The organism is Acinetobacter sp. A2 (assembly GCF_048537555.1).
In the GTDB taxonomy this organism is placed as follows: domain Bacteria; phylum Pseudomonadota; class Gammaproteobacteria; order Pseudomonadales; family Moraxellaceae; genus Acinetobacter.
The window spans coordinates 692,059-749,729 of record NZ_CP183239.1 but is presented as its reverse complement, the minus strand read 5'-3'; the positions used below and the strand labels follow the sequence as shown (position 1 = coordinate 749,729).

Here is a 57,671-nt window from a genome sequence, read left to right as displayed (position 1 = left end):
GACACTCTACAACCTCAGGTAGCGCCTGAATCGTATCGGTAAAACGTTGTACTGTTTCAATATCTTGTCCAATCAACCAAATACGCGTAACAGGGTCAAACTTTTCCCAACCTTTTCTGCATCAATCAAAGCAGTATATTGCTGAATAATGCCCGCCTCTTCCAAAATACGAACACGACGTAAACATGGCGATACCCCCCAATACACGTGTCATCAATTTGTAATAAAACTCGCTTATACCTCGTGTGATAATGCAACTTTATTTTCGAGGGTTTGGGAATGTCAGAGAACATCAGCTTAGATTATCTAAATGGACTCATTCGTACTGCAGAGAAAAAAGGGAAAAAGATAGATAAAATCTTATTGGGTTATAAAGCCTACTACTTTTTTATGTCAGACAGTGAATTCCATAAAGAGGTCACGAGCTCTGCCCTTTCTCCAAGTAAGCGTAAATATAAAGACCATAAAATAAAAGTGACCCAAGACGATTATCAGGTTGAATTAAAATTTCAGGAAAAATAATCGGGACGCTGCATTATTTGACCAAAGCGATGCTTAATCTAAAGGCCACTCATTAACTTTGGTGGCCTACCTCTCCTTCCTATTTCAAGTGACTCATTCCACTTATTCCCCCCAATATTATTGGTTTATGATGCAGACTTGATTGGCCTATCATTTTGTTTCAATAGTTTTTAATTGCGCATGCGTTACAGCGGCTTTGTCACGTTTGGTTAAAATAAAGTGTGCAATCAAACCTATACAGATACCCCAAAATACAGAACTTAGTCCTAAAAAACTCATGCCAGAGACGGTGGCAAGAAAGGTAATTAGCGCACTATCACGGTGATTTTCGTCTTTAATTGCTGCAGTTATATTGGTGGCAATTGCACCCAATAAGGCCAGTCCTGCAAGCGCAGCGACTAATTCTTTTGGCAGTAAACTGAATAGCATCACAATACTGCCTGAAAACAGACCACCTAAAATGTAAAACAGTCCATTGGCAACCCCTGCAATATAGCGTTTTTCTTTAAGTTCATGGGCATCTTTACCGGTGCACAAAGCCGCTGTAATTGAAGCCAGTACAATACTAATTCCACCCACCACAGACACCGCTAATGAAGCAATACTCGCTGTACTAATAATGGGTTTAGCTGGTGTGTCATACCCACTCAACTTGAGAATGGCCATTCCAGGTAAAAATTGCCCCGTCAGACTGACCAAAATCAAAGGGATCGCAAAGTTGATGGTTGAGGTTAATGTCCATTCAGGTGTAATGAATTGTGGTACAGCGAGTGAAAAATCCATGTTGACTGGGTTTATTTGTCCCATTGCTGCCGCAAGAATAATTCCAGTGAGCAACACCCAAATGATGGCATAGCGTGGTGAAAGACGTTTGGCAATCAGATAGCACAACAACATACCTATCACTAAATAAGGCATAGAATTACTGGCAATAAACAGCCCTAAACCAAACTGGAATAAAATTCCTGCCATCATGGCAGCAGCTATGCTTTGCGGAATCATTTTTATTAATTTATCAAAATATCCACTCCAACCAATAATCAACATGGCAAGCGCAGCGGTAATATATGCCCCAACGGCTTCACTCAGGGATAAATCAGGAAACAAAGTCACTAATAAGGCCGTGCCCGGTGCTGACCATGCCGTAATAATCGGGGCTTTGTATTTAATCGATAGAAAGATGCCTGTAACAGCAGCACCAATAGAAATTCCCCAAATCCATGAAATCATCATAGATGAAGAGACATTCGCCTGTTGTGCCGCCTGAAAGAAAATGATTAAAGGGCCTGAATATGAAATCAGTACAGCCAAGAAGCCTGCGACTGTGGCAGAAATAGACCAATCCTGTTTGAGCATTTTGAAAATATCTTTCACAGCACATACTCCTTATGTCATTTGCGATTTACCTTGCAACCCAAAATCTTTTTTCACTCTTTTTTGGGGCGATAAGACATCTTATTCACAAATAAAATTAATTAAAAACTAATTATTTCTATATAATTAACAATCAATATTTATCTATAAATAAAGAGCTAGCGATGCTGAATGAATTAAAAACGCTAATTGCTATCCAAAAATACGGTTCATTTAGTGCTGCGGGACAGCGGATTGGCTTAACACAAGCGGGTGTAAGCGCTCAAATAAAGTCCTTAGAAACGCAACTTGATCTTGAACTTTTTGAACGGGTCGGACGCAAAGCCTATTTAAATGTAGAGGGGCTGCGCGTCATTAAATATGCAGAAGAAATCATGGTGCTGATTGAAAAAATCAAGCAGCCTGAATCGCTGATTGATTATAAGGGTTTGATTAAAATTGGTGCGATTGCTTCGATTCAATCTGGCTTTTTCCCACAATTATTGAAAAAGTTTAAGGAATATTTACCTTATGCCAAAGTACGAATTCTGCCAGGTGTGTCTTCAAACCTGCTCAATATGGTAGAAAATAGCGAGATTAATCTAGGGGTGATCATAAAACCGAACTTCCCTATTTCCAAAGAATTTAGCTACTATTCGCTGTGTAAAGAAGCTTTTGTTTTAGTGACTCCTAAAGAAGTTAAGCTCACAGATTATAAAGAAATTTTGAGCCGCTACCCTTTTATACGTTACGACTGCTCTTCATTTGGCAGCAATATCGTTTCTGATTTTTTAAGCAAGCATAAAATTGAAACACAGGATTTTCTTGAACTTGAAGATGTAGAAGCCATTGTTAAAATGGTAGAAAACAATTTAGGTGTAGCCTTAATTCCCTTTAATGCGCCTTGGCGTGACCAGCAGAACAACATCAATGTCATTCGCTTGGGGGAAGAAGAGTTTTATCGCGAGCTGATTGTCATTATGAAAAAGTCGAATGAGCAGTCACTGGTGTCCAATATTATCTATCGAATTCTGCATGAATTAGAAAACGAGGAGCGAACAACCGCACAAGCAACGGGAACAGTGTTTTATCCTTGGTCATTACCTGAGCGATAATGAACAACGCGCAGAGCCTTTGCAAAAGAAAAGCCAAAATAAAATAGAATGATCGGCTTATAGTGCAACAGCGATAAGCCGCATCAATGCAGGTTTAATAGACTTTTGATATAGTATTCTTCTGGAAAAACCATCAGCTGTTGATCTTCCTGAGCCCGTTGTTGCAAATAATCAGGAAGTACAAAACTAGATAAAGTTGAGCCAGCAATCAGCTGTTGTTTTTCATCGGCAGACAAAACTTTAATGGGTGCATCCACAGACCAAATTGTGAATTTTCCATGAGTTAAGCCATTATCCCAAAGTAAATTGAGATGTTTAGCTGCAAAATTAGCCTGAGCAAGTGCTTGCTCAATTTCCAGTAGAATGACCATTTTTTCAGAATCCGTAAGATTTTGTGCCTTAGGATCCAATAAAATATATAAGTCGGTACAGTCTGCCAAAATATAGCATTGTGAGGTCACATCAAAGCCCTTAACATATTAAAATATAATTAAAATTTAGCTTCTTATAAAATTAAAGAATTATGTTTATCTCTAAGTAAATCAGTATAAAAAACACTCATTAGAATGATTCTAACCTACTCATTGCTCCAATAAATAAAAATTTCTTAGGCTGCCGTCCCGTAATCAAAAGCTTTAATCAATAAATCAAAGTGATTTAAACCAAATAAAAACCTTTAAGCCATGGTATGAATCGTATCTTTAAAGCGTTTCCAAGCCACGTAAAAGAACACAATTGCAATTGCTATCAGCCACAGAAACGATGGCCAAACGATATTCAGCCCAGCATTTCGGTACAGAATAGCCTGAGCCAACTCAACAAAATGCGTGGTTGGTGCAATCAGCATCAAATATTGCAATACTTCAGGCATACTTTCACGCGGGGTCATGCCACCTGAAAGCATTTGCATCGGAATCAAAATCAACATCATTAACAAGCCAAACTGCGGCATGGATTTGGACATGGTCGCCAAATAAATCCCCATCGAAGTGGTGGCAAACAACGTCAACAAAGCACCAAAGAAGAACAGAAACAAGTTACCTTCTATAGGTACGTTTAAGGCCATCTGTACCACCAGCTTCAGACCGATAAAAGCCGCTATCAATACCACTAGACTCATCGACCAGACTTTGGACATCATGATTTCAAACACCGTGACTGGCATCACCATCAAGTGTTCAACCGTACCGTGTTCACGCTCACGAATTAACGCAGCACCAGTCAGAATAATAGACAGCATCGCTACGTTGTTGATGATTTCCATAACACTGCCAAACCATTTCTGGTCTAGTGTTGGGTTAAAGCGTGCCCGCATTTCCAGCTCTACTGGCATACTGGTCATTTCACGATGATGCAGCAAATATTCACTAACTTCTGACTGTACAATCTGTTGGATATAACCTGCCCCGATCATAGCTTGCGACATACGTGTTGCATCTACATTGACCTGAATTGCGGCCGAGTTACCCGCCAAGACATCTTCCTGAAAATTCACTGGAATATTTAAAGCAAATGTAAATTCACCTGCATCCATTCCAGTATCCATGTAATTCAGTTCTGTGGTTCGCGGAATAAAATAAGGTGGATAAAATGCCGAGCTAATCCGCTCAGACAAAGTTGAATGATCTTCATCTACAATCGCAATAGGCGCCATATTCAGGCTGTCTGTCATGGCTGTAGCAGCCGTGTAAATGGCCACTGTAAAGGTGTAAATGATAAGAATCAGCATGACTGGCTCACGCCAAAGACTCCACAACTCCTTGCAACCGAGCTGATAGATATTCTGTATTTTCTGTCTGAACATCCTAGGGCTCCTGTTTTTTTAGTGCAAGGATTGCTGCACACATCATCACGGGGACGGACAGCAGAATAATCCAGAAACCCTGACTCAAGTCTTCAAAACCCAATGCCTTATTGAACACCCCACGGCTGATATTGATCATGTGTGTCGCAGGATAGATCTCTCCAAACCAGCGACCAAAACCTTCCAATGCAGAAACGGGATTAATAATGCCCGCAAATTGCATCACTGGAATCATCGTACCGAGCATCACCAAAAACATCGAGGCGATCTGACTTTTGGTTAGTGCCGAAGCCAATAAACCTGTAGCTGTAGAAAAAATAATAAACAGTAAAGATGCCAATGTTAGCGTCAAAAAACTGCCTTTAATCGGCACATCAAAAAACACCACTATCATCAGGCACATCAGGAAATAATTCAGCATGGCCAGTACCACGTAAGGAATTTGCTTGCCAATTAAGAATTCACTGCGGGTGACTGGAGTAACATACAAATTCACAATCGAACCCAGTTCTTTTTCTCGTACCACAGACAGTGCTGTAAGCATTGCAGGAATGAGCAGAATTAATAATGGGAACAAAGCTGGAGCCATTGCTGGCAAGCTCTTGATATCTGGGTTATAACGAAAGCGGGTTTCTACATTGACCGCACTGGAATATTTATAACCACTTTGTTCTAAGGCTTGCTGCATTAACCAATGAGCATGAATCCCTTGCACATAGCCCTGAACCGTTTCTGCACGCTGCGGCATAGCCCCGTCAATCCATGCACCAATCTTGACGTTCTCTCCTCGAGCCACATCTCGTGCAAAGCCGGGTGGAATTTCAATCGCCAAAGCAATATCACCGCTGCGCATGCGCTGGTCTAGGTCTTCATAACTTTGCAGAGGTGGTTTTTCCACAAAATAGCGTGAGCCAGCGATACTCATCGTGTAATTCTGACTTAAACCTGTTTGATCACGATCCAGCACAGCAAACGTCAGATCATCCACATCCATGGTAATTCCAAGTGCCATCACCAACAGCAAAATGATTGACCCGACCAAAGCCATGGTCGCACGAATCGGATCACGCGCCAATTCTAGCGATTCACGCCATGCATAACTGAGCAGGCGTTGTAGGCTGAATCGACTAGACTTCGGTTGCTGCGTATTGACAGACAGATGATCATTAGCTTGCTGTTCATCCTTTTCTTCTGTCACAGTCTGAGCGCCAACACCAGCACCTGCATCCAACAAATAGCCAATAAAAGCCTCTTCTAATGAACTCGCTTGGCGGTTTTTAATTAATTGTGCAGGCGCTGCACTGTCCAAGACCCGTCCTGCATGCATCAATGACATACGGTCACAGCGCTCTGCTTCATTCATAAAGTGGGTGGAAATAAAGATGGTGACCCCGTCTTGACGTGACAAAGTGATCAAATGACGCCAGAAATTATCCCGAGCGATGGGGTCTACGCCAGAGGTCGGCTCATCTAGAATTAAAATTTCAGGCTGATGTACCAGAGCAACTGCCAATGACAGACGCTGCCGCAGTCCAAGCGGTAAATCATCAGGTAATTTGTCTTTTACAGTACTTAAGTCAAAACGCTGCAGCATCTCGTGCACACGTGATGCAATCTGCTCTGCAGGCACATGAAATAACTTGGCATGCAGCACCAAGTTCTGAGTAATAGTCAATTCACTGTAGAGTGAAAAGGATTGTGACATATAGCCAACACGGCGACGGGTCGCTATATCACTGCCTTCCACGGGTTGTCCGAACAACCATGCCTGCCCTTCCGAAGCTTCCAGCAATCCCGTCAGAACTTTCATGGTGGTCGATTTGCCACAACCATTGGAGCCTAAAAAACCAAAAATTTCACCACGACGAATCTGAAAATTGACATGATCGACTGCGGTAAAATCGCCAAACTTAACGGTCAGATCTTTGGCTTCCAGCGCATATCCTTCTGAATCATGCTGCGGTAAAGCCGGTATAACGACTGGTTCATAACCCTGTTTCTTTTGCTCTGGCAAAAGCTTGATATAGGCCTCTTCTAAACTGTGGCTACCAGTTTGTGCCAACAACTCATCAGGACTGCCAGTTTTCAGGATTCTGCCTTCATCCATCATCGCTAACCAGTCAAAACCTTGCGCTTCATCCATATACGCTGTGGCGACAATCACACTCATTTGTGGGCGGACACGACGAATACGGTTAATCAACTCCCAAAACTGCGAGCGTGCCAAAGGGTCAACCCCAGTGGTCGGCTCATCTAAAATTAAAAAATCAGGATCATGAATCAAAGAACAACACAGGCCGAGTTTCTGCTTCATCCCGCCAGAGAGTTTTCCTGCGGGACGATCCAAAAAGTCATACAACCCAGTGCTTTTGGTGAGTGCATCAATACGCTTTCGGCTTTCTGCCGCATTATGTCCAAACAAACGGGCAACAAATTGTAGGTTTTCTTCCACCGAAAGAGTTTTGGATAAGTTTTTGCCAAGCCCTTGTGGCATATAGGCAATATGCGGGCAAACTTTTCTGCGGTGTTTTGCATCGGCAATATCACCACCGAGTACCATCAAACGGCCCTGCTGAACGACCTTGGCACCTGCCAGCAATGCCAGTAGGCTTGATTTACCCACGCCATCTGGACCGATCAGACCAATCATGCAGCCTGCAGGCAAGGACAGAGAAATATCTATTAAAGCCTGAGTTTTGCCATATTTCAGACTGACCTGTTGAATGTCGGCAACAATCGCACCTTGCGCAGATGATGCTGTCATGATTTAACCAGATTGCTTAGGAATTCAGGCCAAGGTGCACTTTCATCAACTTTGATATAAGCCACGCCTGGAAGGCCAGTTTTGACTTGCTGAATGTGCTTTTGTAACAAAGCTGGATCAATTTTGGCTTTAACTCGAAACATCAGTTTTTGACGTTCACTTGCAGTTTCCACTGTTTTTGGGGTGAACTGTGCAGTATCTGCAACAAAAGAAACACGGGCAGGGATCACTACATTTTTGGCTGCATCCAGCACAATACGAACTTCTGTACCTATGGCAATTCGGCCTGCCACCGTTTCTGGCAGAAAGAAGGTCATATAAACGTCCGACAGAACAATCAGGTTCATGACCCGTCCGCCTGCGGCAATCATTTCACCGGGTTGTGCCACCAAAAACTGAACACGTGCCTTTAATGGAGCTTTGAGCTGGGCATCTTCAATATCAAAATTAATCCGCTCTACTGTGGCCTTAATCGCATCGACTTGTGAACGTGCACTGGACACCTGACTTCTTGCTGCCACAATTGCGCTTTGTGCACTGTCTACTTGTGCTCTTGCTGCACTCAACACCGCAGCCACACTTTTAACATCTGCACGTTCATCATCTAATTGCTGTTTTGATGATGCTCCATCTTTAGCCAAAATTTCAGTTCGTGCCAAACGGTTTTTAGCCGCAACCAGTTCAGTTTCACGTTGAACAACCATGGCTTGCGCTGCAGCTTTTTCACTGATTCGCATGGCGACTTGCGCTTCTGCGGTAGCAATGCCATCTTGTGCCTGACGCTGCTGGGCTTGGACTTCACGGAGTTGTGCTTCTAAAGCAGACACTTTAATACGGGCTAAAACTTGACCTGATTCTACAAAGTCGCCTTCTTGCACCAAGATTTCTTCTAACTGGCCAGCTAATTTACTGGAGATATTAATTTCAGTTGCTTCAATTCGCCCATTACCACTGACTAAAGCTTCTGTATCGGATTGGGTCATATTTTGCCAGACCAAATAAGCCACCAAACCCAAAATCACCACTACACTCACCAGTGTGAGTTTTTTAATATTCATGTTTGTGATTACCCAAAAACTTGTGCTAAAGAAATCTTTCAAAATTATTTTATAACACGAATGTTACTCGCAATATGTTGTCTACTACAGCCCCTTCATGAAAAATCGGAAACCATTTTAGAACTCAGACGAATTTTAAGAGCTCATTTAGCAGCACAGAATTGACCTGAGATGAAAACTGAGCTTCGCATTAAAAAATGAACTTTAAAATAAATCTGACAGCAATTTAGATACAACAAAACCGCATTCAAACATGATTTTAAAACATGACTTAAATGCGGTTTTTTAGTTTGATCAAACTTTGTGTTAGATCAATTAAACAGCCTAGCCCTTAGTATTCATAACCATTATTGGCTGACCATTGCTGCAATTTGCCATAATAGATTTCATCATTGAACAACAGGTCTGCTTTAGAAGCCGCATTGCTTTCTTCAGTTGGGCAGAAACCATCGTCACAATCGGCATCGACCACCCAACATCCACGTACAAATAAAATTTTATTGCCTTCTTGCTCTAGTTGTTTCTGCACACGCTCAATCGCTTCATTTAGATGATCTGCACCTAAATAAGCAGTCAAATACGCATAAGAGCCTGTTTCATCGGATGCTTTACGAAACTCGACACCCACACAAAATAAATGTTTTTTCATTTTTGGCTCCTTGTCATGTTATACAGTTAAGCTAATCTTTAATCTGGTCTAGGTCTAGTGCTTTTTCTTACACTTAACAATACGTTACCTAGTCACAATACTGTAGTTCAGAATAAAAACCTAGCCGCTTCATATTAGACTTAAGCCATAATTGCGCTGTAAATTAAATACAATGCAACGCCAATCACCGTGGTGGCAAATACTTTCTGTACCGTATTGCTATTCATGCGGTGAACTAAAACACGTCCCAACAACATCCCCACAATACACGCTATGACAAACGTCATGGTGACCATCGTCGGATACTGAAAACCATCTAAAACATGGGCAGAAATACTGACGCCACCAATCAAAAAAATGATCATTAAAGATGTTGCTACAATGCTGCGCATATCCAAGTCAGTGAATTTACGCAATAACGGCACAATCACAAAGCCGCCACCGACTCCAAGTAGGCCTGTCAGCAAACCTGCAATAATCCCCACACCGCCCAACAAAGATGCTGTTTTGGCGTTCCAAACTAAGCGTCCAGTCGTTTGATTGACCTTACATGGTGGATTGGTCTGATCATTAACCTTATTAAAGAAAATGCGATAAGCCACAATGAACATAACCGCACTGAATGCCAATGTCAGCCAAACAGGGGGCACAATACCTGCCAAATGTACGCCATAGCGTGCTGAAGGAATACTGATTAAGGCAATCCACAATGCAGCTCGATAACGTACAATTCGCTTGAATAATCCCTCAATTGTGCCCACAAAAGCAGCTAGAGTGACAGCCAATAATCCTACGGGAGCAGCTTGTGCAACGGTCCAGCCTTGGCTTGCCATTAGGGCAGGAACAGCAAGAATACCGCCCCCTGCCCCAGTCAGCCCGAGTAAAGTTCCAATAACCAAGCCTTCCAGAATTAACATCCACATGCCTGTTCCCCTATTCCACTCGTGTATGGCGCTTTAAGTACATCAACATCACTTGCCGCACACCTGATTGGCAGGCAAAGCCACATCTATTTGTTTTGGATAAGGCAGGTTTAAATTCTGCATAAGGGTAATAAATTCAGCTTTGGTACGGCCTTGCCCCAAACGTGAGTTATTGCGTTTTTCCTGTCCCACGGTAGATGAAACACGGTCTTTGTAGTCATGACCTGGGTACACCAAAGTATCATCAGGTAAGCTAAAAATTTGCAGGTGGATACTGTCATACAAAGTAGCAGGATTACCTTCCTGAAAGTCTGTACGACCGCAGCCATCAATCAGTAAGGCATCCCCCGTGAACACCATGCCATCCACCACATAGCTGGTACATGCGTTGGTGTGACCTGGGGTATAACGTGCTTCAATCTGCAACTCACCGACACGAATGGCCGCACCATCGGTAATGAAAATATCACCACACCCAACACCCGAATTACGATGCAAAATAGTTTTGCAACCAAAGCGGGTTCTTAAGGTATTTGCCGCAGTAATATGGTCGGCATGCACGTGGGTATCTAAGCTGTAAACCAATTGCAAACTATGCTGCTCCAAAAAAGCCGCATACTGCTCTACCTCGGAAATCACAGGGTCAATGAGTACGGCTTCACGGGTTTGTTCAGAAGCCAATAAATAAGTGTAGGTTGAACTTTCCGGTTCAAAAAATTGATGAAAGATCATGTGCTGTGTACCGTATTGAATTATTGTTATGCTTAGTTTTGCAAATAGAGTGCCAACTTTATCTATTTTTAATATATTAATAAAATACAATATATTGAAATGCATTATCTAATTCAGTTACATCTGTGTGTTTCACAATTGTTGCGTTTCATGTTTCAATTAAATCTAAAATGAAACAAAAGATGAAACAATATGACGACAATGTATGACTTTGAACAGCAAGCTCAACTTGAAGATTTTTTGTTTCATTTACAGCAACTTTGCCCTGACAGTTGGCTGTATATATATGATGAGGCATCCAAAACATGGTGCTACGAATATGCTCAGGCATCGGCCACATTTTCAGGCAGCATCGAAAAAAACTTAAAAAACCAACTGCTGAATTTACAACAACCTATTGGAACCCTGACATTAGTAGACAATTCCATAGCGTTGAGTTATCACCACTTAAATATTCGTATTCGTGCAGAAAACTTGAGTGGGCGTTTATTTTTTATGCAGCCCGTCGTATCTCTACCTGTATTTAAAACAACAGCAGCATCCGAGCAGACAAACAGTAATTTGACAGATTTTTTCCATAGTCATTCGCCACAAATGCAGCATATGTATTCCATTATTGAACGAGTTGCAGTGACTGAATTCCCAGTTTTAGTCCGTGGCGAATCTGGCAGCGGCAAGGAGTTGGTGGCGCAAGCCATTCATGCACGAAGTCATCGTCATGCACAGGTTTTTATTGCGATTAACTGTGCCGCTTTAAATGCCAACATTCTAGAAAGTGAATTATTTGGGCATGTGAAAGGCGCTTTTACAGGGGCAATTCGGGAACATAAAGGCGTATTTGAACGTGCTGCGGGCGGTACTTTGTTTTTAGATGAAATTGCAGAAATTCCTTTAGAGCTACAGGCAAAATTGTTGCGTGTATTGGAAACGGGCGAATTTATCCCTTTGGGTGGTGAAAAATCAATTAAATCGAATGTCAGAATTATTACCGCAACACATCGTGCTTTGCGTGAAGAAGCCCGACTGGGCAGGTTCCGCCAAGATTTGCTCTATCGCTTAAGAGTTATCCCTATTTTTGTGCCGCCACTACGAGAACGCAAACAGGATATTCCTGAAATTGCCGCCTTTATTTTGCAACAACAGCAGGCTCAGTTTCAGCTCACACCGACTTTATCTGAACAAGCTTTGGCGGTATTACTGAATTATGATTGGCCGGGTAACGTACGTGAATTAAAGAATACCTTGCTGTATGCACTGACTATGTCGGCAGGTAAAACCCAAATTGACCCACAAGATTTACCCGATGAAATTGTGCATGCCAGTTTGAACTTAGCCAGACCTTCTACAACACCACAGCCAATTCAACTGCCCCTCAAAAGCAGTCAAAAAATTGATAAAGACACCTTGCAAGACCTATTGGAAAAATACCAAGGTCAAACTGAATTGGTGGCGCAAGCACTCGGAGTTAGCCGAACCACCTTATGGCGTTATCGCAAAAAGTTTCATTTATGACTTAGATGACTTAAGGTTTTTTAGATTGAGCAACATAGCTTAAAGGACTCGACTTTTTACTTTTGTCGGCATAGTGGTAAATGGTGTCTAGATCTTTTTGAATAGACGCAGCCACAACATGCGGCATTACCTGATTCAATTTCACAAATATTTTTTCAGGATAACCAACTTGGTAGGATTGCCCTGATTGATTCAAAAATTGATATAACTCCTGCGCCACAAATTCAGGGCTATCAATTTTTGTGCCCATTTTAATATTCATTTCCATCACTTCAGAATTGTTCATAGGCGTAGCCGTAGCCCGTGGTGAGAAATACCTGAACTGAATTGCCGTCTTGCTGTACTGTTCCTTAAAATGTATTCAAACATACTCAAGGACTAATTCGCACTCTGTTAATGTCTTGTTGCCAAGCGTGTAACTAGAGCCTGAGTCGGTCAGTTCCGACTTGTAGCGGTCAGTCCGTTCTTGCAATATACGCTTTACAGTTTTGTAAGGCGTATAACGACTTATCTCATTGTCGTTTAATCTTGCAAGCACGTTTCTCGCAGCATTCCAATCAGCTTGCACAACTTCCCCATTGAAACGGTGAAAACGATCTCCCTTACGTGTACCTATTAAAAGGCCATGCAAGAAAGAATCACTTTGCGAAGTATATGCAGAATTGACTAGATGCACCGTAGAACCTCTACGGTGAGATATAGAAGTTAGGGCATTAGCTAACAAACCTTTAGCCCATGTATTTAAGCGTCTATTGGTGTTTTTGCCATAGTTGCGTTTACTTTGAATTGGGGATGTTAAATCTTCCGCAACAATCACTTTGGCTTTATCAACCAACTTGTGAGTTGCTGTAAATATTAATGTTTTGAGCTTTGCTTTTTGAGTATCTTGTCGCTTATCTAGTTTTTTTCGACCTAGATTATTTAACTCAATTTTCTGTTTCTTGTGTGGTTTAGCTTTAGCAATCGCTCTGAGCTTGTTTCTGTGCTTGTACTTTTGATTTAAATAATCTGATTCACTTGAGATCAGCTTGCCTAGACCACTCCCATATACATCGCCATCAGAGTCCACAAAAGCTTCTGAGTACCCTTTATCAACACCTACTGTTTCCTGACCACAATCTTGTGTTTCAACTGCATCATAGGTTGAATGAACTTCAATATTGCCATTTTTTAGAATAATTCTTAATGTGCCTTGCGGTGCAAAATCAACAGTCGTATTTAATGGGATTTTAATGGTTTGTCGAGGGATTAGGCTTGGTACTTTAAGCCAACATTGACCATTTAACTCAAAGGTTTTACACATATCCGCACGAACAATAATTTGATTATGTGTGTGATTAACACCATGCCTAAAGTGATTACGCATTTGACGATGGAGGAAATTATCAGTCATCCATTCATCTTTTTTAAGCAAGGTGTATAGTCTTTTTTGTTCATTATTACAGGAGGTGCGTTTTCGGATCGCCTGCTTTACTTTGTCTTTTGATGCTTCTCGATAGGCTTTAATATCACCTATGCAATCACGTAGCGTTTCTTTCCACGCATTTGCAGAAACACCAAAGTCACGACTTTCTTTCATCCACGCATCACGAATAGCTCTGTCACTGATATTCAAACCTGAAATAGCACCATATTTAGCCCACACCTCGCTACGAATACGACCAAGTAAAACAGCTTGTTTCTCAAGCTGTTTGTACTTTTGCACATTCAAGTTTTTACAGTGATGAATGCGTGTTAATTTCACAAAGTCATGCCTAGGTTAAGGGATTGGATAATCAATAGATATGGATGCTAATATACCAAGACACTCACCTAAAATACAAAAGATAATCATTTAAATCTCTAATAAATACCCACCTTGCCACTACTGAATCGACATAGACAAAATGAGCACTTATGCAAATATTTGTCTATATTTTTAGTTATAGTTAATTACTCTGAAAATTTCTGTTTGAGCGTTTCAGGCAGTTTTTTCCAGACTGCATGCCCATCACATAAGGTGGTTTGAGAACCACGTGAAGCACTTTTTTCACTAAAAAATGCAATGATGTCGGGTGGCATAGGTGTTGAACCATTTTCAATATGTAGCCCCATAGCTTGAGTTCCTGCATCTACCTTTTGAGATTGACGAGTCACATTTTCCCGCGCAGGGTCATAGGTCAGCGTTTGGCAAATATTCGTCATTAAGCCACTAAATGTGTTTACATCCATCTCTTCATTTCTAAGCAGCACCCAACCCTGGTCGACCAATTGTGCTTTGATCTGCTGATGGGAACTGCTCAACTGTTTTTGTGCAATATTCATGGAATTTATCTCACTAATTTTGAGTATTTGCTGTGTTTAATAGCACTCATCAAGCTGAAACTTCAGGTTAAGCCGTGGCAAGCTGCTGTGCTGATGTAGTCAAAGCACTTTGAAAATGTTGTTGAATTACAGCTCTGCGCAGCTTGCCGTTATCAGTCAGCATGTGATTGGTTAAAGAAAAGGCTTGTGGCGCACGACACCATTGCTGAATTTGGGCATAGTCAGGCATACGCGTATTGGCGCGCTGAATAGCGGTAGCCAGCTGTGCATCTGAAGTTTCTGCTGCAGCATAAATCACCGCAGATAAATAAGGCTGTGCTTCGCCAAATATGGCAATCTGCTGAATTTCGGATTCACTCAGACTATTAGCTTCAACCCATTCAGGGGAAATATTGCGCCCAAAGCTACTGATAATGACTTGTTTGATACGCCCTGTAATATAAAGATAACCCTCTGCATCGAAATAGCCTGCATCACCTGTGTGAATTTCTGCGACCTCTGTTTGACCTGCTTGCAGCTCATGCATATAACCCAGCATGGCATTGCCTTTCACCACCACTTCACCATCGGTTGCGATTTTCACCTGTACATGCGGCAACACTCGTCCCACACTGCCAATTTTTCTGGCTTCAGGCACATTCAGACTGACCACTGAAGCACATTCAGACAAGCCATAACCTTCATAAACAGGTAAATTAAACTGCTGTGATTGTTTCAATAAATCTGCCGATACCTTGCCCCCACCCACTGCAATAAATTTGAGCGAGCTCAAATCCACATCGGCATTTAAGGCTAAATATTCCACAATCGCCTTAAGCATTTGCGGTAATAAAATCACGCTTTCAATCTGATATTTTTGTACGGCATGCACAAAACGTGTGACATCAAACTGATGATTGAACATCAAACCAAATTGATTCACCTCGCCCACTACCACCGCACGCCCCATGTTTAAGGACACATACACGCCTGCAATATTTTCCAATAAGGTTGAGGGAATTAGGCATAAATGCCGCCCAAGTTGGCTGCTTTGCAATGCTTGACTCAATGCAGTGGTAATCGACTGAATAGTTGCGGCAGATAAACACACACCTTTGGGTGTGCCCGTGCTGCCTGATGTATAGGTAACTTTAACAGGGTGCGCTACAGCCCTAAATGTCTCGTGCGGTGATGCATCCAGCTGTTGTACGCTAAATAGTTGCCCTTGAAATAACGCAGATGTAGCCTGAGTTTGTAGCTGCATTTCTCCAAGGACAGGCTGTAAAACTTGTGGAATTTCAGCTGAATCACTTAACACACACAACAAATCGGTCTGACTGTCTTGCAATAAATGTTGTATCTGTGCGGCTGTGAAAAACAAAGGCACTGGTATCACGGTCATGTCTGCTTTTTGAGCAGCCAAATCCACCACAATCCAATCTACTGTATTGCTGCCCCACAGCGCTAAACGCTGTGCCTTAGAGTGGCTAAACTCAAGACTTAGTTGCGTTACCCGTTGCTGTAAATCTGCATAACTGAGTGTCTTCTGTGCAGTCACAATAGCTTCACGATCAGGAAACTGTTGCGCATGGCGTGCAAGCGATTCAAACAAGTGCTGCATGGGTTTACCTTCTATACTGTGCTTCATCTGTTCAGGCTGAACAATCTGAATGAACATTTAGTTCTGAAAATGGTACTGTGGCTGTGTTACTGCGAAAGCTGCGGCAACATTAATAGCAAGCACATAAGGTTTCTGCTGATAATAGCTACCCCATTGTTGCTGTGCTGCGCACAATACTTCTGGATTTGCCTTTTCCAACACATGAAAATGCAGCCCCATGTTTTGCAACACATAACGCACGGCGGCAGTACCTGTGCAAACTGCCCACTGCACATTGTTTTGTGATAAATAAAACACCAAAAAAGCCACCATCAATTTAGCTTTACTCATGTCTTGCGCTGCCAAGTTGCCAATTTCGACAATCTGGGTTCTGGATACAGGCATTGCACTGAGCTGACTTAAAATATTTTCGATGGGTGCATCTAAATACTGTTCTAAAAAAGCATGTGCGGTTTTGAGCTGCTGCAGACCAATCGCGACTTGTATTTCAGCATCGGCATAGCCTGCAAAAAGCGTGTCTGAAAAACTGGAAATACTTGCCTGATGGACTTTCTGATATTTATCACGAATAAAGTTTTCCAGTGCCCAGCGTTCAGTGGCACTACGCTCCACAGTTTTGATGCTTAAATGCTGTGTGTTATTTTCTATATAAATTGCAGGGACAGTATCCGCTGTTTGTGCTGAATAGGTCGGTTTGAAATGTGGCTCTAGTAAAGGTGTCGTTTGTAGATATTTATGCAAACCACAGGCTTGCTGATTTTTTTTCTGACTAAAATGAGCATCCAAAAAATGCGCTGTGCTAGATGAATGTCCATCAAAACTAAACTTGATCATGTGCATGAGGTTGTATCTAAAATCACTCAAGGTTCAAGATAGAAACCCAAACTTAAACAAAACTTAAGCCGCTACAAACTGTCACAATTCCAATTTTTATTTGCACAAAAAAAAGGAGCTGATGGTTCAACTCCTCATTTCTCTAAAACAACGCTCGGAAATCCAATTGAGCGCTCAGCCTCTAATCTTAATAAGCGTACGATGCAATGGCTGTCGCAATTGGTTTATCTTCATCATTCACCATGGTCATGCGCATGGTACAGCCTTTACGACCTAAGCGTAGGGTTTCTGCACGGGCAATAAAATATTTACCACGTCCTGGTGCTAAATAATCTACTCGCATATCTACTGTGGCCAAACGGGTAACTTTTTTAATGGTATCGGGCAAGGTTTCAGGTTCTGTCTTTTTATACAGCTCTCCCATCGCCACAATCCCACCCACACTGTCCAAAATAGTTGCAGCCACGCCGCCATGTAAAATTTGAAATGCGACATTGCCCACCATATAAGGCTGCATTTCAATATAGGCTTCAATTTGACCATCCACCACACGCATACTCATGCCATTGTGCTGAAAAAATGGCGAGCTATTAAAGGCATGAACCAATTGTCTTAGCACAACATCTATATCCACCTTCGCACCCAAATGTATATTTCCAGTCCAGCTTTTCTCTGCATTACTCATAACGTGCCCAAATGTCCAAACAACTCAATTTCCAAACAATAAAAACAGCCAATGTATGCCCAAATCAAACTTAAGGGGCTACAATAGTCTCCTAGTTTAATACTGATCAGCGAGATTTTTATGACCTACACGTTCAATCGTCCTGCATTTCCTGCCACTCGTATGCGTCGTATTCGTAAAAATGATCAATTACGCGCCATGGTGCGTGAAACGCATCTAACGACTGATCACCTGATTTACCCTGTATTTGTTTTACCAGGTCAGAATCAAACCCAAGATATTCCAAGTATGCCGAATATCCAGCGCTTATCTGCCGACTTATTACTGAAAAAAGCCGAGCGTTTAATGCAGCTGGGCGTGACCAAACTGGCTTTGTTTCCAGTGACTCCTCAAGAAGACAAAAGCCTGACTGCAGAAGCAGCATGGCGTGAAGATGGCTTGGTGCAAAACACGCTCCGCCTGCTAAAAAAAGAATTACCAGACATGGTACTGATTACCGATGGCGCACTTGACCCTTACACCACCCATGGTCAAGACGGCATTATTGATGACACAGGTTATGTGCTGAATGATGAAACCGTTGACTGTCTGATTAAGCAAGCCTTAAGCCACGCTGAAGCAGGTGCCGACGTGGTTGCGCCAAGTGACATGATGGATGGTCGCATTGGTGCTATTCGTCATGCCTTAGAAAGCAACGGCCATATTTATACCTCAATTATGGCCTACTCTGCCAAATATGCCTCTAGCTTTTACGGCCCATTCCGTGATGCGGTCGGCTCTGCAAGCAACCTAAAAGGTGGCAATAAATACAATTATCAAATGGATATTGGCAACCGTGCCGAAGCCTTGCATGAAATTGCACTGGATATTCAAGAAGGCGCTGACATGGTCATTGTTAAACCTGGCATGCCTTATTTAGATATTGTTCGTGAAGTGAAAGATACTTTTGCTGTGCCTACGTTTGTATATCAGGTCAGTGGTGAATATGCCATGCTTGCTGCAGCCATTCAAAATGGCTGGTTGTCGGACAGCGTGATTATTGAATCACTGATGAGCTGCCGCCGTGCGGGTGCAGATGGTATTTGGACATATTTTGCCGAAGAAGCTGCGCTCAAACTTAAAGACATGGCATAAACAGGCGAGCTTTCATGCATATTGCAATTATTGGTGCAGGCATCAGCGGTTTGTTGTCTGCACTTGAACTGGTAGAGCAAGGTTGCTCTATCAGTATTTTTGATCAACAACAGGCAGCTCAAGCCGCGTCATGGGCGGGCGGTGGGATTCTTTCTCCCATGTATCCGTGGCGTTATCCTCAAGCGGTTAATGACTTAGCCAAATTTGCCAAACCACAATACCTCGCATGGAATGAAAAACTCAAACCAATTACTGGCATTGATTTTGAAATCCATGAAACAGGCATGCTAATTTTTGATGAAGATGATTTTGAGATTGGCCTAAATTATGCTACGCAGCATAATGAGCCAATGCAGCAGTGTGACTATTTAAATCAGGAACAACTTGAACAAGTTAACCCGCACATTGCTGCAAAATTTAAACACGCCTTGTATTTTTCGCAATTGGCCAATGTGCGTAATCCACGCTTATTGCAATCTTTGACCCAATACTTAAAGCAGCATCCCAAAGTACAGTTTTTGGAGCATTGCCCTATCCAGCAATTTCAGTTGCAGGGCGATCATGCACAAGCCATTCAAAGTGCAGATGGTCAGTTGCACCATGCAGATCACTTTATTGTCACCACAGGGGCATGGTCACAGCAATGGGCAGCACAACTTGGTTTAAGTATTCCTGTACAGCCTGTTCAAGGACAAATGCTGTTGTTTAAAACCCCTGCTCAATGGTTGCCTACCATGTGCATGAACAAAGTGATGTATCTCATTCCACGCTGTGACGGACATGTGTTGTGCGGTTCGAGTATGCGTCAAGTCGGTTTTGATACTCACCCTGATCCTCAAATTAAGCAGGATATTTTAAGCGCTTGTTTGGAAATGGTTCCTGAATTGGCGCAGTTTCCAATTGTGAAACAATGGGCGGGGTTACGTCCTGCTTCACCAACAGGTGTGCCTTATATTGGCCAAACGCCAAACTTTAATAATGTATGGTTGAATTTTGGACATTTCCGTAATGGCTTATGTATGGGCACAGCCTCGGCACAGCTATTAAGACAACTCATGCTTGGGCAAGAGACTTTGGTTAATCCTGCAGCCTATGACCCGAAACAGCTACAAGCTGATCCAATCTGCGCATAATACTCAGCACATTACCCTCTTTTATTTTGAGGGTACTGCTGAACCTAAACAAGCCTCTAACGCCTGTGCAAGTTTTGGATATTTAAAATGGTAACCTGCCTGCACTAAAGCTTGCGATTCAACATATTGTCCATTTAAGACCAATTGTGATTGTTCACCCAGTAACCAGCGCAGTACCAAAGCTGGCAGCACAAACAATGGGCGGCGCTTTAACAACTGTGCTGCCGTTTCTGCAAAATATTGCTGACTGCTCATTTCAGGTGCCACCACATTCAAAATTTGTGCCTCAACAGGATTGGTCATCAGCCATAAAATAGCCTCTAAAACATCTTGCAAATGCACCCATGCCACAGGTTGACGTCCATGCCCAATCCGCCCGACGGCATTTAAACGAATTGGTAATAACATTTGCGGTAAAATGCCACCACCGCGCCCAAACACCACGCCCAAGCGCATAATTTTAGTATTTTGCTGGCTGAAGCTTAACGCAGCCTGTTCCCATTGCTGGCACAACTGCGACATAAAAATATCTTGTGCTGCACTGTGTTCGGTACATACTGCTGACCATTGTTCCTGCGGGTCAATTCCGTAATACCCCACTGCCGAGCCTGAAATAATACACTTGGGGAAAATACGGCGCTTTTCAAGATATTGATATAAGTGCAGTGTGGTCTGAACTCGACTATCAAGCAATTTTTGTTTGCGTGCTGCTGTCCATCTGCCCTGCCCAATACTTTCTCCCGCCAAATTAATCACATAATCAATTTGGTCGGTGTCGAGTTCATCTAACTGCTGAATCCAGCGTAATTGTGGATGTTTGGATACTCGATTGGGCTGTCGGGTTAGCCCCACCACCCGATAATCCTGTTGCAATAAAAACGGCAACAATTGTGAACCAATAAAACCACTTGCCCCTGTTACCAGTACCAAAGGTTTATGCATCTTCCAATCTCAGCATGATGAAAAATATAGTTTTAGCTATACGTGATTTAGACTGAATGTTCAAGTCTAAGCAAATCATCATCACATAACTGATCATGTATATTTGAGGAAAATCAGATATTAACAACTTCTTTTATCAGCCAAACATTTTAACTGCCATACGCTGTGCCTGTTTACCATAAAACCAATAGGTCAGCAGATACAATGGAATTGCGATCAACAAGAACATGATCACCACCACACTCATAAATTGCGGCTGTTGCAAATACTGTAAAAAATCTTGCCAAATGCTTGGGTTTTGGCGAGAAAATATCGCCAAACCTAATAATAAAAACGCCAAGTTATAGCCCCAAAAAATCAGGCTAAATCCTAAAGTAAATGTCTTGCGTTCCTTGTCATTCGGCGCACGGTGTTGTTGTTTTAAAAACTTATACAGCACTAAAATCATGGCAACCAAATAAGGCACCGCAGTTAAAATCCCGCCTACACCCGCAGGTAATAATGCAGCCAATACGCCACAAATACAGGTCATCACAAAGCAATACAAGAAAAACCAGATAAAATAACGGCTTAGCGATACCATAAAGATGACTCAGACAAAAGATTCAGCCTAGTATAAAAAAAATTGATTTTTTTTTCATGAAATTGTCAACCGAATACAAAAGCCTGACGTTATATAGGCTACAAGGTCACAACAACCGTTAATGTGTATTGGCATCCACAATATTTTCGGTGACCTGACTAAAGCAATAAATCGCATGCAGTGAAGTTTTGAACAGCAGCCAAAGCTTTACTGCATCGCAAGTTTTCTTTGACCGACGATTTCATCATCACTCGAATCGTCGGTCTTTATTTTTTGATCTTTTATTTTTTAGATACGAGTATTTTTTAGATACGAGCACCTAAGTCGGTTCACTCAAATAACAATTACGACCTGCCCGTTTTGCACGATAAAGTGCACGATCTAAATCATGCAGAAATTTTATTTTATCGTCGGTAGGCTCAATAACGGCTGTTTTTACACCCATACTGATCGTGACATGCGGTGCAATTGGAGATTGTGCATGCTCAATATGGGCATCACGAATGTTTTGTATGATGCGATTGGCCAATTCTGCTACGGACTCTGCTGATGTGTCTGGCAAAATCATCACAAACTCTTCTCCACCAAAACGTGCCACAACATCTCTAGGACGTGACAAAGAAGATTTTAATATTTTTGCGACCTCTTGTAGGCAGGCATCGCCCTGTATATGCCCATAATGGTCATTGTAGTTTTTGAAGTAATCAATATCGAACATAATCATCGACAGTGGACACTGTTCGCGTATCGCAGACAACCATTCACGATGAAATAACTCATTAAATAAACGACGGTTGGCAATTCCCGTGAGACCATCTTGATAAGAATATTCTTCTAACTGCGTACGTAAACGCTCTAATTCCTGTTCCTGCTTTTTCCGTTCAGAAATATCGAACATAAAACCGACCAAACTTTCGGTTTTATCTTCTGCATCACGGACGACATGCACAACTTCACGCACCCAAATATAATCGCCCGATGCTGTCAGTGCACGATAGTCTGCTTCATGGTCAATACCTGCAATCGACTGCGCCACACACATATCCACAATGCGTTCACGATCTTCAGGATGCATCCGTGTTGCCCAATCTTCAACAGACTTCCAAGAGCTTGGCAGCCAACCCAATAGTTTTTCAATTTGCGGACCGACATAGCGGTATTCTTTCGTTGCCCAATCGATTTTCCAAGGAATTGCCAAGGTAGACTCTAACAAGGTCTTGTAAATCTGATCTTCTTCGAGCGTCCCTGCTAGTTTATCCTGTGAAAAAGGTTGATCTGACATGTCCATCACCCCAATATAGTGAATATTTCATGACTTAAGCGCATGAATAAAAAACCGATTCAATCGGATTGTCACTATACTGTACTGTTTTTTTAACATTCTGTATATTTCTTACGCAGACGATCAGACCAATATATTCATTATTCAGAAAATGCACGACAGCTCATGTCGCTGCACAACAATCGTGGCTGGCCTTATTGCCCCAGATTTCTTATATTAAACCCATAAAAAACCAAGAGCTTTATAACGATGACGGTTCATTTTTTACATACTTCTGATTGGCATTTGGGGCAATTTTTCCACCACCATGAACGTGAATATGAACATACCGAATTTCTAAATTGGCTCTTGGCTCAAATTAAAATCAAGCAGCCAAACGCTCTACTTATTGCGGGTGATATTTTTGATGTGGTCAATCCAGCCTCAAGCGCCCAAAAACAGCTCTATCAATTCTTAACGGATGCTCACGCGCTCGCACCCCACATGCAAACTTTGATGATCGCAGGGAATCACGACTCCGGTTATCGTATTGAGCAGGTCGAACCATTTTTATCTAAGTTCAATGCCAAAGCAGTTGGAGTGATTAAAAAAACTGCTGAACAACGTCTGGATTTAGACCGCCTGCTAGTCCCAATTTATGATGCAGAACAAAATATAGTGGCATGGTGTCTTACCCTGCCTTATTTACGCAGTGCAGAAATTACTGGCATCAGTGAAGAAACGACGAATACGCAGTCTGCGGTTGCCTATTTGCATCAACAACTCATTGTCGAAGCCAAAGCTCGAAAACAACCCGATCAAGCCTTAATTTTAATGTCACATGCGCACATGCAAGGTGCTGAAACTTCAGACTCTGAACGCCCAATTGTAGTGGGTAATGAAGAAGCGCTATCCACTGCATTGTTTGATGAAGTGATTGACTATGTGGCTCTCGGGCATTTACATAAACCACAGCAGGTCGGACAGCCACATATTCGCTATAGCGGCTCGCCCATTCCTTTGTCATTTAGTGAACTCAATTACAAACATCAAGTCCTTGAAGTCAAAATTGACCCTACCCGTACCGACGCTCAACGCTTTCAATGCGAAAGTCTGCTGATTCCACGCAGTGTAGAGCTAATTCGAGTTCGCTGTGAACTTTCAGAGCTTATGAACGAATTAGCTAAATTACCTCAAGATGAAATCGCAGATTTATGTGCACGTCATTTTTTAGAAATTGAATATTTGAGTGATGCACCACCACCTGTCGATTTGCGTCAGCAGATTGAACAGACTTTGCCTGCGAATCGTTACCGCTTATTACGCATTGCCCGACGTTTTCAAAAAAATGAAGACACCAATCTTCAACATTCCAAAATTGACTTAGAGCCACCGACCCCAGAAAAACTGTTTGCGAGCTTATGGGAAAAAATGGGCTATCAACCCGATCAGGATGCCACACGCGATTTTTTACAGCTTTTGGCTGAAGCGCAACACGAACTCGATCAAAATAAAGCTTAAGGATTTGCCATGAAAATTTTACGTCTGAGCTTAAAAAATTTGGCATCTTTAGCGGGTACACATGTAATTAATTTTGAAGATGATCCACTTGCACATGCAGGATTAATTGCCATTACAGGTAAAACAGGTGCAGGCAAATCTACCCTGCTCGATGCCATGTGTTTAGCCTTATATGATGAAATTCCACGCTTAAGAGGTGCATCTGGCAGCCTGACCGATGCTGCAGGCAAAGAAATTTCCTTAAAAGATTCCAAACACATTTTACGGCGTGGTACCACGTCAGGTTTTGCTGAACTTGAATTTATTGCACTCGATCAAAAGCGCTATGCTGCACGATGGAACATTCGACGGGCACACAACAAACTCGACGGCAACTTAAAAGTTGAGCGCGCCATTACCTGTCTAGATGAACAACGGGTTTTAAATCAAAAGATTTCTGAAGCAACACCTCTTGTAGAAAAACTGATTGGCTTGAGTTTTGAGCAATTTACTCGAGCAGTGCTACTGGCGCAGTCTGAAGTTGGGGCTTTTTTAAAAGCCAAAGACCATGAACGTGCTGACTTGCTAGAATATTTAACCAATTCACAAATATTTACCGAAGTCAGCAAGCTGGCTGCAACAAAATTCAGTGACATTAAACAGAAACGTGCTGCGCTTGAAAGTGTGATGGGGCATGTGACGCTGCTCAGCGACGACGCACTGAAAAGTCTGGAAACACAACAGTATGAACTAAGTCAGCAAGTCACCTTGCTGTGTCAAACTGAAAAGCTGTATGAAAATGACCTGAAATGGCACAAAGACCGCCATGAACTGTATGCCAGTACACAAGCTAAAAAAGAAGTTTACGATGTGCAAATCAATGCAGACTTGCAACTGACAGCACAAAAACAATTGCTACAACAATTAGATGAATTTCAAAGTATTCGTGAGCAATTTGTGCTACGTCAGCAATCAGAAGCAGAACTAAACACACTCAATCAGCAACTGGCTGACTTTCAACCCACTTTACAGCAGGCAGAACATGCTCAACAGCAAGCTATCACACAGCAACACCAAGCTGAAAAAAATCTTCAAACATGGCAACAGCATTTTGCACAATTAAAGCCCCAACTTGATACAGCAGCACAGTTACAGCATGAAATTTCCAGTAAATTACAGCAATATACAGCGTTGGATGAAGCACAAAAACTATTTGAACAGCAACAAATTCAGCCTGTGCAAAATGATTTAAATGCGCTTGAACATCAACTTGCGCAGCAGCAGAAACAACGACAGCACTTGGCTGAACAATTACAACACACTGCAGAATGGGCTATTTTTGATGAAACCTTGCCGCTTACGATACAACGACTGCAAGACTACCTGCAGTTTGAACAACAATTGCGCCAGCAAAATCCAAAGCTGTTTCAAGCTTCTTTAGACGCCTTAATTGATCAACAGCAGCAGGCGCTGCAACACATTGCGGCTTGGGAACAGCAATATCAAAACCATGAACAACTTGAGCAACAGTTATATACAGATCAACAACATTTGCAGCAATCGTCAAAGCATCTGCATGTATTAGCGCAGCTTAAACAGACCTTGGAACAATGGCAGCAATATGCAAGCTCATTCGCGCAGTTGCAAAGCCGCCTACAAGAAACTTTAAGCTTACAAAAGCAGACACAGGCTCAAATCCAAACACAACAGCAACAACTACTGATCGCAGAACAGACTTTACAACAGCTACAACAAGTTTTTGAGCAACAGCGTTTATTGCAGCATCAAAGTGTGCAGGACTTACGTGCTCAACTCAAACCTAATGAAGCCTGTATGGTCTGTGGTAGCCATGAACATCCATTTATTCAGCATGAGAGTTTACTGTCTGAAGCTTTAAACCAATTACAAGATCAGCAACTGCAACACGCAAAAACTGAATATGTACAGGCGCAAAAACAGTTGCAGCAGTTAGAACGTGATAGCACACAATTTGAAGTGACCTATGCTCAACAACAACAACGTAGCCTTGAGCTGCAACAGCAAATTGAACAACAACAAACCCTAGCTCAACAACTGGCTGCGTCTTTATCCTTCACCTTAGATACAGCGTTCCCTATTGCAGATCAAATCGAAAAAGTACAACAGCAGTGGGTTACAACAGATCAATCGACTCAACAGTTGCAGCATGCTATTCAGCAAGCAAGCGACACCCTAAAACAATGGCGCAGTACGACACAGCAAGCGGAACAACTAAAATATACCATTCAACAACGCCAAGACCTGACACAACGTCTACAAACCATTGTGGCTGACTTAAGCACAGCGCAACAACAGACTTGGCTCCACCAATCCCATGACTACTACCAAAATGCTTTACAGCATTTGTTGCAACGCCAAACATTACATCAACAGCAAGATGCACAATTCAAAGCACTGGAACAGCTCACCCAACAACAACAGCAACTCCAACAAAAACACAGCTTTTTGGTGCAACAACTTCAGGACAAAAAACAGCAGTTGCAACAAATTAAGGCCGAAGGGATATCGCTGCGCGATCAAATTAAGCAACTCACACAAAACTATGCAGGTCAGGCTTACCAAACCTATCAGGAATGGCAACAGGCTTTAGATCAGGAACAGCAGCAACTTAATATTGCACTGGATACACAACGCCACGCACTCAATCAGACAGAACAAACTCTCAAAAACTTACAACTGCAACAACATGGCTTAAACAGTAAAATTCAGCAGTGCACCCAGCAACTAACGCAATGTATGCAGCATATTGAAACTTGGCAAACCGCACATCCACAGTTTTTGTCTAGTGTGATTCATGACTGTTTGCAGATTTCTTATTCTGATCATCAGCAAATGCGCAACATGCTACAGCAACATCACAACAGCTTGGAAAGTGCTAAAACTGCTTGGCAAACGCTTGAAGAACAATACCAAAAACACTTAAAACAACAGCCGCAGCTTAGTTTTGACGATGTAGAAAGTAAACTCACAGCCCTGCTAGCAGAAAAAGCCCAACAGGCACAACGCTTGAGTGAAATTGAAGCTCAATTGCATATTCATGCCAACAATCAAGCGACTTTGGCACGTTATCAAACTCAAATTGAAGAGATTAAAACTGAAGAATATCGTTGGGGACGCATTTACGATTTAATTGGTCATAAAGAAGGTACTAAGTTTAAGAAAATTGCTCAAGAACACCATTTAGATATTTTGGTGGAATATGCCAACCAACAATTGTTACCGCTCAGTTCTCGTTATCAATTACACCGTATTCCTGAAAGTCTGAGTCTGGCCATTATTGACTTGGATATGAACAGTGAAATTCGTCCTGTTCTATCGCTATCAGGTGGTGAAACCTTCTTGGTGTCTTTGGCTTTAGCACTTGCCATTGCCAATATGGCCTCAGGCTCAATGAAACTGGAATCACTATTCATTGACGAAGGTTTTGGTACGCTCGACCCAACTTCTTTACACATGGTGATGAACGCTTTAGATCATCTACAAAGTCAAGGTCGCAAAGTGGTGCTGATTTCACATATTCAGGAAATGCATGAACGGATTCCTGTGCAAATTCAGGTCAATCCTGTCGGTGCTGGGGCAAGTGAGATCAATGTCGTGGGCTAGCCGCGACATTGCCCGAAATGCCAAAAATTATTACGGTTATAAGCGAGTTAAGATAACGATCATTTTTCAAACTATTAAGAATAGTTAGCCTGATTATTTGCTTGGTTGAGAGCATCATTAACACGATAGATACTGATTTTCATGGATATAAAAACAATATTTTTATTTAGCATATTACCTAGTGTGAGTATTATTTTTCTCACTTGGCTCGTCCGCTTCCCTCGCCCTGCCGCTTTTAAAGCGGTTTTGATTTTTGAAATAATACTGACCACTTGCACTTTAGTCATTGAGTTTGAGGCGAGAAAAACTCCTGGAAATAGCGGTTGGATCATCATCTTTACCAGCTTTTTTCAGTTCTGTTTTTTGCTCTTTTTACTGATTGCACGTATTAGCATCTGGTTAGAGAATAAATCCTGAGAATGATCTGTTCGTCACTTTGATCGAACTTCAATATGCTTTCTAAATACAACTGAATCCATTTAAAAAATCACAACATTGATAGCACGGAGATAGCACAGAACTAAAAAAGCCCCGACATCCTGTCGGGGCTTTCTAGATTCAGTTTTTGGTATAACTCCTGTCGTACCAAGCACTTCCATGTTGTTCTATTTTTTATTGTTCTTATTTAGGAAACTCCCTGTTTCCCGATAAGTTCATATTAAGAAAATCCAGCCTTGTGTACTAGCCGCAATATTCTGCATTCTGTGTCAGCCAAAACGTACAAGACCTAATCTGACATCGCATTGCAATGCTCTGTGATTATGATTGAGAGTAATCACGCGCACCAAACAAAGCCGTCCCAATCCGTACTATGGTAGAACCTGCTGCAATTGCTGCATTTAAATCGCCAGACATACCCATGCTCAACGTATCCCAATCTTCAGGATGGGCATGTTGAGTTTTAACTGCATCAAAGAGTTGTTTCGCCTGCTGAAAAGCTGGAGTATTGTTCGGTGCAGGAATGACCATCAAACCGCGCAGCTTTAAATGCGGTAGCTGACTCATCTGCTGAACTAACGCTGAAACTTCACTAGGCTGGCAGCCATCTTTAGTGTCTTGACCATCAATATTGACCTGTAAACAAATGTTGAGTGGCGCTTGCTGAGCATCACGCTGGTTCGACAAACGCTCTGCAATAATCAAACGATCCACCCCATGTACCCATGCAAATTTTTCTGCCAGATGTTTGGTTTTATTGCGCTGTACATGACCAATAAAATGCCATTCAATTTCCAAATCACTTAAGGCCTGCATTTTATCTAATGCTTCCTGCAAATAATTTTCACCAAAAGTACGCTGGCCAGTCGCATACATGGCACGCAAAGCTTCACTCGGATGGGTCTTGGAAACAGCCAATAATTGCACTGTATCTGGCTTGCGCTGTGCCAATTCACAGGCCTGTTGAATCTGCTCCAAAACCTGAGTACGTGATTGCTGCAAATTATTCATTGATGGATTTCTCATTTCATTCATCTTTTTTTACCTTGCCCAGCAACTAACAGTTGGTTAAGCTGATGGAAAGCCGTATTATTCTATCAAAATAATTAAGATTTAATTGATCTCGGGGACTTTCATGGACATTACAGAATTATTGGCGTTCTCCGCTAAAAACGGCGCTTCGGATTTACACTTATCTGCTGGTATGCCACCACTGATTCGTGTGGATGGTGAAGTACGTCGTATTAACTTACCTGCATTAGAACATAAAGAAGTACACAAATTAGTGTACGACATTATGAATGATAAACAACGCCGTGATTTTGAAGAAAACCTAGAAACTGACTTTTCTTTTGAAGTGCCTGGCGTGGCACGTTTCCGTGTGAACGCATTTAACCAAAACCGTGGTGCAGGTGCGGTATTCCGTACCATTCCATCAAAAGTATTAACACTTGAAGATTTAGGCATGGGGCAAATCTTCAAGGATATTTGTGAATATCCACGTGGTTTGGTTTTGGTGACAGGGCCAACGGGTTCAGGTAAATCGACCACCCTTGCGGCGATGATCGATTATATTAACGACAATCGTTATGACCACATTTTAACAGTCGAAGACCCTATCGAATTTGTACACCAATCTAAAAAATGCTTGGTTAACCAACGTGAAGTACACCGTGATACACATGGCTTTAATGAAGCACTGCGTTCAGCGCTGCGTGAAGACCCTGACATCATCTTGGTGGGTGAGATGCGTGACCTAGAAACCATTCGTTTGGCACTGACTGCTGCGGAAACAGGTCACTTGGTATTTGGTACGCTACACACCACCTCGGCGGCAAAAACCATTGACCGTGTCATTGACGTATTCCCTGCAGAAGAAAAGGACATGGTTCGTGCCATGTTATCTGAATCTCTACAAGCCGTCATTTCACAGTCTCTGCTGAAGAAAAATGGCGGTGGTCGTGTTGCAGCCCATGAAATCATGATTGGTATTCCTGCGGTACGTAACTTGATTCGTGAGAACAAAGTAGCGCAAATGTATTCGGCTATTCAGACTGGTGCAAACTACGGTATGACTACACTCGACCAAAGCCTGAAAAACTTGGTATCGCGCGGTGTAATTAGTCCACAGACTGCACGAACTGTTGCGAAGCAGCCTGAATCATTCTTATAAGTTTAAAATTCGAGATACGCGATGGACTTTAATGATTTACTGAATTTGATGATTCAGCAAAAAGCGTCTGACTTGTTTATTACTGCCGATGTTGAACCGTCCATGAAAATTCATGGACAAATTGTGCCTGTTGCCAAAAGCAAACTGACAGGTGAAATTGTCGGGCAGTTACTGAACTCAATTATGAGTGAAAAGCAGCGCAAGGAATTTGCCGAAACACGTGAATGTAACTTTGCCATCACCAACCGTGAAAAATCGGCACGTTTCCGTGTCAGTGCATTTCAGCAACGTGATGAACCTGGCATGGTACTGCGCCGAATTGAAACCAAAATTCCAACCATGGATGAGTTAAAACTGCCGCCAATTTTAAAAGATTTGGCAATGACCAAACGCGGTATTATCATCTTTGTGGGTGCAACTGGTACTGGTAAATCGACCTCTTTGGCATCAATTATTGGTTACCGTAACCAAAATTCCAAAGGTCATATCATCACTATTGAAGACCCGATTGAATTTGTACACGAACATGCAGGCTGTATTATTACCCAACGTGAAGTGGGTATTGATACCGACTCATTTGAAGTGGCATTAAAAAATACCCTGCGTCAAGCGCCAGATGTGATTCTAATTGGTGAGATTCGTTCCCGCGAAACCATGGATTATGCTATCGCCTTTGCCGAAACCGGTCACTTGGTTTTTGCAACCCTGCACGCCAACAACGCCAACCAAGCCATTGACCGTATTATTCACTTCTTTGAAGCAGACCGTCATGGCCAGTTGTTTATGGATTTATCGCTGAACCTCAAAGCAATTGTGGCGCAGCAACTCCTTCCAACTATTGACGGTAACTCACGTCGTGCTGCAATTGAAATTTTAATTAACTCACCGCTCATTGCAGATTTAATCCGTAAAGGTGATGTACACGAAATTAAAGATTTGATGAAGCGTTCACGTGAATTGGGCATGCAAACCTTTGACCAAGCCTTATACGATCTGTATAAAGCCAAGCAAATTAGCTACAAAGATGCACTCAAGCACGCTGACTCACCAAACGACTTGCGTCTACAAATCAAGCTATCAGAAGAAGGTGGCGACCGTTTATTGCATGCTACATCTAATATCACCTTTGATGGGCAATAAACTCAAAACAGATAAGAAAAAGGCTTCCGTAATGGAAGCCTTTTTTGTATTTCTAACTTATTTTTTACGCAATGCTTCACGACATTCAGGCGCATCGCAATAACCATATAAATTTAGTGAGTGACCTGTTAATTCAAAACCGAATTTTTCTGCCACATCGTGCTGTTCTTTTTCAATAGTATCATTAATAAATTCAACTACTTTACTACAGTTCAAGCACACCAAATGGTCGTGGTGATCTTCCTGCATAATTTCAAATACAGAGTGGTTGTTCTCAAAATTATGACGCTCAATAATCCCAGCAGCTTCAAACTGTGTTAACACACGATACACAGTTGCTAAACCCACATCTTCGCCCTGATCGAGTAAAGTTTTGTAGATGTCTTCTGCACTTAAATGATGTTGTTTTGAATTTTCTAATAATTCTAGGATTTTAATTCGTGGAAGGGTAACTTTAAGTCCAGCTTTGCGTAATTCTTGATTTGAAATAGGCATGTAAAAAGGTCTCTCAACAAAATTAAAGTTGGAATATGCAACAAAGTTAAGATGCAGTATGATCTAACACTGGATCAAATGCATCATAATTAATTTGGGATAGTGTAGCAAAATGCAAAAAATCATGTTGACGTTATTGGTCACTTCACTGCTCGCAGGCTGTTCGACCTTGGGCGTTTATAAAGTAGATATTCCACAGGGTACGCCTTTAACCCAAGCGCAAGCTTCAAAAGTCCAAGTCGGTATGAGTCACCAACAAGTTCGCTTTTTACTGGGCAGTCCAACCATTTCCGATCCAATGAACCCGTTACGTTGGGACTACATTTACAATTATATCCCAGGAACTTATGCTAAAAAAGCCAAGATCCCTGCCGCGCATGGTCAGCATTTGAAAATCTATTTCGATCAAACTGGTATCGTGCAAAAAATTGAAGGCTTAGAAACCATACCAGAATCTCAACCTGGTCTACCAGGATCGAAAGAAGCGATTCTCAACGCGCCACCACTATAGCCCCTTTAAAATAAAAAGAAACCCCTCGCTGAGGGGTTTTTCAAATCATTTCAATTGTCTGAGGCGATTGCTTTTGGCATAGCGCCCTACAGGGTTCTTTTCAGCGCGCTTACGCCGAATGTCTTTCGGGTTAATGGTCAAAGCACGATAAATTTCGACCCGATCCCCTGCCTGCAATTGATGCTGCAGCTCAACCCTTACACCAAAAATGCCCACAGACAGTGGTTCTGCTAAAGTGGTTTGTGTCGCAATTCCACTTTGTTGAATTGCATCAGCAACGGTCATTCCCTGCTGAAATGCAACCGCAATATGCCACTGTTGTTCAGGTGTTGCATACGCAACCCAAACCTGCATCATTTGATTCATGCTAGAAACTGTCCAATCAATGCAAAAATAGCGACTACAATTGATATAGGCAACACAACACGTACTGCAATACGCCACAGGTTATACAAGGCTTCACTGCTAAAGTTCATAGCTTTACGAAGATGGCTGATTTTCATAATCCAGCCTGCGAAAATGGCATAAATCAGGCAAATCACCAAGCCCCAAAGCAACAACACAAAATTAAATACTGAAGTAATGGCTGGCACTGCCCACACCAGTGTTGCTGCAATTAAGACAATCCATTGAATCGCAACGGCCATTTGACGCTGTGCCAATTGCTCACGTGCCAATTGTAATAACACGGCAGCAGCTGCAACTGCGGCAACCACTAACGCCAGTGCAGGAATTTGTGCTTGTACTGCAAAGAAGGCAAAAGCAACGACTGCCAATAATTGTGCAATCCAGATGGGTAAAACGGTTGATGTTGCCGCATTTTGCTGTTGCGCCTGCGCCAAACTGGTTTGCCAGTACAACCCCATGCCCAAACCGCTGGCAACCAAAGCCAATACTGTTGCACTCCCCCACTCGCCTAATTCAATAGGTGTGACTTGCCATGCAGGCAATTGGGTACCAAATATATTGGCTAAAACCAATGCAGCCACGACAGCTACAGCAGTACACAACAGTAAAATTTGACGTGCAAGCAATGACAGCGACAATGCCACAACTGCAAGAATAACCAGTACAATGTTACCGGCCAAGCCTTCCACGGCGTATTGATTCAAAATTTTCGCAGCGTTGGACAACAAGCCACCTGCCAAAAACGGAATAAATACCACCGCAAGCCAACCCACAATACGCCATTTTGGTGAAGCATCTGCATCACGGGTTAAACCAGACAATGCCTGTAGTGCGGTACTTTTAGAGCGCTTGGCTAAAGCAATTTCCAAATAGGTGATCGGTAATGCCAAAATCACCATGGTACCCAACCAAAGTAACCAAAAATCGAGCTGACGCTCAACCTGAATACCGGTCATAGGTGCCAAAGTGGCAATAATAATAAAAGATAAACCAAATGCCATCAGCGGCGATAACCATCGTGACATAGCATTGTCCTGCATGATGCTGTCCTAATAAAAATCTACGGCTATTTTGCCTTTGTCATCAAGGAAAAGCAAAACCTCAAAAAAGAAAAAAGCAAACTATCTAAGACAGTTTGCTGCGCAAATTTATAATTTTTGTTGTAGCACTTGTTATCACATCAATTCAATATTGTGTGTAAACAGTATTTGTCATTACGAGAAGAAACGTGCAAACCAGCCCTTACCTTTCTTCTGCTCTTTTTCTTTAATAATACCCATCATATTTTCTTTCACAGCGCCCACATAATCGGCGTCATCGTGTTGAATATGATTAATTAACCATTTAGATAAAACTTCATGTAATTCACTTTCAATCGAATGTCCCATCTCAAAACGATCACGGTAAGATTCAATTTTCTTAATAAATAAATCATGCACGCGTTTATGCGGTACACGGTATTTATAACCCGCTTCTTCTTGCAATGACTCTTCAAAAGTAAAATGGGATTGAGTGTAATCAATAATATTATCTAAAATCTGCTTTACACGAGCTCGATCAGTACCATCGCCAATTTCAACAATTTCATTAATATAATCGAGGATACGTTTATGCTGATCGTCAATCACATCGATACCAGTATTGTATTCTGGAACCCACTTCATCTTCATACGATCACCCTACAGAAATAAATGATTAATCACGTTGATGAATGGTAGCCGCATTTAGCACAAATAAAAATGGAGTGGTTTAGTAGGGATTAACCAAAACTACTAAAAACAAACATAACCAATTGATTTACATTAAAAACAATAGCAATACCCGACCAAAAGAATCAATTATTAATTAATCAATTCACACATTTTTATTCTTGATTTTAAGAAAAAACACCTAAATAAAATGAATATTTTTCACATATACGACTCGGACTGATTAATATTGATCAGCTTTGGTCACACGCCTTAATTCAGGGTTCAAACGCTCACGTTCCAAACGCTCAATATGCGTCATTTGCGATTTAACAGGACGCCCCTGCTGGAATAAAATCATTTCGCCAGGTTGAAATGCAGTCCAAGTTTCATTTTGCGTTAAAGGTTCTGTGGTAATCACCGCGACACAATCGTCTGGTGTGGTGACTTGACTAAAATCGACTTCAACATCTAAATCAATCAATTGGGCAGGTTGAAATGGATAGGCACGTACCAACCAATGTAATTTGGTGACCGCATAACTGAACAAGGCTTGTCCATTCGATAGGCAGAAATTAAAAGTCCCATGTTCTGCAATTTGTGGGGAAATTTCTGCCAATAAGTCAAAAATTTGCATCAAGCTCGGTTCATCATAACCAAAGCGATTAACAAATTGATCAAGTAAATAACAAAATGAACGCTCACTGTCAGTATTACCCACAGGGGTAAAACGTCCCGACAAACGTGGATGAAAATCGTGTAAGTCTCCATTATGGGCAAAAATCCACTGACGCCCCCACAATTCACGGCTAAACGGATGTGAGTTTTCTAGATTAATTTTACCTTGTGTGGCTTTACGAATATGCGCAATCACGTTACGTGATTTAATTGGATAATTACGGATCAGCTCGGCAATTGGTGACTCGACTGCAGACTGATTATCGACAAATAAACGACAAGCTTTATCTTCAAAAAAAGCAATTCCAAAGCCATCTGAATGATCTGATGTAATTCCAGCGCGCTGCGAAAATCCCCGAAATGAAAAGGTAATATCGGTAGGTGTCGCACAATTCATTCCAAGCAACTGACACATAAGGCTTTATCTATACACAATAATTAGTTAATTTTATTATTGTGCATCAGCCATCATGATATTTCAAATCAGAAAATTTGAACTGCAGGCTTATGACGCTTTGACTTTCTTTTGTCGAATAAAATGCTTTGCCATCTGCTTCACATCTAACAATACAAAATAGTCCAAACAATTAAATTCGCGGTCATAAAATGCCTGAGTTGAGAGTTTGGCATTCATTTTTAAATACACGTCAAATAATTTAGGGATACGTTCATCTTGACTAAAGCTATGACTTGGACAACTCGGCACAAATGCATCTTGAGATTGAATATCACAGCGTTGATTTTCAGACAATTGCTGAATCGCTTGATGGGTGTAATAGGCACGTGCTTCATTACCTTCCAAGCGAATACTGACACAGCCAATTAAATGTTTGGCACGCATTTCCCATAAAACTTTTGGAATCAAATTCAGCCATAAAATAGACAAGGTTTTTCCCGAACGGTAGCGTGGATGCACACAAGTTCGCCCCATTTCAACAATATTTGAGAAATGTCCCAATTCATCTATAATTTTAAATTCATGTGCACTATAACTATTGGCTAGCTCATGCCCTTGCCAAAGTTTTAAACGGGTATACGCCACAATTTCACCCGTTGCTTTATCTCTAAGCACAGCATGTTCACAGCTAAAATCATATAAGTCTTGGTCTAACCCTGACGCAAACTCAATGCCAAATTGTTTAGAAAATTGCTGAGCACGAAAGCGTTGTACCTCTTGTAATTGTTTTAAATTTTCGACCCATTCAAACGCATATTGTGTGGCTTTGCTATTTTTTTTCTGTGCTTTGCCAACTTTGCTTAATGGAAAACTTAATTGTTGACGGTATTGATTTAATTTTTGCAGCATCATAGATACCTCGTGTTTTCTCTTACACTAGGACAGCTGCATGACACTATGATGACTGATTTTTAGCAGAATTCTGTTTTACTCAAATCAGCCTGATTCGGCATTTAAAATCAACAAATGACTATTGTACGGCATAAAAAAAGAGCCTCCTTTGAAGCTCTTTTCAATCTTTTGCAGACTTAGCACAATGTGCAAACCCACTCAAATGAACTATTACTTACGTGCCTGCACTCGGTTGGTAATTAAAGTACCAACTCCATGATCGGTAAAGATTTCCAGTAAGGTTGCATGCGGCACACGACCATCTACAATATGTGCGCTGATTACACCGCCTTTGACTGCATCTAATGCACAGCCAACTTTAGGAATCATACCGCCATAGATCACACCAGTATCAATCAAACGATCCACTTCCTGCGTAGTCAAACCGGTCAATAAGTTTTTATTTTCATCTAGCACACCAGTAATATTGGTGAGTAGAATCAGTTTTTCTGCACCTAATGCTTCTGCAACTTTACCAGCCACCAAGTCAGCATTGATGTTATAAGTATTGCCAGCATCATCAACACCTAAAGGTGCTATGACAGGAATAAAGTCGCTGCTGGTAAACATTTCTAAAACGTCAGTTTTTACCCCAACCACTTCACCGACTAAACCAAGGTCAATCTGCTCGACTTCGCCTGTTTCGGTGGTTTTTTGCATCAATAATTTTTGTGCACGAATCAAATTACCATCTTTACCTGTCAAACCAATGGCGCGACCACCATGTTGGTTAATCAGATTCACAATGGACTTGTTCACACTACCACCGAGCACCATTTCCACCACTTCCATGGTAGCAGGATCGGTCACACGCATGCCGTCAATACGGTCAGACTCGCGTCCCAATTGCTTAAGCATAGAATCTACTTGTGGGCCGCCACCATGCACAACAATTGGGTTTAATCCAACTGTTTTAAGCAGCACGATGTCACGTGCGAAAGAACTTTCCAGCTCAGGATCAGTCATGGCATTGCCGCCATACTTTACAACAAGGGTCTTGCCCGCAAAACGTTGAATATACGGCAAAGCTTCAGTCAAAATTTGTGCTTTGTCGATACCAGTCTGTTGATGTGGCATTCGCCTCTCCTTATTGAGCATCTAGAATGTCTTGGGCGATTTCAGGGTATCGCTCACTTAACATGGAAACAAATGTATCGCGAATATCATTCAGTCGTGATGGATTATCGGCATCAAAACGCACCGTAAAATATTCGCCCGTATTGGATGCTCGAATAATGCCAAATCCATCTTCAAAATCAAGTCTTACGCCATCAATTTTACTTAATTGTGCGCCACTCTGCTGACTACAGCTTTCTACATCGTTTAAAACAGTGCTTGGTTCAATATTATGCGTACTAATATAAGTATCTTCTGTACAGCAGCGCTCAGGATATTTCTGCATCAGTGCTGAAATGCTACCGGCTTCACTTTGACTTAAATATTCCAGTACCCGCAAGGCGGCGTATATACCATCGTCATAGCCAAAACCACGCCCGTCATTAAATACATAATGCCCTGCATATTCGCCACCAAACACGGCTTTACCCTGCGACTGAGCTAAATAACGGCGCAAGAAAGTACTACCTGTACGAATCATCACCGCTTGACCGCCTAAATCACGCACGGTATTGCGTACCATAGTGGAGCATTTTACATCAAACACCACCTCATGCTGTGGATGGGTTTTTAGACACATTTCTGCAAATAAGGAAAGCAAACGGTCTGCTGAAATAACCTTTGCCTGTTCATCCAGCAATACCGCACGGTCACCATCCCCATCTAAAGCAATGCCAATATCTGCCTGATGTTCAAGTACCGCAGTTTTTAAATGTTGTAAGTGCTTTTCTTGAGATGGGTCTGGCGCATGATCTGGAAAATGTCCATTGGCCACACAGCGTAGTACCACCACCTCACAGCCCATTTTTTGTAATACCAATGCAGCGCAATGCCCTGCCGAGCCATACATACCATCCAGCACCACTTTATAAGGGCGTGCCAAATGAATGTCCTGTAACATGGCATTTTGATATTGCTGGCAAGCATCTTCTATAAATTCATGTGAAGTAGTAGCGACAGAATTAGCCCATCCACTGTTACTTTGATTCAACACATAATATGGTGTGGCATCAATTGCCACTTGCTGAATCATTTCAGGCGTTGGCGGTTCACCCTGCATAATCCATTTAATACCATTGTCAGATTTTGGATTATGACTGGCGGTCAGCATAATGCCATTACCTGCAGTATGCCGTGCCATAAAATACAACATCGGGCTTGAGCAACAGCCCACCATCGTCACTTGAAAATGATGCGCAAGAAAAACCTGTCGCATCATTTCCGCATAAGCGGGACTATTTAAACGAGCATCGTAACCGATACTAATCTGGTTCTGTTGATGCTGTTGATACTGCTGTACTAAACCTTGTGCGATTGCATGTACGAGGTTTGCTGTTAATACGCTTTCTTTACCACGAATGTCATAAGCACGAAAAATATGCAGAGGAAATGGAGATAGTGGATGGTTCATAGGCTTACAACTACAAGAATGAGCCAACATAAATTGAATAAATCTCAGCTCTATAAATTTTAAAAATTCTAATTAGACTTTTTTAAGGATGCGTTATCGTCTCATATGATCTAGAAATATGCTTGTCATTATTAGTACATATTTGGTTACTTTTCAAGAATTGCAGGTAAAGTTTCAGATGAAACTTTACCAAGCATTATAATTCAATGAACAAACTATATTTAAGTGACTAAAAAAATTAGTTTTTCCCTGTATGCCCAAAACCACCAGCACCACGTTCTGTTGCCACAAATTCATCGACCTGTTCAAATTCTGCCTGTACCACAGGGACCAATACATACTGTGCTAAACGCTCACCAGGTTCTAAACTAAATGCGGTTTGGCTGCGGTTCCAAACAGATACCATTAACTCGCCTTGATAATCTGAATCGATTAAACCGACCAAGTTACCTAATACAATACCGTGTTTATGCCCTAAACCTGAGCGTGGCAAAATAATGCCTGCAAAGCCTGTGTCCTGAATATAAATTGCCAAACCTGTTTTCACCAATACCGTTTGACCCGGTTCAATGACAGTGGTGCTATCCACACAGGCACGTAAGTCTAGACCCGCAGAACCTGCAGTGGCATAAGTTGGCATAGGCCATTCTGTACCTAAACGTGAATCTAATACTTTAACTTGAACTTTCATGAAATTTGTCCTGTTCTTCAATTTTTACTGTGGCTTTTGATGCAGTTTTTGCATCAATATAGCTATATGTTTTTTAAACTTAGATTAGCGTTTAATCAGTGCGCGTAAATTTTCCAAATAATGCTGCGCCTGTTGTTTTGGATCAACATCACCTGCCAGTTTTTTCTTGCGTCCGAGCCATTCCAGCTCATCTTGCGGCAATTCATCCAAGAAACGGCTTGGTGTCATTTGTTTCATTTGCCCACCCGCCTTGCGCTGTTCTGCCAAGGTAATGGTTAAGCCCTGACGTGCACGAGTAATGCCCACGTACATTAAACGGCGCTCTTCTTCAACGGTATCTGCCACAATCGAGTTTTTGTGTGGCAACAACTCTTCTTCCAAGCCAATCAAATACACGTATGGAAATTCCAAACCTTTAGAAGCGTGCAAGGTCAGTAAATTGACTTTGTCGGTGTCTTCTTCTTCTTGTTGCTGCTCAAGCATATCCAGCAGCACCATTTTACGAATCACACTTTCAATATTTTTTTCATCGACATCTTCAGCGCGGTTAATCAAACTTTGAATACTGCTATACAGCACTTCAATATTGTCGAGTTTGGTTTTTTCCTGCGCAGGTGTGGCTGCTTGCTCTTTAATGTAGTCGATATAACCTGCTTCTAGCATCATCTGACGGATGATCGGCACAGGTTCATCATCTTCCAATAAGTTACGCGTGAAATTGCTAATAAAATCTGCAAACTCAGCCAACTGTGTCGTGGCTTTTTTGGGAATTGCCATGGTTAAGCGCTGGTCGCCTGCTGCTGCCAATAAAGACAAATGATTTTCTTGTGCGAATAGCCCCAGTTTTTCTAAAGTTACAGGCCCAATGGCACGTTTAGGCGTATTGATAATACGTAAAAAAGCACTGTCATCTTCTGGGTTAATAATCAGACGCAAATAGCTCATGATATCTTTGATTTCAGCACGTGCGAAGAACGACTGCCCCCCCGAAAGCTTGTAAGGAATTTGCATTTGGCGTAATTGGGTTTCCAGAATACGTGCCTGAAAGTTCCCACGATACAAAATCGCATAATCTTTCCAGCTCTTGCCGTTCATCAATTTATGTGTGAGTAAATCTTTCACCACGCGTTCTGATTCATCATCATCGTTACGGCATGTAATTACCCGAATGACTTCACCATGACCTTTATCTGACCACAGTTTTTTGTCAAAAATATGCGGATTATTACCAATCACGGTATTGGCAGCTTTCAGAATACGGCTGGTAGAGCGGTAGTTCTGCTCAAGTTTAATCACTTTTAAATTTGGGAAGTCTTCTTTAAGCAAAGCCATATTTTCTGGCTTGGCACCACGCCATGCGTAAATGGATTGGTCATCATCACCTACTGCGGTGAACTGCCCCATCACCCCCACCAGCAATTTCACCAAAATATACTGTGCGGTGTTGGTGTCCTGATACTCATCGACCAATAAATAGCGAACACGGTTCTGCCACTTGTCACGTACTTCTGCATTTTCTTGCAATAAACGAGTCGGCATCACAATCAAATCGTCAAAATCGACTGCGTTGTAAGCTCGTAAATTACGTTCATAGAGTTGATATAAATGCGCAAACTGAATGTCTTCTGGCGTTTCACAAGTGGTATGTGCCTGCTCTGGTGCTATCAGATCGTTTTTCCAATCTGAAATCATCTTCATGGCTTTGGCAATCAGTTCCTTGCTTTCTGCACCTGACAAATTATCACGGTGCATTAAATCCATCAGAATACGTTTGCAGTCATCGGCATCTAAAATAGAGAAATTGGCTTTTAATGGCGTATGTTTTAATTCAAGACGCAACAAGTTCAGACCAAAGGTGTGGAAGGTCGATACCGACAAACCTTTGGCTTCTTCACGAGATAACAATTTGGTTACACGCTCTTTCATTTCACGTGCAGCTTTGTTGGTAAAAGTCATTGCTGTAATCCGATACGCAGGAATACCGCAATGCTTAACCAAATAAGCAATTTTTCGGGTAATCACCGAAGTTTTACCTGAACCCGCCCCTGCAAGCACTAACAAGGGTCCTTGAGTGTATTTCATCGCTTCAAGTTGCTTGTCGTTTAACTGACTTGCCAGTGACATAGTATTTCCTCTATTTCGGTTCGAGCTCGATTATAGTCATCTCAGACTAAGATGACTAATCTAAAATGCTGCTTTAAGCGTCATTGTCTATTTGCTGAGTGTGCAACTACGCAATACTAAATTTTTGACATGAAAAAACCGCCTTCGGCGGTTCTTTACAACTTATGCTATGCCAAATTATTGGATTGCATAAATGCTGATTTCTACACGACGGTTTTGCTCACGACCTTCTGCAGTCGCATTCGATGCGATTGGATTTGCAGCACCGTGACCTTGTGCATTAATACGTGAAGTTGATACACCACGGCTAGACAAATAGTTTGCAACCGATTGTGCACGTGCTTGTGACAATGGAATGTTAATTGAGTCATTACCAGTGCTGTCGGTATAACCAGTCACTAAAATACCGCTCTTGTTATCTTCAGTTAGCGTTTGCGCAACTTTGTTCAGCGTTGTATAGAAGTTAGGTTTGATGTTTGATTTGTTGGTATCAAACGTGATGTTACCAGGCATAACCAAACCAACAGAACCATCTGCATTACGGTTTACTTCTACACCAGTACCCGCCATTTGCTGACGTAATTTTTTCTCTTTATTGTCAAGATAAACACCCGCAGCACCACCAACTACAGCACCAATTGCCGCAGCGCGGTTATTTTGTGCGCTTGTATTTGCATTGCCTTTAGAAATACCATAACCCGCAGCAGCACCAATAATTGTGCCTAGTGCAGTTTTGTCATATTCCACACCACCAAGGTTGTTACCAGTCGATTGACAACCAGTTAAAACCATTGCCCCTACGACTGCTGCTGAAATTGCTAGTGCACGCATGGCATGCCTCCTTACTTTGTGTTTTGTTGTATGATGCAAATATTGAATGAAGAAATAGACTTAGACCATTGATTTTTTGTTAATAAAAAAACTTTTGCTTACAAATCTTCATGATCGTGTACAAATCTTGGTATAACTTCATCACAATTTCTACACACTTTCACTTCAACACTTTTTTATTTTAAAAACAACATTTATATTGAGTCTATAAATCAATATGTGACGCATTGGACGATTTTTCTTCAGGACCGATTTTTATGTCATCGCAAGCTAAAAAACACCCTTTATTAAAAAAAATCACAAAAGGACTCACCGTGGGTACAGTCATTACCGGCAGTACATTTTTTCACGGTCCACCTGTGTTGGCGCTGGGTTTGACCAAACTACTTAAACAGTCCCGCAAAGTCGATGAAACCAATATTCAAATTACCAACAGTTGGCTAAGTGTGAATAACTGGCTGATTGACCATGTTTTACCCAATACAAAATGGGACATCAGTATTGATGAAGACTTGGCGCTCAGTATGCAGGGTCGTTACCTGATGACCTGTAACCACCAAAGCTGGGTAGACACTACGGTCAATCAATATTTTGGTTTAACCCGCATGCCACTGACCCGCTTCTTTACCAAGTGGGAACTGATCTTTATTCCATTTGTGGGTCAGGCCTTTAAAATTTTAGGCTTCCCAATGATGAAACGGCATACCAAAGCCCAGATTGCTAAAAAACCTGAACTGAAAGATCGTGATATGGAAGAAGCACGTAAAGCTTGCCAACAGTTGTTGAGTCAGCCCTTTACCCTGCTCAACTATTTAGAAGGCACTCGCTTTACTCAAGAAAAACATGATCAGCAGCAATCGCCATATCAACATTTATTAAAGCCTAAAGCGGGTGGTTTAGCGCTGGCTTTGAATATTTTGGGCGATCAAATTGATGCTTTGGTGGATATGACCATTGTTTACCCAGATGGCGTGCCAGGCTATAGCGAGTTCTGGCTCGGAGAAGTTCCTCGCATTGCGGTAAATTTACGAAAAATCAACATTCCAGACTGGGTCTTGGGTGGTAATTACGAAGATGATGCTGAATACCGTGAGCGTTTCCAGCAATGGGTGCATGAATTATGGTTGGAAAAAGATCAGCTGATTGAATCCATGCAACAAAAATTTGCTGCCCCGACGGCCTAACCCAATCAGGTGAACCATGAAAAAGTCTGAAGAGCCTGTAATCAAATCCTCATTCCATACCCTGCGTAAAGATTCATGGGGTTGGAAAATTGCCTTAATTTATGACTTGTTTTTGATGGGTTTAATCATCTTCAACTTGTTCTGTTTAAGTGCCAATGCCATTTTAATGAGTGATTTTGGTGAATGGCTGTTCGACTTTATTCGCCTGCCTGAAATCTTACAGTTTTATCGGGGCGAGTTACGTCCTTGGGTGATTATCACCGAAGGTTGGTTTACCACATTTTTAATTGTGGAATTGGGTGTGCGCTGGGGCATTGCTATTATTTTTAAGCATCATCAACGCTGGTGGTTCTTTCCGTTTATTCACTGGTATGAAATTCTCGCAATCATTCCACAGCTACGTTTTTTACGTTTATTACGCGCCTTTGCTATTGGCTACAACCTGCATAGTCACGGTTATAAAGTCATCCCAAATAGTTGGTATAAACGTGGCAACTTCTATTACAGCTTATTGATGGAAGAACTGAGTAGCCGAGTGGTACTGACTGTGCTGAATGGCGTACAGCGTGAACTGACCACCAGCACCACACACAAACAGTTTATTGATGATTTGGTCGAGCGGCATCGTCAGTTACTGGCCATTGCACTGGCGGATATTCTGCAAGAATCCTTGGGTAAAGAGTTGCAAGCCCAACGCCACCAAATTGCAAAAAATGTAGGGCTGGTAGTCAATCAAGCCATTGAAGATACGCCTGAGCTGACTCAGCTTCTGCGTCTGATTCCATTGGTTGGTGGTCGTATTGAACAGCAAATTCAAAGTATTGGTCAGCGACTAGGCGAAAACATCACCCAAGGCTTGATTGAACCTTTTGCACAACCGAACGCACAGTCCAGCAACCCGACGTATCAAATGATTGCCGAAAAAATTAGTCAGATAGAAGTTGAACATAATCAGCATATTGATAAATTAGTAGAGTCAGCAGTATTTGAAAGTTTGGAAGCCATTCGCAAACAAGTAAAAGTCAAACAATGGCAACAAATTTTAGATGAAGGACAACAACAGAATATTTCATGAGTGCGTTTTAACATTTTTACGATTGGGATAAATATTTTTAGTCATGCAACTAGAGAATTCACCCAATTTGTTCTAGGATTTGCTCTATTTATAATATGACTTCGACAACCAGCAGAGTCAGAAGTGTTAAGGAATTATTATGGCTGACATACGGATAAAAGGCAGATTGGTCAATGCGATTCGCATTAGCTTAGACACCAATGATCATGATGCGATCCGCCAGCAACTAAGCCCAATGTTGCAAAAATCATTTCCACCAGGCGTTTTGATGGTGATTGAAAGTTCAGTCGAACAGGAACTGATTGCACTGATTCAATTACTCATTAGTTTAGAGGCACAGCCAATTGCGGTGACTGAAGGACTATTGGGCGATCAGGCACGTGCCATTCAATTTCCTGTGATTCCACAAGACCGCCCACTTCAAGAAGTGAAAGCGACCAAAGAACAAGTGGTGGAAGTTAAACCTGAGCCTGCCGCAGAACAACAGACTGAAAATCAAGTCGCTGAAACTGCACCTGCAGTGGCACATATTACGTCGTATCACGATGAAATTTTGCGCACAGGTCAATGTTTGGTACAGCATCAAGGCGACATCATTTTAACCGCAGGCATTAATAGCGGTTCAGAAGTGATTGCTTCAGGAAATATACATATTTATGGTAGTGTACGTGGTAGAGTCATTGCCGGCGCGGGCGGGAATATTACAGCACGAATTTTCTGCCATTCCCTTGAAGCAGAATTGGTATCTATTGCAGGCACATATTGCGTTGCGGACGACATTCCACAGCATGTGACCAAAAAACCTGTGCATATTTACTTAAATGATAACCAAGAGCTTGTATTTGAAGCTCTACAATTTTAATGTATAAATAATCACCAAAAATCCCCAAAAAATATAGGGGAATTTAAACCATAACAGGAGTGGATTCGGTGGCGAAAATTGTTGTCGTAACATCAGGCAAAGGTGGCGTAGGTAAAACCACTACAAGTGCATCTTTTGCAACAGGTTTAGCCCTACGTGGTCACAAAACTGTTGTTATCGATTTTGACGTGGGTTTACGTAACCTTGACTTAATTATGGGTTGTGAACGTCGCGTTGTTTATGATTTTGTGAATGTTTTAAATAATGAAGCGCGTTTACAACAAGCATTAATTCGCGATAAAGATATTGAAAACCTTTATATTCTTCCAGCCTCTCAAACCCGTGATAAAGATGCCCTGACCGATGAAGGCGTGGCACGTATTATGGATGAGCTTGCACAAGAGTTTGATTACATTATTTGTGACTCACCTGCAGGGATTGAGCGCGGTGCTATTTTAGCGATGTATCATGCCGATGAAGCGATTATTGTGACTAACCCTGAAATTTCTTCAGTACGTGACTCTGACCGTATTATTGGTATGCTCGACAGCAAAACTAAAAAAGTAGAACAAAACGAAGGTCGTATCCGTAAGCACCTGTGTATTACACGTTACAACCCAGAACGTGCCGATAAACAAGAAATGCTAACGATTGATGACATTTCTAAAGATATTTTACGTGTACCTACTTTAGGCGTAATTCCTGAATGTAAGAGCGTACTTCAAGCATCAAACGAAGGTAAACCTGTCATTCTGTATAGCGATGCTGCTGCAGGTCAGGCTTATGATGACTTGGTTGCACGATTCTTAGGTGAAGAACGTCCGTTTCGCCATATTGAAGCGAAACCTAAGGGCTGGTTAGCACGATTATTTGGAGCGTAGACATGGCAGGATTTTGGAGCAAATTATTTAGCGGTGAAGATAAGCCATCTAGTGCACAAACAGCAAAAGATCGCTTAAAAGTGATTGTTGCTTCTGAACAAGGTCTTGGTAAACGCTTAAGCCAAGAAAAAATTGATCAGATGAAGAAAGAAATCATGCAAGTGGTGAACCGCTACGTGCGTGGGGTAGATGAACAACACATTCAAATGTCAGTACGTTCAGAAGCCAATATTGAAATGCTAGAAATGAATATCAATTTGCCTGAAGAGCGATAATCTGAATACTGATTAGTCAAGCAAATTGAATCAGGGCAAAATAACGCAAATTATTTTGCCCTATTTTTTCAAAAGAATATAAAGGAGATTGCTATGGCATTATCTCAACCTGCAACCTTTAACGAAGCATGGTCAGATGAACGTGTGTTTGCTTACTTAAATCAGTTGCCACCTGCAGGTGTCAATGCAGATTTCCATGTGTTATATCATGCTTTTAAACACATGCGTCCAAGCGACTATGAGCGCTTATTGACCCAGTTTATTGCCGATGGTCGTGACGTGAATGCCACCAATCCTGAAGGTCAACGTATTCATGACGTGATTGCTGAATTCCCTCGTCAAAAAGATGAGTTTTTAGCAGTTTTGGCTAAGTTTGCCTAAACGATTTAGCTGTCTTTCTTTAGCTAAATTCAGCAAAAGATAATGAAATAAAAAATCCCGCAATCGTCATTGCGGGATTTTTTTAACATAAAACAGAATGAGAAAAAACTAAACTAAAATTTCACGTTTTCCGTTTGGCCCCTGCTCACTGACAATACCCTGTTCTTGCATTTGATCGACAATACGTGCTGCACGGTTATAACCTAAGCTAAATTTACGCTGTAAAGACGAAGTCGAAACTTTGCGTGTTTCCAATACAAACGCCACACACTGATCATAAAGCACGTCACGGTCTGGATTGCCTTCACCATCTTCAAAACCACGTGAAGAGGGTTCTTCATCAAATGGTGTCAAGATTTCATCCACATAGTCTGGGTCACCACGTTCACGCCATGCATCACAAATACGGTTGACTTCATCATCTGAAATAAACGCACCATGCACACGCTCTGGTTCAATTTTACCAGGCCCCAAGAACAGCATATCACCATGACCAAGCAAGTCTTCTGCACCACCTGCATCCAAAATAGTGCGCGAGTCAATTTTTGAGTTTACGCGCAAGGCCACACGGGTTGGAATGTTGGCTTTAATCAAACCTGTGATCACATCTACCGATGGACGCTGAGTCGCAAGCAATAAATGAATCCCTGCTGCACGTGATTTTTGTGCCAAACGGGTAATCATTTCTTCTGCTTTTTTACCGACCTGCATAATCATGTCGGCAAACTCATCTGCCACAATCACAATAGAAGGTAATGGAGTTAAGCGTGGAGCACGTTCCTGTGTAGCAGAATCACTCGGTTTCCAAGTTGGATCAATCAGGTCTTCACCACTAGCAAGCGCCTCTTCCACCTTACGGTTATAGTCGCTTAACTTACGAATTTTAAGGAAGGACATTAACTTATAACGACGTTCCATTTCATTGACACACCAATTCAAAGCACTGACTGCATCTTTCATATCAGTCACGACAGGTGTCAATAAATGTGGAATATCATTATAGTTAGCCAATTCCAATTGTTTCGGGTCAATCAGAATTAAACGCAATTGATCAGGTTTATATTTCAGCAGCATCGATAAAATCATTGAGTTCACCGCAACCGATTTACCTGAACCTGTTGTACCTGCAACTAGCATGTGTGGTGCTTTGCCCAATTCTGTAATCACTGGATTGCCTGAAATATCTTTACCCATCGCCATGGATAAAATACCGTTCGGATCTTCAAAAGCAGGGGTTTGCAATAATTCAATCAAACGCACCATTTCTCGGGTGCTGTTTGGCACTTCAATACCAATGTACGGCTTGCCTGGAATGACTTCCACCACACGCACCGATGCCATAGACATAGAACGTGCCAAGTCACGAGAAATATTGGTCACTTTTGACGCTTTCACCCCAGGTGCCAAATCCAGTTCAAAACGTGTCACTACAGGCCCAGGCTGTGCTTCGACCACTTTGGCTTTGACATTGAATTCCTGTAACTTAATTTCCAGCAACTCAGACAAGCGCGCCAATTGTTCTGCCGTAAAATTGACCTTTTTATTCGGGTCAACCTTATCCAACAATTCCAAACCTGGTAGCGGAGAAAGATCACGACGCTTTTCTGCGACTTGCATCGCGCGTGACATTGGACGGCCACTGGCATCGGTCAAAGGCGCATCAAAATCGAAATCATCTTCATCTTGTGGCTTGCCTGCTGTTTCCTGCCATGCTTCTACAAAAGCTTCCTTAGATAAGGCAACTTTTTCAGTTGTAGCCGTCTGCGCTGTCGTTGCTGAACCTGCAACTGCTGCTGCAGTTGCTGCCGTCTGAATAGGTGCCTGCACAAAAGCAGAGCTTTGCGCATAACTACTGCTGCTACGTACTGCTTTTGTTGGATTCTGAACATGATCTTCAAATGGCTCATCACCCAAAAGATCATCCACCAGTAAATCATCTAAACCATCAAGTTCATGCGCTGTACGATTGACTTGGCTGACCTGCTTAGGCGTTACAACAGGATGATCTGATGGTGGCGTAAAGTGCGATTCATTACGCTGAAAATCTACTGAAGCCTCAGTATTTCTTGCCTCATACTGAGCGTGATCACGCTCTGTTTCGAGTGTTTCTACATGGCTGTCACTTTGGAATGGGCTATGTAAATCACTGGCGGTTTTTCCTTGTGGTACAGCCGCTAACAGCTCATCAAAAATTTGGTCGTCATCCCAATCTAACGATGATTTATTGCCAGACTGCGGCATAGACGTAGTTGGTAATCCATCATTTAATGAATTGCTTTGGATTGGGTGTTCAGGTTCTTCTGAAGCACGCAATAGTGCATGAATGTCTTGGTTATGCTGTGAGTCAGTATTTTCCTGCAAGGCACGCCACACTTCACCTGTTGCCACAATACGCTGGCTGTCTTGTTCCAATTGATGTGCTTTTTCAATGGTTTTTTCTAGCTCTACATCATCAATTTCATCTTGAACTAAAAGCTGTTGTGCCTGTTCATCTTCTTCACGTTGCTGCATGTGATTAAACATACGCTCCGCTGCAGGATGTGGCGTTTCAATCTGTTGATTTTGTTGTGCAACTGCAATTTCTGTAGATGTACGATCATCATGTGCAGCTGTAGTTTCGGCCTGTACCGCAGGCGCAGCAGCAACCACCGTTTTTTTCACTTGCGGTGCAGCACGTTCAAAATCAGATTCTGGCTCAGGCACATTACGGTAAAATAAATCTTGTAGATAGGCAGGTGTTGCTTTTAAAGTCGCCCAAGTTCTGTTCCACTTTACACCAAAGGCCAAAGTAAACAGTAAAACCCAGAACGCCACTAAAAATGCAGTAGCCCCATAAATGCTTAAAAGCTGTGATAAGCTCTGCCCAAGCTCAAAACCGATAATCCCCCCAGATGCGTTATCTAGCGTATCGGCAGGGACTTGCCAAAACAAATACAATAGGCTTGCACTGGCGAGCAAAATAAAAAACTGGGCAGCATAACGAAATGGGCGGTTTAAAAAACTACGTGGCCACCAAACTTGTAACGCTTCAATAAATAAATAAGCAGGAATAAGCAAACTAGCCCAGCCTAAAAATCCAAATAGTAAATCGGCAATCCACGCCCCTGCAACCCCACTGGCATTCGAAACCTGTTGGGTATCACTGGAAATATGCATCCAGCCCGGGTCAAATGGAGTATAGGTCACTGTTGCAAGAAACAGATAAATTCCAAAAGAGACCAAAAATAAAGTCACTATTAAGCGCTGTGCATAAGCACCCGACACCGCAGTCATATACTGTCCTGTTGCCAATTCTTCATCAATGTTTTTGTTTGCTCGTTGGTCTAAAAAGCCACTTATTTGAATGAGCCTCTGCGTTGAATTGATCTATGCAACCTTGAAGAAGATTACAAGATAAAACGTATCGCAGACCTTATATTATGCACGTGTTGCCTAGAAAAAGATGCAAGATTATTGAAGTGTGTTGTTAACTTTTTCTATATAGCTCAAATCGATTTACCTGATCAGTAATATCAAATTTATTCACACAGCAAAGTCTTTCTGTTTCACGTATAATTTCATAAATTTCTAAATAAAAAAAGGATGCTGTGCATGAGCGCTCGTCACTCACGATTAATTATTTTAGGTTCTGGCCCTGCGGGTTATAGTGCAGCAGTTTATGCAGCACGTGCTAACTTAAAACCGACATTAATTGCAGGCTTGCAATTAGGTGGTCAGCTGACCACCACCACTGAAGTAGACAACTGGCCGGGAGATCCTGAAGGTTTAACTGGCCCTGCGTTAATGGAACGTATGCAAGCCCATGCCGAACGCTTTGGCACAGAAATCGTGTATGACCATATTAATGAAGTGAATTTAAATGTTCGTCCATTTGTACTTAAAGGCGATATGGAAGAATTCACCTGTGATGCACTCATTATTTGCACAGGTGCAACTGCACAATACTTAGGTTTAGAATCTGAAGCAGCATTTATGGGTCAAGGCGTTAGCGCATGCGCAACCTGTGATGGTTTCTTCTATAAAAATCAAAAAGTAATGGTTGTGGGCGGTGGCAACACGGCTGTAGAAGAAGCATTGTATCTTTCCAATATTGCTTCGCATGTAACCTTAGTACACCGCCGTGATTCGCTACGTTCTGAAAAAATCTTGCAAGATCACTTATTTGCCAAAGAAAAAGAAGGCAAAATCAGCATTCTTTGGAATAATCAGGTCGATGAAGTCTTAGGTGACAACACTGGTGTAACATCGGTACGTTTAAAATCAACCACTGATGGTTCAACTCAAGATGTTGAAGTTTCAGGCTTGTTTGTTGCGATTGGTCACAAACCAAATACCAGCATGTTTGAAGGTCAGTTAAACTTACGTGATGGTTATATTCAAGTGCAAAGCGGCACAGCAGGCAACGCAACACAAACCTCTGTTGCAGGCGTATTTGCCGCTGGTGATGTTGCCGATTCAGTTTACCGTCAGGCAATTACTTCTGCAGGTTCAGGCTGTATGGCTGCGCTAGATGCAGAAAAGTATTTAGATGCCTTAGGCGAATAAACTCAGCTCATTACCTTAAAGACACAAACCGCTCTCAGGAGCGGTTTTTTTATCACAACATTTTTAGGTATGATGCGCAGCAGATCATATAAAACTGTATACGGCTCTTGATATGCAAACGCTCCCAGCTTCATCATTCATTTTTCCAGATCCAATTGAGGTTGATCCTGAAGGTGAAGGCTTGATTTGTGTCGGTGCAGACCTCTCCCCTGCCACTTTATATGAAGCCTATACGCATGGTTTGTTCCCTTGGTTTTCAGAAGGTGAGCCCATTTGTTGGTGGAGCCCAGAACCGCGTTGTGTGATTTTTCCGAAGGATTATCACCCAAGCAAATCCTTAGTCCGCAACATGAAAAAAATAGATTATCGGATCACCATTAACCACGCCTTTGAGCAGGTCATTCGCCATTGTGCCTTGCCGCGTAGTTATGCCAACGAAACGTGGATATCTGATGACATTATTCAAGGTTACTGTCAGCTGTTTGCAGCAGGTTATGGCTATAGTGTTGAAGTCTGGGAACAAAATACTTTAGTGGGCGGCTTATATGGCGTCACCATTGGTCAAGGCTGTTTTGGTGAGTCGATGTTTAGTCATCGCACCGATGTATCCAAAATGGCATTTTATAGCTTGATGCTGATTGGCCAAGAACAAAACTTAGCCTGGATTGACTGCCAATTGGTCAATGAGCATTTGCTTAGCTTGGGTGCATGTACACTTTCTCGCCAAGACTACCTTAAATCGTTACAAGATGTTGTAAAACAGCCCGCCATCAATTGGAAAAAATATCAGGACAGTGTATTTTCAAGTAAAACAATAGCGCAGTATGCGCGCCTACTTGAATGACAATAACAGAGAGGGATCTTGAAAATGAATTCATATCACCCAAAATCCCTGCTAAATGATTTGCAGTATTACATTACCCCGCCGCACGATTGTAGTTATTTATCTGAAAAATCTGCACGCATGGTATTTTTAGACCCTGCACATAAAATTGATGTCGTAACCCTGTCTGAATTATCTCGACTAGGTTTTCGTCGCAGTGGTGACTTTGTCTATCGCCCTGAGTGTCACCTTTGCCGTCAGTGCCTGTCGTCTCGTGTTCCTGTTGTGGAATTTGGCATGAACAGCACCCAAAAGAAAGCATGGAAACGCAATCAAGATTTACACATCCAAATTACCCAACCACAAGATGCTAGTGATGTACATTATGCGCTGTACGAACGCTATATCAATGAACGTCATGCCGATGGCGATATGTTCCCGCCTAGCCGTGATCAGTTTGAAAAGTTTTTAATTCACAGCTGCACCCACAGTTTCTTTTTAGAAATGTGGCAGGAAGATCGCTTAATTGGTGTGTCGACCTGCGACTATTTAGATGACGGTATTTCTGCGGTCTATACTTTTTTTGATCCTGACGAGAGCCGTCGCTCCTTAGGAACATTTGCAGTGTTAAAGCAGATTGAACAAGCCCAACACTTGGGGTTGCAATATGTCTACTTAGGCTATTGGGTGCCACATTCAAACAAAATGAATTACAAGTCCCAATATGTGCCACTTGAACTGCTTTTAGATGGTCAATGGCGACGCATTAACCGCAGTCTAAATGCAGATGAGGTTCAGCAATTGGGAAACTCCTTAATGACGACGCTGCCCTTGGGTTGGAATAACTCGATCATTAAATAAAATACAGTAACCCCATACTAAATGTGTTGAGATTTCACGTTTACTTAAACAAACTGGCAAAATCGTCGCTGCAAGATTTCACCATAATAATGGCATGCTCACGTGTGCCATCAGGTTTAGGATAATAATTTTTACGTAAATCAATTTGATGAAAGCCTGATTTTTCATACAGCGCAATTGCAGCCTCATTACTTTCGCGCACTTCCAAAAAAATTTGCACAGGTTGATTATTCAGCTCGGCAATTGAATGTTCTAACAATTGATAACCCAAACCCTTGCCTTGCTGACTAGGATGCACTGCCATCAACAACAAATTGGCTTCATCCAACACGGGTTGCAAAATACAAAAAGCCACCACTTTCCCCGCCTGCTCAATGACCGTGGTGTGATAGTTTTCTACCGCTTCAGCAAACTGCTTAGCCGACCACGGATGGCTTTGTACCAAATTTTCAATTGCAACAACATCGGCCACATCGCCAGCTTGCATTAATCGAATCATAAGAAATGATCTTGTTAGGTGTTAAGATGTAGGCATTATAGAAGTCATAACAAAAAAATCGAGCAAAAAAAAAAGCAACGTGCGTTGCCTGACCAAAGGGAAAAGTTTAGAAGCCTAATTTGGCTTTCCATGTATCCAACAAACTCGTAGTATCAACATCATTAGGATGAAAACTTGGTTTAAAATACAGCAACATTTCTTTTGCCATACCGGTAATCACGCCTTTCGATGGGCTATAAGCATAACGATAAATCATTTTTAAGTTTTCAAGATTCAACTGCTGATCTTGTTTGAGCAAACGTAGTAAAAAATAATTTTGCACGAAAAATAAAGTTAGCATTGAAATCACTAATGATGATGTTCGTAATGCGTAGGCTTTTACGCCTTTACCAAATACACCTTCAAATACATCATACGCAACCGCTTTATGTTCATTTTCTTCAATGGCATGCCATAACCACATGGTTTTCATAGTATCGTCACTCATCAACTCTTGAATATGAGAATTGCTGAGTAACTGTGAGGCAATCGTAGCCGTAAAATGCTCTAAGGCTGTGGTTGCAGTTAAATCCACCATTTCCTGTGTAATACCAACAGGTTTTGCGATTTTGGCAAGCAGCTTGCGTGTAGTCTGAATGACTGTATCAGTATGACGATCTAAAGTATCAACATCATGTCCAAACTTTTGCGCTGAAGCATTAAAGCCCACATGCTCATGTGTATGCATGGCTTCTTGACCAATAAAAGCGCTGATTTCTTTTTGCAATTCAGCATTGTCTTTTAGCATTGGGTGATAACGTACAGCACGCACACTGTCTATAAAGAACTTTTCACCTGCAGGGAATAAAGCAGATAATGCAGTCATAAAATGGGTAAGACCAGCATTCCCACTCATCCAATATTCTGGCACTGTATCAAAGTTAAAATTCATGCGACGTACAGGGAAACTTGCTCCTGCTCGCTGACTAATACTGACTTTAGCATTCATATTTTATCTCCCTCGATTACTGCAAAACCAATACATCTATTCAGTAACCGACGTATTTCTTATTTTTGACTTGCTTTCATCTTAAAGTTTTCTCGTTTTTGTTTAAGTGCAGTTAAGGACAGCAAATTGTCAGTTCAGGACATGAGGAACGAAAATAATGAGTAAGCATCCGGCTAACACAGCCTTACCAAGCGATCCTATAAGCCTTAATTTAGTTCCCACCTAAAAACAAGTGGGGACTTAATCCATGAACATGGATATATATTCAGCAACACCTCCTGTTGCTAAAAAACGCAGAACATACAGCAAAGAATTCAAACTCAGTATTGTCAATGCCTGTAAAAATCCTAATACCTCGATCGCTTCGGTCGCACTGCAACATAGTATTAATGCCAACCTTGTCAGTCGTTGGATCAGGATCCTCAGCCATCATGATGGTGCCGTGCAGGATCCTACTCATGTGAATCCAGCATTTATTGCTTTGCCTTACACTGCTGCAATTAGCCAACCTATTGATGAGAGGATCACGTTGTGTATCACCGTGCCTCATACGAATAATGATATTCAGCTAAAATGGCAGACATCAGAAATACCTGCCTTGGCAGAATTACTCAAGGCACTGGCAACATGATCCGCATTGATGAAATCTGGTTGTCTACTCAGCCCATGGACATGCGTGCAGGTATGGATACGACCATGGCTCAGGTGGTGAGAGCCTTTGGCTACATCAAACCGCATTGTGCTTACCTGTTCTGTAATAAACGTGGCCATCGCATGAAAGTGTTGGTACATGATGGACTGGGCATCTGGCTGTGTGCCCGGCGGCTGGAACAGGGCAAATTTCACTGGGCTCAAGTTCACCAAGGTGAAACCGTGGCCCTTAGCCCGGAACAGTTACAGGCACTGATCCAAGGTTTGCCCTGGCAGCGCATTGGACGACAGCAGGTGGTGACGATGCTTTAAACCAGGCTGTTCCATTCTGCTATTCTCCAAACGTTCTATTTCATTCTTCTCATGACCTCAGGCATACTGCGGTCATGAATACGCTGCCTGACTTAAGCCAACTGACCCATGAACAACTGCTGGAATTCACCAGACAGTTGGCAATGCAGCATCAGTCTCTAGCACAATCTAAACAACAACTGGAACAATCAAATCAGCAATTAGATGCCAGAGTTCAACATCTTGAAGTCACCAATCAGCAATTAGATGCTCAAGTTCAACATCTTTCTATTCTCAATCAAAAATACGAGCATGAACTGGCGCTGTTTAAAAAGCACAAATTCGCCCAAAAGAATGAACACTTAACGGCAAAACAAATCCATCTGTGGGATGAAGCGGTTGAAGAAGATATTGCCGCGGTTGATCTAGAACTGGAACGGCTAAATGCAGATAAAACCAATGCAGCGACACAGAAAGCCAAAACCAATAAACCTAAACGTCGACCACTGCCAGATCATCTACACACCATCCGTATTGAGCATGAACCTGCATCAACCCAATGTGCTTGTGGCTGCCAACTCCGTCGTATCGGCGAAGATATCAGTGAAAAACTGCATTTCAGACCGGCACAGTTCTATAAGGAACAGCATGTGCGTGGTAAATGGGTCTGTGATCAGTGTGACACTCTGACTCAGCAAGCGATGCCCGCCTATGTGATTGATAAAGGCATTGCTTCACCTGAACTGCTCAGCCATGTTTTGGTATCGAAATATGCCGATCATTTGCCGCTGTACCGTCAACGTCTGATCTATCAGCGGGCGGGAATCGAACTTTCTAGATCAACTTTATCTGACTGGATAGGTCGCTGCGGTGTAGAACTGGAACCTCTGGCCAATGCCTTAAAAGAGGTGGTACTACAACAGCAGGTGCTGCATGCAGATGAAACACCAGTCACCATCATGCGGATGGGTGAGAATGATAAAAAACCGAAGAAAGGTTATGTCTGGGCCTACGCCACTACACAGTACAATCCAGTTCAGGCGGTGATCTATGACTTTCAGGATAGTCGTTCAGGCCAGCATGCTGAAGCGTTCCTGAATGGCTGGCAGGGTTATCTAGTCTGTGATGATTACAGTGGTTATAAAGCACGCTTTAAATCAGGCCAGGTCATTGAGGTGGGCTGCATGGCCCATGCACGTCGTAAATTCCATGAACTGCATGTGACCAAAAAAAGTCAGGTCGCTGAACAGGCA

At 42.0% G+C, this 57,671-nt stretch carries 55 protein-coding genes and 2 pseudogenes (2 of these 57 only partly in view); 22 read left to right on the top strand and 35 right to left on the bottom strand.

The window, feature by feature from the left end; genetic code table 11:
- Together ACNS8M_RS03505 and ACNS8M_RS03500 are read right to left on the bottom strand one after the other, a co-directional pair.
- A protein-coding gene (locus ACNS8M_RS03505) for an Lrp/AsnC ligand binding domain-containing protein (protein ID WP_228278941.1) crosses the window boundary here: on the bottom strand, window positions 1-76 show its beginning. It extends 170 nt beyond the left edge of the window; the window shows 76 of its 246 coding nt (coding positions 1-76); the start codon lies at window positions 74-76; its stop codon lies beyond the left edge, outside the window.
- Window positions 73-207: a hypothetical protein gene (locus tag ACNS8M_RS03500; RefSeq protein WP_266095966.1), complete on the bottom strand. Its 135-nt coding sequence runs from the start codon at window positions 205-207 to the stop codon at window positions 73-75. The genes ACNS8M_RS03505 and ACNS8M_RS03500 overlap by 4 nt, the downstream gene beginning before the upstream one ends.
- Before the next feature lie 72 nt (window positions 208-279).
- Here ACNS8M_RS03500 and ACNS8M_RS03495 point away from each other — a divergent pair, with 72 nt between their 5' ends.
- Complete coding sequence (locus ACNS8M_RS03495) at window positions 280-522, top strand: hypothetical protein (protein WP_168418213.1); 243 nt, start codon at window positions 280-282, stop codon at window positions 520-522.
- A gap of 150 nt (window positions 523-672) precedes the next feature.
- Here ACNS8M_RS03495 and benE read toward each other — a convergent pair whose 3' ends face one another.
- On the bottom strand, window positions 673-1,878 hold the full coding sequence (benE, locus tag ACNS8M_RS03490) for a benzoate/H(+) symporter BenE (RefSeq protein ID WP_168418256.1): 1,206 nt from the start codon (window positions 1,876-1,878) through the stop codon (window positions 673-675).
- A gap of 182 nt (window positions 1,879-2,060) precedes the next feature.
- On the opposite strand from benE, the gene ACNS8M_RS03485 reads away from it, so the two are divergent.
- Window positions 2,061-2,990, top strand: a complete 930-nt coding sequence (locus ACNS8M_RS03485; protein WP_419225133.1) for a LysR family transcriptional regulator — start codon at window positions 2,061-2,063, stop codon at window positions 2,988-2,990.
- Window positions 2,991-3,073: 83 nt separating this feature from the next.
- On the opposite strand, the gene ACNS8M_RS03480 is transcribed toward ACNS8M_RS03485, so the two are convergent.
- The 7 genes from ACNS8M_RS03480 to ACNS8M_RS03450 all read right to left on the bottom strand — a co-directional run bounded on the left by ACNS8M_RS03480 (window position 3,074) and on the right by ACNS8M_RS03450 (window position 10,920).
- Window positions 3,074-3,451 carry a hypothetical protein gene (locus ACNS8M_RS03480; protein ID WP_419225132.1) on the bottom strand — a complete coding sequence of 126 codons (378 nt, stop codon included), beginning with the start codon at window positions 3,449-3,451 and terminating at the stop codon, window positions 3,074-3,076.
- 215 nt (window positions 3,452-3,666) lie between these two features.
- The gene (locus tag ACNS8M_RS03475) at window positions 3,667-4,794 is read right to left on the bottom strand and encodes an ABC transporter permease (RefSeq protein WP_168418216.1); all 1,128 of its coding nucleotides are present in this window, start codon (window positions 4,792-4,794) and stop codon (window positions 3,667-3,669) included.
- 1 nt (window position 4,795) lies between these two features.
- Entirely contained in the window at window positions 4,796-7,558 is a 2,763-nt protein-coding gene (gene rbbA / locus ACNS8M_RS03470; RefSeq protein ID WP_419225131.1) for a ribosome-associated ATPase/putative transporter RbbA, read from the bottom strand.
- Window positions 7,555-8,616, bottom strand: a complete 1,062-nt coding sequence (locus ACNS8M_RS03465; protein ID WP_419225130.1) for an HlyD family secretion protein — start codon at window positions 8,614-8,616, stop codon at window positions 7,555-7,557. Before ACNS8M_RS03465 ends, rbbA begins: the two co-directional genes overlap by 4 nt.
- A gap of 331 nt (window positions 8,617-8,947) precedes the next feature.
- Window positions 8,948-9,265, bottom strand: a complete 318-nt coding sequence (locus ACNS8M_RS03460) for a hypothetical protein (protein WP_168418219.1) — start codon at window positions 9,263-9,265, stop codon at window positions 8,948-8,950.
- Window positions 9,266-9,405: 140 nt separating this feature from the next.
- Complete coding sequence (locus ACNS8M_RS03455; protein ID WP_168418220.1) at window positions 9,406-10,188, bottom strand: sulfite exporter TauE/SafE family protein; 783 nt, start codon at window positions 10,186-10,188, stop codon at window positions 9,406-9,408.
- Between the two features lie 48 nt (window positions 10,189-10,236).
- On the bottom strand, window positions 10,237-10,920 hold the full coding sequence (locus tag ACNS8M_RS03450) for an MBL fold metallo-hydrolase (RefSeq protein WP_419225129.1): 684 nt from the start codon (window positions 10,918-10,920) through the stop codon (window positions 10,237-10,239).
- Between the two features lie 192 nt (window positions 10,921-11,112).
- Here ACNS8M_RS03450 and ACNS8M_RS03445 point away from each other — a divergent pair, with 192 nt between their 5' ends.
- Entirely contained in the window at window positions 11,113-12,432 is a 1,320-nt protein-coding gene (locus tag ACNS8M_RS03445) for a sigma-54 interaction domain-containing protein (protein ID WP_167846196.1), read from the top strand.
- A 10-nt stretch (window positions 12,433-12,442) separates the two neighbouring features.
- On the opposite strand, the gene ACNS8M_RS03440 is transcribed toward ACNS8M_RS03445, so the two are convergent.
- From ACNS8M_RS03440 to ACNS8M_RS03415, 6 genes and pseudogenes are all read right to left on the bottom strand, one after another.
- Complete coding sequence (locus ACNS8M_RS03440) at window positions 12,443-12,718, bottom strand: hypothetical protein (protein WP_419225128.1); 276 nt, start codon at window positions 12,716-12,718, stop codon at window positions 12,443-12,445.
- A 75-nt stretch (window positions 12,719-12,793) separates the two neighbouring features.
- The gene (locus ACNS8M_RS03435) at window positions 12,794-14,176 is read right to left on the bottom strand and encodes an IS200/IS605 family accessory protein TnpB-related protein (protein WP_419225127.1); all 1,383 of its coding nucleotides are present in this window, start codon (window positions 14,174-14,176) and stop codon (window positions 12,794-12,796) included.
- 191 nt (window positions 14,177-14,367) lie between these two features.
- Window positions 14,368-14,736, bottom strand: a pseudogene (locus ACNS8M_RS03430) (TauD/TfdA family dioxygenase); the annotation flags it as partial.
- A gap of 67 nt (window positions 14,737-14,803) precedes the next feature.
- On the bottom strand, window positions 14,804-16,393 hold the full coding sequence (locus ACNS8M_RS03425) for an AMP-binding protein (protein WP_419225126.1): 1,590 nt from the start codon (window positions 16,391-16,393) through the stop codon (window positions 14,804-14,806).
- Window positions 16,394-17,176: a thermostable hemolysin gene (locus tag ACNS8M_RS03420; RefSeq protein WP_419225125.1), complete on the bottom strand. Its 783-nt coding sequence runs from the start codon at window positions 17,174-17,176 to the stop codon at window positions 16,394-16,396. It lies immediately after the preceding gene.
- A 181-nt stretch (window positions 17,177-17,357) separates the two neighbouring features.
- Window positions 17,358-17,855 carry a thioesterase family protein gene (locus ACNS8M_RS03415; protein ID WP_154320424.1) on the bottom strand — a complete coding sequence of 166 codons (498 nt, stop codon included), beginning with the start codon at window positions 17,853-17,855 and terminating at the stop codon, window positions 17,358-17,360.
- Window positions 17,856-17,975: 120 nt separating this feature from the next.
- Between ACNS8M_RS03415 and hemB the strand changes: the two genes are divergently transcribed.
- Both hemB and ACNS8M_RS03405 read left to right on the top strand, forming a co-directional pair.
- Window positions 17,976-18,989, top strand: coding sequence for a porphobilinogen synthase (gene hemB / locus ACNS8M_RS03410; RefSeq protein WP_419225124.1), 1,014 nt, complete (start codon window positions 17,976-17,978; stop codon window positions 18,987-18,989).
- Window positions 18,990-19,003: 14 nt separating this feature from the next.
- Complete coding sequence (locus ACNS8M_RS03405) at window positions 19,004-20,122, top strand: NAD(P)/FAD-dependent oxidoreductase (RefSeq protein WP_419225123.1); 1,119 nt, start codon at window positions 19,004-19,006, stop codon at window positions 20,120-20,122.
- 21 nt (window positions 20,123-20,143) lie between these two features.
- On the opposite strand, the gene ACNS8M_RS03400 is transcribed toward ACNS8M_RS03405, so the two are convergent.
- The 3 genes from ACNS8M_RS03400 to ACNS8M_RS03390 all read right to left on the bottom strand — a co-directional run bounded on the left by ACNS8M_RS03400 (window position 20,144) and on the right by ACNS8M_RS03390 (window position 22,929).
- Window positions 20,144-21,064: a TIGR01777 family oxidoreductase gene (locus ACNS8M_RS03400; protein WP_168418226.1), complete on the bottom strand. Its 921-nt coding sequence runs from the start codon at window positions 21,062-21,064 to the stop codon at window positions 20,144-20,146.
- A gap of 136 nt (window positions 21,065-21,200) precedes the next feature.
- On the bottom strand, window positions 21,201-21,647 hold the full coding sequence (locus ACNS8M_RS03395) for an ABZJ_00895 family protein (protein WP_168418227.1): 447 nt from the start codon (window positions 21,645-21,647) through the stop codon (window positions 21,201-21,203).
- Between the two features lie 319 nt (window positions 21,648-21,966).
- Complete coding sequence (locus ACNS8M_RS03390) at window positions 21,967-22,929, bottom strand: sensor domain-containing diguanylate cyclase (RefSeq protein ID WP_325781044.1); 963 nt, start codon at window positions 22,927-22,929, stop codon at window positions 21,967-21,969.
- 249 nt (window positions 22,930-23,178) lie between these two features.
- Between ACNS8M_RS03390 and ACNS8M_RS03385 the strand changes: the two genes are divergently transcribed.
- A complete protein-coding gene (locus ACNS8M_RS03385; protein WP_419225122.1) occupies window positions 23,179-24,429 on the top strand; it encodes an exonuclease SbcCD subunit D in 1,251 nt (416 codons plus the stop codon).
- A gap of 9 nt (window positions 24,430-24,438) precedes the next feature.
- On the top strand, window positions 24,439-28,050 hold the full coding sequence (locus tag ACNS8M_RS03380) for an SbcC/MukB-like Walker B domain-containing protein (protein WP_419225121.1): 3,612 nt from the start codon (window positions 24,439-24,441) through the stop codon (window positions 28,048-28,050).
- A 74-nt stretch (window positions 28,051-28,124) separates the two neighbouring features.
- Here the strand turns inward: ACNS8M_RS03380 and ACNS8M_RS03375 are convergent, their stop codons facing one another.
- Together ACNS8M_RS03375 and ACNS8M_RS03370 are read right to left on the bottom strand one after the other, a co-directional pair.
- Window positions 28,125-28,385, bottom strand: coding sequence for a hypothetical protein (locus tag ACNS8M_RS03375; protein WP_419225120.1), 261 nt, complete (start codon window positions 28,383-28,385; stop codon window positions 28,125-28,127).
- Window positions 28,386-28,809: 424 nt separating this feature from the next.
- Complete coding sequence (locus tag ACNS8M_RS03370) at window positions 28,810-29,499, bottom strand: YggS family pyridoxal phosphate-dependent enzyme (protein WP_419225319.1); 690 nt, start codon at window positions 29,497-29,499, stop codon at window positions 28,810-28,812.
- A gap of 124 nt (window positions 29,500-29,623) precedes the next feature.
- Here ACNS8M_RS03370 and ACNS8M_RS03365 point away from each other — a divergent pair, with 124 nt between their 5' ends.
- Together ACNS8M_RS03365 and ACNS8M_RS03360 are read left to right on the top strand one after the other, a co-directional pair.
- Window positions 29,624-30,661, top strand: coding sequence for a type IV pilus twitching motility protein PilT (locus ACNS8M_RS03365; protein ID WP_168418233.1), 1,038 nt, complete (start codon window positions 29,624-29,626; stop codon window positions 30,659-30,661).
- Between the two features lie 21 nt (window positions 30,662-30,682).
- Window positions 30,683-31,801 (top strand): PilT/PilU family type 4a pilus ATPase, encoded by a 1,119-nt coding sequence (locus tag ACNS8M_RS03360; RefSeq protein ID WP_168418234.1) that lies wholly within the window; start codon window positions 30,683-30,685, stop codon window positions 31,799-31,801.
- Window positions 31,802-31,858: 57 nt separating this feature from the next.
- Here ACNS8M_RS03360 and fur read toward each other — a convergent pair whose 3' ends face one another.
- Window positions 31,859-32,296, bottom strand: coding sequence for a ferric iron uptake transcriptional regulator (gene fur, locus ACNS8M_RS03355; protein ID WP_004975325.1), 438 nt, complete (start codon window positions 32,294-32,296; stop codon window positions 31,859-31,861).
- A gap of 112 nt (window positions 32,297-32,408) precedes the next feature.
- Here fur and ACNS8M_RS03350 point away from each other — a divergent pair, with 112 nt between their 5' ends.
- Window positions 32,409-32,807: an outer membrane protein assembly factor BamE gene (locus ACNS8M_RS03350; protein ID WP_168418235.1), complete on the top strand. Its 399-nt coding sequence runs from the start codon at window positions 32,409-32,411 to the stop codon at window positions 32,805-32,807.
- A gap of 45 nt (window positions 32,808-32,852) precedes the next feature.
- Here ACNS8M_RS03350 and ACNS8M_RS03345 read toward each other — a convergent pair whose 3' ends face one another.
- The 10 genes from ACNS8M_RS03345 to ACNS8M_RS03300 all read right to left on the bottom strand — a co-directional run bounded on the left by ACNS8M_RS03345 (window position 32,853) and on the right by ACNS8M_RS03300 (window position 43,102).
- Window positions 32,853-33,173 carry an RnfH family protein gene (locus ACNS8M_RS03345; protein ID WP_168526191.1) on the bottom strand — a complete coding sequence of 107 codons (321 nt, stop codon included), beginning with the start codon at window positions 33,171-33,173 and terminating at the stop codon, window positions 32,853-32,855.
- The gene (locus ACNS8M_RS03340; protein ID WP_419225119.1) at window positions 33,170-34,255 is read right to left on the bottom strand and encodes a hypothetical protein; all 1,086 of its coding nucleotides are present in this window, start codon (window positions 34,253-34,255) and stop codon (window positions 33,170-33,172) included. Before ACNS8M_RS03340 ends, ACNS8M_RS03345 begins: the two co-directional genes overlap by 4 nt.
- Window positions 34,256-34,429: 174 nt before the next feature.
- Window positions 34,430-34,885, bottom strand: a complete 456-nt coding sequence (locus tag ACNS8M_RS03335) for a bacteriohemerythrin (protein ID WP_168418238.1) — start codon at window positions 34,883-34,885, stop codon at window positions 34,430-34,432.
- 262 nt (window positions 34,886-35,147) lie between these two features.
- Window positions 35,148-35,996: a class II glutamine amidotransferase gene (locus ACNS8M_RS03330; RefSeq protein WP_168526187.1), complete on the bottom strand. Its 849-nt coding sequence runs from the start codon at window positions 35,994-35,996 to the stop codon at window positions 35,148-35,150.
- Between the two features lie 90 nt (window positions 35,997-36,086).
- The gene (locus tag ACNS8M_RS03325) at window positions 36,087-36,887 is read right to left on the bottom strand and encodes a GNAT family N-acetyltransferase (protein WP_168418258.1); all 801 of its coding nucleotides are present in this window, start codon (window positions 36,885-36,887) and stop codon (window positions 36,087-36,089) included.
- A gap of 213 nt (window positions 36,888-37,100) precedes the next feature.
- Window positions 37,101-38,006, bottom strand: a complete 906-nt coding sequence (gene argB, locus ACNS8M_RS03320; RefSeq protein WP_168461476.1) for an acetylglutamate kinase — start codon at window positions 38,004-38,006, stop codon at window positions 37,101-37,103.
- 10 nt (window positions 38,007-38,016) lie between these two features.
- Window positions 38,017-39,456 (bottom strand): phosphomannomutase/phosphoglucomutase, encoded by a 1,440-nt coding sequence (locus tag ACNS8M_RS03315; RefSeq protein ID WP_419225118.1) that lies wholly within the window; start codon window positions 39,454-39,456, stop codon window positions 38,017-38,019.
- A 238-nt stretch (window positions 39,457-39,694) separates the two neighbouring features.
- Window positions 39,695-40,147 carry a dUTP diphosphatase gene (gene dut, locus ACNS8M_RS03310; protein ID WP_179990296.1) on the bottom strand — a complete coding sequence of 151 codons (453 nt, stop codon included), beginning with the start codon at window positions 40,145-40,147 and terminating at the stop codon, window positions 39,695-39,697.
- 84 nt (window positions 40,148-40,231) lie between these two features.
- Window positions 40,232-42,271 carry a UvrD-helicase domain-containing protein gene (locus ACNS8M_RS03305; RefSeq protein ID WP_168418243.1) on the bottom strand — a complete coding sequence of 680 codons (2,040 nt, stop codon included), beginning with the start codon at window positions 42,269-42,271 and terminating at the stop codon, window positions 40,232-40,234.
- A gap of 177 nt (window positions 42,272-42,448) precedes the next feature.
- Entirely contained in the window at window positions 42,449-43,102 is a 654-nt protein-coding gene (locus tag ACNS8M_RS03300) for an OmpA family protein (RefSeq protein WP_168418244.1), read from the bottom strand.
- A gap of 257 nt (window positions 43,103-43,359) precedes the next feature.
- Between ACNS8M_RS03300 and ACNS8M_RS03295 the strand changes: the two genes are divergently transcribed.
- The 6 genes from ACNS8M_RS03295 (at window position 43,360) to ACNS8M_RS03270 (ending at window position 47,760) form a co-directional block, all read left to right on the top strand.
- Window positions 43,360-44,286 (top strand): acyltransferase, encoded by a 927-nt coding sequence (locus ACNS8M_RS03295; protein ID WP_168418245.1) that lies wholly within the window; start codon window positions 43,360-43,362, stop codon window positions 44,284-44,286.
- A gap of 16 nt (window positions 44,287-44,302) precedes the next feature.
- Window positions 44,303-45,361 carry a preprotein translocase subunit SecA gene (locus ACNS8M_RS03290; protein ID WP_286429651.1) on the top strand — a complete coding sequence of 353 codons (1,059 nt, stop codon included), beginning with the start codon at window positions 44,303-44,305 and terminating at the stop codon, window positions 45,359-45,361.
- A 139-nt stretch (window positions 45,362-45,500) separates the two neighbouring features.
- On the top strand, window positions 45,501-46,223 hold the full coding sequence (gene minC, locus ACNS8M_RS03285; RefSeq protein WP_419225117.1) for a septum site-determining protein MinC: 723 nt from the start codon (window positions 45,501-45,503) through the stop codon (window positions 46,221-46,223).
- Between the two features lie 68 nt (window positions 46,224-46,291).
- Complete coding sequence (gene minD / locus ACNS8M_RS03280) at window positions 46,292-47,104, top strand: septum site-determining protein MinD (RefSeq protein ID WP_004975294.1); 813 nt, start codon at window positions 46,292-46,294, stop codon at window positions 47,102-47,104.
- Window positions 47,105-47,106: 2 nt separating this feature from the next.
- Window positions 47,107-47,379 carry a cell division topological specificity factor MinE gene (gene minE / locus ACNS8M_RS03275; protein ID WP_004975292.1) on the top strand — a complete coding sequence of 91 codons (273 nt, stop codon included), beginning with the start codon at window positions 47,107-47,109 and terminating at the stop codon, window positions 47,377-47,379.
- A 93-nt stretch (window positions 47,380-47,472) separates the two neighbouring features.
- The gene (locus ACNS8M_RS03270) at window positions 47,473-47,760 is read left to right on the top strand and encodes a PA4642 family protein (RefSeq protein ID WP_168418248.1); all 288 of its coding nucleotides are present in this window, start codon (window positions 47,473-47,475) and stop codon (window positions 47,758-47,760) included.
- 108 nt (window positions 47,761-47,868) lie between these two features.
- Here ACNS8M_RS03270 and ACNS8M_RS03265 read toward each other — a convergent pair whose 3' ends face one another.
- Window positions 47,869-51,033: a DNA translocase FtsK gene (locus ACNS8M_RS03265; RefSeq protein ID WP_419225115.1), complete on the bottom strand. Its 3,165-nt coding sequence runs from the start codon at window positions 51,031-51,033 to the stop codon at window positions 47,869-47,871.
- A 318-nt stretch (window positions 51,034-51,351) separates the two neighbouring features.
- Between ACNS8M_RS03265 and trxB the strand changes: the two genes are divergently transcribed.
- From trxB to ACNS8M_RS03250, 3 genes are all read left to right on the top strand, one after another.
- On the top strand, window positions 51,352-52,305 hold the full coding sequence (gene trxB / locus ACNS8M_RS03260; RefSeq protein ID WP_168418250.1) for a thioredoxin-disulfide reductase: 954 nt from the start codon (window positions 51,352-51,354) through the stop codon (window positions 52,303-52,305).
- A gap of 112 nt (window positions 52,306-52,417) precedes the next feature.
- Window positions 52,418-53,149, top strand: a complete 732-nt coding sequence (gene aat, locus ACNS8M_RS03255) for a leucyl/phenylalanyl-tRNA--protein transferase (protein WP_168418251.1) — start codon at window positions 52,418-52,420, stop codon at window positions 53,147-53,149.
- A 24-nt stretch (window positions 53,150-53,173) separates the two neighbouring features.
- The gene (locus tag ACNS8M_RS03250) at window positions 53,174-53,989 is read left to right on the top strand and encodes an arginyltransferase (RefSeq protein ID WP_419225114.1); all 816 of its coding nucleotides are present in this window, start codon (window positions 53,174-53,176) and stop codon (window positions 53,987-53,989) included.
- Window positions 53,990-54,029: 40 nt separating this feature from the next.
- Here the strand turns inward: ACNS8M_RS03250 and rimI are convergent, their stop codons facing one another.
- Both rimI and ACNS8M_RS03240 read right to left on the bottom strand, forming a co-directional pair.
- A complete protein-coding gene (gene rimI, locus ACNS8M_RS03245; RefSeq protein ID WP_168461469.1) occupies window positions 54,030-54,488 on the bottom strand; it encodes a ribosomal protein S18-alanine N-acetyltransferase in 459 nt (152 codons plus the stop codon).
- Between the two features lie 106 nt (window positions 54,489-54,594).
- Window positions 54,595-55,476: a metal-dependent hydrolase gene (locus ACNS8M_RS03240; RefSeq protein ID WP_168542534.1), complete on the bottom strand. Its 882-nt coding sequence runs from the start codon at window positions 55,474-55,476 to the stop codon at window positions 54,595-54,597.
- Between the two features lie 247 nt (window positions 55,477-55,723).
- Here ACNS8M_RS03240 and ACNS8M_RS03235 point away from each other — a divergent pair, with 247 nt between their 5' ends.
- The 3 genes and pseudogenes from ACNS8M_RS03235 to tnpC form a co-directional block, all read left to right on the top strand.
- Window positions 55,724-56,107 carry a transposase gene (locus ACNS8M_RS03235; protein WP_279969639.1) on the top strand — a complete coding sequence of 128 codons (384 nt, stop codon included), beginning with the start codon at window positions 55,724-55,726 and terminating at the stop codon, window positions 56,105-56,107.
- Window positions 56,104-56,439, top strand: coding sequence for an IS66 family insertion sequence element accessory protein TnpB (gene tnpB, locus ACNS8M_RS03230; protein ID WP_000618091.1), 336 nt, complete (start codon window positions 56,104-56,106; stop codon window positions 56,437-56,439). The genes ACNS8M_RS03235 and tnpB overlap by 4 nt, the downstream gene beginning before the upstream one ends.
- 74 nt (window positions 56,440-56,513) lie before the next feature.
- Window positions 56,514-57,671 (top strand): annotated as a pseudogene (gene tnpC / locus ACNS8M_RS03225) (IS66 family transposase); its annotated part runs 264 nt beyond the window's last position; the annotation flags it as partial.

Bases quoted from the DNA above. Each gene is read 5' to 3' on its own strand.
- ACNS8M_RS03460 (WP_168418219.1), bottom strand. From the start codon at position 9,265: ATGAAAAAACATTTATTTTGTGTGGGTGTCGAGTTTCGTAAAGCATCC.
- ACNS8M_RS03335 (WP_168418238.1), bottom strand. From the start codon at position 34,885: ATGAAGATGAAGTGGGTTCCAGAATACAATACTGGTATCGATGTGATT.
- ACNS8M_RS03385 (WP_419225122.1), top strand. From the start codon at position 23,179: ATGACGGTTCATTTTTTACATACTTCTGATTGGCATTTGGGGCAATTT.
- argB (WP_168461476.1), bottom strand. From the start codon at position 38,006: ATGCCACATCAACAGACTGGTATCGACAAAGCACAAATTTTGACTGAA.
- fur (WP_004975325.1), bottom strand. From the start codon at position 32,296: ATGCCTATTTCAAATCAAGAATTACGCAAAGCTGGACTTAAAGTTACC.
- ACNS8M_RS03405 (WP_419225123.1), top strand. From the start codon at position 19,004: ATGCATATTGCAATTATTGGTGCAGGCATCAGCGGTTTGTTGTCTGCA.
- ACNS8M_RS03250 (WP_419225114.1), top strand. From the start codon at position 53,174: ATGAATTCATATCACCCAAAATCCCTGCTAAATGATTTGCAGTATTAC.
- ACNS8M_RS03345 (WP_168526191.1), bottom strand. From the start codon at position 33,173: ATGAATCAAATGATGCAGGTTTGGGTTGCGTATGCAACACCTGAACAA.
- ACNS8M_RS03390 (WP_325781044.1), bottom strand. From the start codon at position 22,929: ATGTCAGATCAACCTTTTTCACAGGATAAACTAGCAGGGACGCTCGAA.
- rbbA (WP_419225131.1), bottom strand. From the start codon at position 7,558: ATGACAGCATCATCTGCGCAAGGTGCGATTGTTGCCGACATTCAACAG.
- aat (WP_168418251.1), top strand. From the start codon at position 52,418: ATGCAAACGCTCCCAGCTTCATCATTCATTTTTCCAGATCCAATTGAG.
- ACNS8M_RS03425 (WP_419225126.1), bottom strand. From the start codon at position 16,393: ATGTTCATTCAGATTGTTCAGCCTGAACAGATGAAGCACAGTATAGAA.
- minE (WP_004975292.1), top strand. From the start codon at position 47,107: ATGGCAGGATTTTGGAGCAAATTATTTAGCGGTGAAGATAAGCCATCT.
- ACNS8M_RS03450 (WP_419225129.1), bottom strand. From the start codon at position 10,920: ATGATCTTTCATCAATTTTTTGAACCGGAAAGTTCAACCTACACTTAT.
- ACNS8M_RS03395 (WP_168418227.1), bottom strand. From the start codon at position 21,647: ATGGTATCGCTAAGCCGTTATTTTATCTGGTTTTTCTTGTATTGCTTT.
- ACNS8M_RS03235 (WP_279969639.1), top strand. From the start codon at position 55,724: ATGAACATGGATATATATTCAGCAACACCTCCTGTTGCTAAAAAACGC.
- hemB (WP_419225124.1), top strand. From the start codon at position 17,976: ATGACCTACACGTTCAATCGTCCTGCATTTCCTGCCACTCGTATGCGT.
- ACNS8M_RS03495 (WP_168418213.1), top strand. From the start codon at position 280: ATGTCAGAGAACATCAGCTTAGATTATCTAAATGGACTCATTCGTACT.
- ACNS8M_RS03300 (WP_168418244.1), bottom strand. From the start codon at position 43,102: ATGCGTGCACTAGCAATTTCAGCAGCAGTCGTAGGGGCAATGGTTTTA.
- ACNS8M_RS03370 (WP_419225319.1), bottom strand. From the start codon at position 29,499: ATGAATAATTTGCAGCAATCACGTACTCAGGTTTTGGAGCAGATTCAA.
- ACNS8M_RS03240 (WP_168542534.1), bottom strand. From the start codon at position 55,476: ATGAATGCTAAAGTCAGTATTAGTCAGCGAGCAGGAGCAAGTTTCCCT.
- ACNS8M_RS03485 (WP_419225133.1), top strand. From the start codon at position 2,061: ATGCTGAATGAATTAAAAACGCTAATTGCTATCCAAAAATACGGTTCA.
- ACNS8M_RS03290 (WP_286429651.1), top strand. From the start codon at position 44,303: ATGAAAAAGTCTGAAGAGCCTGTAATCAAATCCTCATTCCATACCCTG.
- rimI (WP_168461469.1), bottom strand. From the start codon at position 54,488: ATGATTCGATTAATGCAAGCTGGCGATGTGGCCGATGTTGTTGCAATT.
- ACNS8M_RS03420 (WP_419225125.1), bottom strand. From the start codon at position 17,176: ATGCACATGATCAAGTTTAGTTTTGATGGACATTCATCTAGCACAGCG.
- ACNS8M_RS03445 (WP_167846196.1), top strand. From the start codon at position 11,113: ATGACGACAATGTATGACTTTGAACAGCAAGCTCAACTTGAAGATTTT.
- ACNS8M_RS03415 (WP_154320424.1), bottom strand. From the start codon at position 17,855: ATGAGTAATGCAGAGAAAAGCTGGACTGGAAATATACATTTGGGTGCG.
- ACNS8M_RS03475 (WP_168418216.1), bottom strand. From the start codon at position 4,794: ATGTTCAGACAGAAAATACAGAATATCTATCAGCTCGGTTGCAAGGAG.
- ACNS8M_RS03265 (WP_419225115.1), bottom strand. From the start codon at position 51,033: ATGACTGCGGTGTCGGGTGCTTATGCACAGCGCTTAATAGTGACTTTA.
- ACNS8M_RS03330 (WP_168526187.1), bottom strand. From the start codon at position 35,996: ATGTGTCAGTTGCTTGGAATGAATTGTGCGACACCTACCGATATTACC.
- ACNS8M_RS03400 (WP_168418226.1), bottom strand. From the start codon at position 21,064: ATGCATAAACCTTTGGTACTGGTAACAGGGGCAAGTGGTTTTATTGGT.
- ACNS8M_RS03465 (WP_419225130.1), bottom strand. From the start codon at position 8,616: ATGAATATTAAAAAACTCACACTGGTGAGTGTAGTGGTGATTTTGGGT.
- ACNS8M_RS03295 (WP_168418245.1), top strand. From the start codon at position 43,360: ATGTCATCGCAAGCTAAAAAACACCCTTTATTAAAAAAAATCACAAAA.
- ACNS8M_RS03350 (WP_168418235.1), top strand. From the start codon at position 32,409: ATGCAAAAAATCATGTTGACGTTATTGGTCACTTCACTGCTCGCAGGC.
- tnpB (WP_000618091.1), top strand. From the start codon at position 56,104: ATGATCCGCATTGATGAAATCTGGTTGTCTACTCAGCCCATGGACATG.
- ACNS8M_RS03270 (WP_168418248.1), top strand. From the start codon at position 47,473: ATGGCATTATCTCAACCTGCAACCTTTAACGAAGCATGGTCAGATGAA.
- ACNS8M_RS03340 (WP_419225119.1), bottom strand. From the start codon at position 34,255: ATGCAGGACAATGCTATGTCACGATGGTTATCGCCGCTGATGGCATTT.
- benE (WP_168418256.1), bottom strand. From the start codon at position 1,878: ATGCTCAAACAGGATTGGTCTATTTCTGCCACAGTCGCAGGCTTCTTG.
- ACNS8M_RS03305 (WP_168418243.1), bottom strand. From the start codon at position 42,271: ATGTCACTGGCAAGTCAGTTAAACGACAAGCAACTTGAAGCGATGAAA.
- ACNS8M_RS03375 (WP_419225120.1), bottom strand. From the start codon at position 28,385: ATGATGATCCAACCGCTATTTCCAGGAGTTTTTCTCGCCTCAAACTCA.
- ACNS8M_RS03325 (WP_168418258.1), bottom strand. From the start codon at position 36,887: ATGCTGCAAAAATTAAATCAATACCGTCAACAATTAAGTTTTCCATTA.
- trxB (WP_168418250.1), top strand. From the start codon at position 51,352: ATGAGCGCTCGTCACTCACGATTAATTATTTTAGGTTCTGGCCCTGCG.
- ACNS8M_RS03365 (WP_168418233.1), top strand. From the start codon at position 29,624: ATGGACATTACAGAATTATTGGCGTTCTCCGCTAAAAACGGCGCTTCG.
- ACNS8M_RS03455 (WP_168418220.1), bottom strand. From the start codon at position 10,188: ATGTGGATGTTAATTCTGGAAGGCTTGGTTATTGGAACTTTACTCGGG.
- ACNS8M_RS03360 (WP_168418234.1), top strand. From the start codon at position 30,683: ATGGACTTTAATGATTTACTGAATTTGATGATTCAGCAAAAAGCGTCT.
- dut (WP_179990296.1), bottom strand. From the start codon at position 40,147: ATGAAAGTTCAAGTTAAAGTATTAGATTCACGTTTAGGTACAGAATGG.
- minC (WP_419225117.1), top strand. From the start codon at position 45,501: ATGGCTGACATACGGATAAAAGGCAGATTGGTCAATGCGATTCGCATT.
- ACNS8M_RS03380 (WP_419225121.1), top strand. From the start codon at position 24,439: ATGAAAATTTTACGTCTGAGCTTAAAAAATTTGGCATCTTTAGCGGGT.
- ACNS8M_RS03315 (WP_419225118.1), bottom strand. From the start codon at position 39,456: ATGAACCATCCACTATCTCCATTTCCTCTGCATATTTTTCGTGCTTAT.
- ACNS8M_RS03440 (WP_419225128.1), bottom strand. From the start codon at position 12,718: ATGAACAATTCTGAAGTGATGGAAATGAATATTAAAATGGGCACAAAA.